At 58.4% G+C, this 56,684-nt stretch carries 60 protein-coding genes and 1 riboswitch (1 of these 61 only partly in view); of the genes, 27 read left to right on the forward strand and 33 right to left on the reverse strand.

Annotated features, from left to right (window positions below):
• The first annotated feature begins 117 nt into the window (after positions 1-117).
• Positions 118-498 carry a pentapeptide repeat-containing protein gene (locus IU397_RS13190; RefSeq protein ID WP_204414270.1) on the forward strand — a complete coding sequence of 127 codons (381 nt, stop codon included), beginning with the start codon at positions 118-120 and terminating at the stop codon, positions 496-498.
• 67 nt (positions 499-565) lie between these two features.
• On the opposite strand, the gene urtE is transcribed toward IU397_RS13190, so the two are convergent.
• The 5 genes from urtE to urtA all read right to left on the reverse strand — a co-directional run bounded on the left by urtE (position 566) and on the right by urtA (position 6,597).
• Positions 566-1,261, reverse strand: a complete 696-nt coding sequence (urtE, locus tag IU397_RS13195; RefSeq protein WP_204414271.1) for an urea ABC transporter ATP-binding subunit UrtE — start codon at positions 1,259-1,261, stop codon at positions 566-568.
• A 3-nt stretch (positions 1,262-1,264) separates the two neighbouring features.
• Entirely contained in the window at positions 1,265-2,005 is a 741-nt protein-coding gene (urtD, locus tag IU397_RS13200; RefSeq protein WP_204414272.1) for an urea ABC transporter ATP-binding protein UrtD, read from the reverse strand.
• Positions 2,002-3,228: an urea ABC transporter permease subunit UrtC gene (urtC, locus tag IU397_RS13205; protein ID WP_204414274.1), complete on the reverse strand. Its 1,227-nt coding sequence runs from the start codon at positions 3,226-3,228 to the stop codon at positions 2,002-2,004. Before urtC ends, urtD begins: the two co-directional genes overlap by 4 nt.
• Position 3,229: 1 nt before the next feature.
• Positions 3,230-5,191, reverse strand: coding sequence for an urea ABC transporter permease subunit UrtB (gene urtB / locus IU397_RS13210; protein WP_370541684.1), 1,962 nt, complete (start codon positions 5,189-5,191; stop codon positions 3,230-3,232).
• A gap of 143 nt (positions 5,192-5,334) precedes the next feature.
• The gene (gene urtA / locus IU397_RS13215; protein ID WP_204414590.1) at positions 5,335-6,597 is read right to left on the reverse strand and encodes an urea ABC transporter substrate-binding protein; all 1,263 of its coding nucleotides are present in this window, start codon (positions 6,595-6,597) and stop codon (positions 5,335-5,337) included.
• A 147-nt stretch (positions 6,598-6,744) separates the two neighbouring features.
• On the opposite strand from urtA, the gene IU397_RS13220 reads away from it, so the two are divergent.
• A complete protein-coding gene (locus IU397_RS13220) occupies positions 6,745-7,605 on the forward strand; it encodes a LysR family transcriptional regulator (RefSeq protein ID WP_204414276.1) in 861 nt (286 codons plus the stop codon).
• Here the strand turns inward: IU397_RS13220 and IU397_RS13225 are convergent.
• Positions 7,602-7,754 (reverse strand): hypothetical protein, encoded by a 153-nt coding sequence (locus IU397_RS13225; RefSeq protein ID WP_204414278.1) that lies wholly within the window; start codon positions 7,752-7,754, stop codon positions 7,602-7,604. The two genes, IU397_RS13220 and IU397_RS13225, sit on opposite strands and share 4 nt — an antisense overlap.
• Positions 7,755-7,793: 39 nt before the next feature.
• Positions 7,794-8,921 carry a CaiB/BaiF CoA-transferase family protein gene (locus IU397_RS13230; protein WP_204414280.1) on the reverse strand — a complete coding sequence of 376 codons (1,128 nt, stop codon included), beginning with the start codon at positions 8,919-8,921 and terminating at the stop codon, positions 7,794-7,796.
• Between the two features lie 70 nt (positions 8,922-8,991).
• A riboswitch (TPP riboswitch) is annotated at positions 8,992-9,088 on the forward strand.
• 37 nt (positions 9,089-9,125) lie between these two features.
• Here IU397_RS13230 and thiM point away from each other — a divergent pair.
• The 7 genes from thiM to IU397_RS13265 all read left to right on the forward strand — a co-directional run bounded on the left by thiM (position 9,126) and on the right by IU397_RS13265 (position 14,495).
• A complete protein-coding gene (gene thiM, locus IU397_RS13235) occupies positions 9,126-9,908 on the forward strand; it encodes a hydroxyethylthiazole kinase (protein ID WP_204414281.1) in 783 nt (260 codons plus the stop codon).
• Entirely contained in the window at positions 9,905-10,540 is a 636-nt protein-coding gene (thiE, locus tag IU397_RS13240; RefSeq protein ID WP_204414283.1) for a thiamine phosphate synthase, read from the forward strand. Before thiM ends, thiE begins: the two co-directional genes overlap by 4 nt.
• Positions 10,537-11,343, forward strand: coding sequence for a bifunctional hydroxymethylpyrimidine kinase/phosphomethylpyrimidine kinase (gene thiD, locus IU397_RS13245; protein WP_204414285.1), 807 nt, complete (start codon positions 10,537-10,539; stop codon positions 11,341-11,343). The genes thiE and thiD overlap by 4 nt, the downstream gene beginning before the upstream one ends.
• 3 nt (positions 11,344-11,346) lie before the next feature.
• Positions 11,347-12,282, forward strand: coding sequence for an ABC transporter substrate-binding protein (locus IU397_RS13250; protein ID WP_204414287.1), 936 nt, complete (start codon positions 11,347-11,349; stop codon positions 12,280-12,282).
• The gene (gene tenA, locus IU397_RS13255; protein WP_204414295.1) at positions 12,279-12,968 is read left to right on the forward strand and encodes a thiaminase II; all 690 of its coding nucleotides are present in this window, start codon (positions 12,279-12,281) and stop codon (positions 12,966-12,968) included. The genes IU397_RS13250 and tenA overlap by 4 nt, the downstream gene beginning before the upstream one ends.
• 79 nt (positions 12,969-13,047) lie before the next feature.
• Positions 13,048-13,770, forward strand: coding sequence for an ABC transporter ATP-binding protein (locus tag IU397_RS13260; protein WP_370541685.1), 723 nt, complete (start codon positions 13,048-13,050; stop codon positions 13,768-13,770).
• Positions 13,767-14,495, forward strand: a complete 729-nt coding sequence (locus IU397_RS13265; protein ID WP_204414305.1) for an ABC transporter permease — start codon at positions 13,767-13,769, stop codon at positions 14,493-14,495. The genes IU397_RS13260 and IU397_RS13265 overlap by 4 nt, the downstream gene beginning before the upstream one ends.
• 37 nt (positions 14,496-14,532) lie before the next feature.
• Here the strand turns inward: IU397_RS13265 and IU397_RS13270 are convergent, their stop codons facing one another.
• On the reverse strand, positions 14,533-16,053 hold the full coding sequence (locus IU397_RS13270; protein ID WP_204414307.1) for a polysaccharide lyase family 7 protein: 1,521 nt from the start codon (positions 16,051-16,053) through the stop codon (positions 14,533-14,535).
• A gap of 233 nt (positions 16,054-16,286) precedes the next feature.
• On the opposite strand from IU397_RS13270, the gene rpiA reads away from it, so the two are divergent.
• The 5 genes from rpiA (at position 16,287) to IU397_RS13295 (ending at position 20,798) form a co-directional block, all read left to right on the forward strand.
• Positions 16,287-17,078 (forward strand): ribose-5-phosphate isomerase RpiA, encoded by a 792-nt coding sequence (rpiA, locus tag IU397_RS13275; RefSeq protein WP_204414309.1) that lies wholly within the window; start codon positions 16,287-16,289, stop codon positions 17,076-17,078.
• A gap of 40 nt (positions 17,079-17,118) precedes the next feature.
• A complete protein-coding gene (gene gor, locus IU397_RS13280) occupies positions 17,119-18,477 on the forward strand; it encodes a glutathione-disulfide reductase (RefSeq protein ID WP_204414311.1) in 1,359 nt (452 codons plus the stop codon).
• Positions 18,478-18,542: 65 nt separating this feature from the next.
• Complete coding sequence (gene hflK / locus IU397_RS13285; protein ID WP_204414313.1) at positions 18,543-19,694, forward strand: FtsH protease activity modulator HflK; 1,152 nt, start codon at positions 18,543-18,545, stop codon at positions 19,692-19,694.
• A 1-nt stretch (position 19,695) separates the two neighbouring features.
• A complete protein-coding gene (hflC, locus tag IU397_RS13290; RefSeq protein WP_204414315.1) occupies positions 19,696-20,604 on the forward strand; it encodes a protease modulator HflC in 909 nt (302 codons plus the stop codon).
• Positions 20,604-20,798, forward strand: coding sequence for a DUF2065 domain-containing protein (locus IU397_RS13295; protein ID WP_204414317.1), 195 nt, complete (start codon positions 20,604-20,606; stop codon positions 20,796-20,798). The genes hflC and IU397_RS13295 overlap by 1 nt, the downstream gene beginning before the upstream one ends.
• 179 nt (positions 20,799-20,977) lie before the next feature.
• On the opposite strand, the gene IU397_RS13300 is transcribed toward IU397_RS13295, so the two are convergent.
• From IU397_RS13300 to IU397_RS13325, 6 genes are all read right to left on the reverse strand, one after another.
• On the reverse strand, positions 20,978-21,742 hold the full coding sequence (locus tag IU397_RS13300; RefSeq protein ID WP_204414319.1) for a pyridoxine 5'-phosphate synthase: 765 nt from the start codon (positions 21,740-21,742) through the stop codon (positions 20,978-20,980).
• A gap of 379 nt (positions 21,743-22,121) precedes the next feature.
• Positions 22,122-22,862: an SDR family NAD(P)-dependent oxidoreductase gene (locus tag IU397_RS13305; protein WP_204414329.1), complete on the reverse strand. Its 741-nt coding sequence runs from the start codon at positions 22,860-22,862 to the stop codon at positions 22,122-22,124.
• A complete protein-coding gene (locus IU397_RS13310; protein WP_204414336.1) occupies positions 22,859-23,422 on the reverse strand; it encodes a DUF3833 family protein in 564 nt (187 codons plus the stop codon). The genes IU397_RS13305 and IU397_RS13310 overlap by 4 nt, the downstream gene beginning before the upstream one ends.
• 3 nt (positions 23,423-23,425) lie before the next feature.
• On the reverse strand, positions 23,426-24,664 hold the full coding sequence (locus IU397_RS13315; protein ID WP_204414592.1) for an MFS transporter: 1,239 nt from the start codon (positions 24,662-24,664) through the stop codon (positions 23,426-23,428).
• A 5-nt stretch (positions 24,665-24,669) separates the two neighbouring features.
• Positions 24,670-25,416, reverse strand: coding sequence for a DUF1365 domain-containing protein (locus IU397_RS13320; protein ID WP_204414338.1), 747 nt, complete (start codon positions 25,414-25,416; stop codon positions 24,670-24,672).
• The gene (locus tag IU397_RS13325; RefSeq protein WP_204414340.1) at positions 25,413-26,708 is read right to left on the reverse strand and encodes an NAD(P)/FAD-dependent oxidoreductase; all 1,296 of its coding nucleotides are present in this window, start codon (positions 26,706-26,708) and stop codon (positions 25,413-25,415) included. Before IU397_RS13325 ends, IU397_RS13320 begins: the two co-directional genes overlap by 4 nt.
• Before the next feature lie 105 nt (positions 26,709-26,813).
• Between IU397_RS13325 and IU397_RS13330 the strand changes: the two genes are divergently transcribed.
• Both IU397_RS13330 and IU397_RS13335 read left to right on the forward strand, forming a co-directional pair.
• Positions 26,814-27,464, forward strand: coding sequence for a sigma-70 family RNA polymerase sigma factor (locus IU397_RS13330; RefSeq protein ID WP_204414594.1), 651 nt, complete (start codon positions 26,814-26,816; stop codon positions 27,462-27,464).
• A 10-nt stretch (positions 27,465-27,474) separates the two neighbouring features.
• Positions 27,475-28,125, forward strand: coding sequence for a ChrR family anti-sigma-E factor (locus IU397_RS13335; protein ID WP_204414342.1), 651 nt, complete (start codon positions 27,475-27,477; stop codon positions 28,123-28,125).
• A 54-nt stretch (positions 28,126-28,179) separates the two neighbouring features.
• Here the strand turns inward: IU397_RS13335 and IU397_RS13340 are convergent, their stop codons facing one another.
• Positions 28,180-28,947: a hypothetical protein gene (locus IU397_RS13340; RefSeq protein WP_204414344.1), complete on the reverse strand. Its 768-nt coding sequence runs from the start codon at positions 28,945-28,947 to the stop codon at positions 28,180-28,182.
• On the reverse strand, positions 28,944-29,480 hold the full coding sequence (locus IU397_RS13345; protein ID WP_370541686.1) for an RNA polymerase sigma factor: 537 nt from the start codon (positions 29,478-29,480) through the stop codon (positions 28,944-28,946). The genes IU397_RS13340 and IU397_RS13345 overlap by 4 nt, the downstream gene beginning before the upstream one ends.
• Before the next feature lie 81 nt (positions 29,481-29,561).
• On the opposite strand from IU397_RS13345, the gene IU397_RS13350 reads away from it, so the two are divergent.
• Complete coding sequence (locus IU397_RS13350) at positions 29,562-30,182, forward strand: YceI family protein (RefSeq protein ID WP_204414346.1); 621 nt, start codon at positions 29,562-29,564, stop codon at positions 30,180-30,182.
• 132 nt (positions 30,183-30,314) lie between these two features.
• On the opposite strand, the gene IU397_RS13355 is transcribed toward IU397_RS13350, so the two are convergent.
• From IU397_RS13355 to IU397_RS23915, 4 genes are all read right to left on the reverse strand, one after another.
• Entirely contained in the window at positions 30,315-31,460 is a 1,146-nt protein-coding gene (locus tag IU397_RS13355; RefSeq protein WP_204414348.1) for a lytic murein transglycosylase, read from the reverse strand.
• An 88-nt stretch (positions 31,461-31,548) separates the two neighbouring features.
• A complete protein-coding gene (locus tag IU397_RS13360) occupies positions 31,549-32,517 on the reverse strand; it encodes a polysaccharide deacetylase family protein (RefSeq protein ID WP_204414355.1) in 969 nt (322 codons plus the stop codon).
• 122 nt (positions 32,518-32,639) lie between these two features.
• Positions 32,640-33,095, reverse strand: a complete 456-nt coding sequence (locus IU397_RS23635) for a PAS domain-containing protein (protein WP_370541687.1) — start codon at positions 33,093-33,095, stop codon at positions 32,640-32,642.
• A gap of 6 nt (positions 33,096-33,101) precedes the next feature.
• On the reverse strand, positions 33,102-33,224 hold the full coding sequence (locus IU397_RS23915) for a hypothetical protein (protein WP_370541694.1): 123 nt from the start codon (positions 33,222-33,224) through the stop codon (positions 33,102-33,104).
• A gap of 4 nt (positions 33,225-33,228) precedes the next feature.
• Here IU397_RS23915 and IU397_RS23920 point away from each other — a divergent pair, with 4 nt between their 5' ends.
• Positions 33,229-33,384, forward strand: coding sequence for a hypothetical protein (locus IU397_RS23920; protein WP_370541692.1), 156 nt, complete (start codon positions 33,229-33,231; stop codon positions 33,382-33,384).
• Between the two features lie 4 nt (positions 33,385-33,388).
• Here the strand turns inward: IU397_RS23920 and IU397_RS13375 are convergent, their stop codons facing one another.
• The 4 genes from IU397_RS13375 to IU397_RS13390 all read right to left on the reverse strand — a co-directional run bounded on the left by IU397_RS13375 (position 33,389) and on the right by IU397_RS13390 (position 38,522).
• Positions 33,389-34,843 (reverse strand): FAD/NAD(P)-binding protein, encoded by a 1,455-nt coding sequence (locus IU397_RS13375; protein WP_204414357.1) that lies wholly within the window; start codon positions 34,841-34,843, stop codon positions 33,389-33,391.
• A gap of 241 nt (positions 34,844-35,084) precedes the next feature.
• Entirely contained in the window at positions 35,085-36,224 is a 1,140-nt protein-coding gene (locus IU397_RS13380; RefSeq protein WP_204414359.1) for a glycosyltransferase, read from the reverse strand.
• The gene (locus tag IU397_RS13385) at positions 36,221-37,384 is read right to left on the reverse strand and encodes a glycosyltransferase family 4 protein (RefSeq protein ID WP_370541688.1); all 1,164 of its coding nucleotides are present in this window, start codon (positions 37,382-37,384) and stop codon (positions 36,221-36,223) included. The genes IU397_RS13380 and IU397_RS13385 overlap by 4 nt, the downstream gene beginning before the upstream one ends.
• Positions 37,347-38,522, reverse strand: a complete 1,176-nt coding sequence (locus tag IU397_RS13390; RefSeq protein ID WP_204414363.1) for a hypothetical protein — start codon at positions 38,520-38,522, stop codon at positions 37,347-37,349. The genes IU397_RS13385 and IU397_RS13390 overlap by 38 nt, the downstream gene beginning before the upstream one ends.
• Before the next feature lie 97 nt (positions 38,523-38,619).
• Here IU397_RS13390 and pseB point away from each other — a divergent pair, with 97 nt between their 5' ends.
• Complete coding sequence (pseB, locus tag IU397_RS13395) at positions 38,620-39,618, forward strand: UDP-N-acetylglucosamine 4,6-dehydratase (inverting) (RefSeq protein ID WP_204414371.1); 999 nt, start codon at positions 38,620-38,622, stop codon at positions 39,616-39,618.
• A gap of 61 nt (positions 39,619-39,679) precedes the next feature.
• Entirely contained in the window at positions 39,680-40,852 is a 1,173-nt protein-coding gene (gene pseC, locus IU397_RS13400) for a UDP-4-amino-4,6-dideoxy-N-acetyl-beta-L-altrosamine transaminase (protein ID WP_370541689.1), read from the forward strand.
• 228 nt (positions 40,853-41,080) lie between these two features.
• On the opposite strand, the gene IU397_RS13405 is transcribed toward pseC, so the two are convergent.
• Entirely contained in the window at positions 41,081-42,028 is a 948-nt protein-coding gene (locus tag IU397_RS13405; RefSeq protein ID WP_239479782.1) for a homocysteine S-methyltransferase family protein, read from the reverse strand.
• A gap of 127 nt (positions 42,029-42,155) precedes the next feature.
• Here IU397_RS13405 and IU397_RS13410 point away from each other — a divergent pair, with 127 nt between their 5' ends.
• Positions 42,156-43,757 (forward strand): alpha/beta hydrolase, encoded by a 1,602-nt coding sequence (locus IU397_RS13410; protein ID WP_204414381.1) that lies wholly within the window; start codon positions 42,156-42,158, stop codon positions 43,755-43,757.
• Positions 43,758-43,788: 31 nt separating this feature from the next.
• Here the strand turns inward: IU397_RS13410 and IU397_RS13415 are convergent, their stop codons facing one another.
• Positions 43,789-44,697 (reverse strand): LysR substrate-binding domain-containing protein, encoded by a 909-nt coding sequence (locus tag IU397_RS13415; RefSeq protein WP_204414383.1) that lies wholly within the window; start codon positions 44,695-44,697, stop codon positions 43,789-43,791.
• A gap of 331 nt (positions 44,698-45,028) precedes the next feature.
• On the opposite strand from IU397_RS13415, the gene arsQ reads away from it, so the two are divergent.
• From arsQ to IU397_RS13445, 6 genes are all read left to right on the forward strand, one after another.
• On the forward strand, positions 45,029-46,210 hold the full coding sequence (gene arsQ / locus IU397_RS13420; protein WP_204414385.1) for an arsinothricin export permease ArsQ: 1,182 nt from the start codon (positions 45,029-45,031) through the stop codon (positions 46,208-46,210).
• Positions 46,211-46,246: 36 nt separating this feature from the next.
• On the forward strand, positions 46,247-47,308 hold the full coding sequence (arsM, locus tag IU397_RS13425; RefSeq protein ID WP_204414387.1) for an arsinothricin biosynthesis methyltransferase ArsM: 1,062 nt from the start codon (positions 46,247-46,249) through the stop codon (positions 47,306-47,308).
• 66 nt (positions 47,309-47,374) lie between these two features.
• Positions 47,375-48,649 carry an arsinothricin biosynthesis radical SAM protein ArsL gene (arsL, locus tag IU397_RS13430; protein ID WP_204414396.1) on the forward strand — a complete coding sequence of 425 codons (1,275 nt, stop codon included), beginning with the start codon at positions 47,375-47,377 and terminating at the stop codon, positions 48,647-48,649.
• A gap of 31 nt (positions 48,650-48,680) precedes the next feature.
• Positions 48,681-49,727 (forward strand): hypothetical protein, encoded by a 1,047-nt coding sequence (locus tag IU397_RS13435; protein ID WP_204414398.1) that lies wholly within the window; start codon positions 48,681-48,683, stop codon positions 49,725-49,727.
• The gene (argE, locus tag IU397_RS13440; protein ID WP_239479783.1) at positions 49,721-50,920 is read left to right on the forward strand and encodes an acetylornithine deacetylase; all 1,200 of its coding nucleotides are present in this window, start codon (positions 49,721-49,723) and stop codon (positions 50,918-50,920) included. Before IU397_RS13435 ends, argE begins: the two co-directional genes overlap by 7 nt.
• Positions 50,921-50,976: 56 nt before the next feature.
• The gene (locus IU397_RS13445) at positions 50,977-51,573 is read left to right on the forward strand and encodes an arsinothricin resistance N-acetyltransferase ArsN1 family B (RefSeq protein ID WP_204414400.1); all 597 of its coding nucleotides are present in this window, start codon (positions 50,977-50,979) and stop codon (positions 51,571-51,573) included.
• A 133-nt stretch (positions 51,574-51,706) separates the two neighbouring features.
• Here the strand turns inward: IU397_RS13445 and IU397_RS13450 are convergent, their stop codons facing one another.
• The 7 genes from IU397_RS13450 to puhB all read right to left on the reverse strand — a co-directional run.
• A complete protein-coding gene (locus tag IU397_RS13450; protein WP_204414402.1) occupies positions 51,707-52,168 on the reverse strand; it encodes a cytochrome c family protein in 462 nt (153 codons plus the stop codon).
• A 130-nt stretch (positions 52,169-52,298) separates the two neighbouring features.
• The gene (gene hemA / locus IU397_RS13455) at positions 52,299-53,510 is read right to left on the reverse strand and encodes a 5-aminolevulinate synthase (protein WP_204414404.1); all 1,212 of its coding nucleotides are present in this window, start codon (positions 53,508-53,510) and stop codon (positions 52,299-52,301) included.
• 18 nt (positions 53,511-53,528) lie between these two features.
• A complete protein-coding gene (puhE, locus tag IU397_RS13460; protein WP_204414406.1) occupies positions 53,529-54,317 on the reverse strand; it encodes a putative photosynthetic complex assembly protein PuhE in 789 nt (262 codons plus the stop codon).
• A gap of 172 nt (positions 54,318-54,489) precedes the next feature.
• Entirely contained in the window at positions 54,490-55,611 is a 1,122-nt protein-coding gene (gene acsF, locus IU397_RS13465) for a magnesium-protoporphyrin IX monomethyl ester (oxidative) cyclase (protein ID WP_204414414.1), read from the reverse strand.
• On the reverse strand, positions 55,608-55,904 hold the full coding sequence (locus tag IU397_RS13470; RefSeq protein WP_204414416.1) for a hypothetical protein: 297 nt from the start codon (positions 55,902-55,904) through the stop codon (positions 55,608-55,610). Before IU397_RS13470 ends, acsF begins: the two co-directional genes overlap by 4 nt.
• A 24-nt stretch (positions 55,905-55,928) precedes the next feature.
• Positions 55,929-56,399, reverse strand: a complete 471-nt coding sequence (puhC, locus tag IU397_RS13475) for a photosynthetic complex assembly protein PuhC (RefSeq protein WP_204414418.1) — start codon at positions 56,397-56,399, stop codon at positions 55,929-55,931.
• A 12-nt stretch (positions 56,400-56,411) separates the two neighbouring features.
• Positions 56,412-56,684 carry the end of a photosynthetic complex putative assembly protein PuhB gene (puhB, locus tag IU397_RS13480; protein ID WP_204414419.1) on the reverse strand. It continues 399 nt past the right edge of the window, so 273 of the gene's 672 nt are visible here — the last part of the coding sequence; its start codon lies off the right edge, out of view; its stop codon occupies positions 56,412-56,414.

The raw sequence follows: 56,684 nt of genomic DNA on the forward strand, positions 1-56,684 counted from the left end.
CACATGGCCGGATGTGCACGTATCCGACACATCTCGCACCTGGATCTGTTAGTCTGAGACCTATGAAATTGGCGCGTCACCCATTCGTCGCAGCCCAGATCAACAAAGGACGCTATGATGAGCGAACAGGAACACGCCAACCCGTTTGATGGACCGCAAATGCAAAGCGTTCACTACAAACGTGCCGATATGGCAGGCGCAAACTTTGACGGCGTAAACCTTGAAGATGCCCGATTTTACGCGGTCCTGACCAAGGCAAAGTTCACCGATACCAATCTGCAAGATGTGGATTTCGACGACGTGAACCTGGCAAATGGGCGCTTTAACAACGTCGACCTATCGGGCGCTGCCATCACCAATGCAAACCTGTCAAAACTGACGGTCCGTGGTGCCACCTTGGCCCATGCGGACATTCAGGATGCCGATTTGACGGGCATGCGGATCAATGGGGTTCTGGTGACAGACTTGTTCCACGCCTACGAAAAATCGCAAAACTGAACGCTATCGATCCCTGTCCGGTCCAACAGCGGTCGCATGTTGGGTAGCCACGGCGCCTATGCTCTGCCTAAACAGACACAGCCGACAGGACCTCACCCTTGTCCAGATCGCCCTTCGCCCCGGACAGAACCACACGACCGCGTTTCAGCACCGTGATCTCATCGGCAAGGCCGTGGGCGAACTCAAAGAACTGTTCAACCAGGATGATCGCCATGCCGCCTTCACAGCGCAGGTATTCAATCACGCGGCCGATCTGCTGAATGATGTTGGGCTGGATCCCCTCGGTCGGTTCATCCAGCAACAGCAGCTTGGGCTTGGTGATCAACGCGCGCGCAATGGCCAACTGCTGTTGTTGCCCGCCGGAAAGGTCTCCGCCACGCCGGGCGGTCATGTCTTTCAGAACCGGGAACAGCTCGTAGATCTCCTCTGGCACGCGCCGTTCCCCTTTGGGTAAACAGGCATAGCCTGTTTCCAGGTTTTCGCGCACCGTCATCAGCGGAAAAATCTCCCGCCCCTGGGGCACGTAAGCCACGCCTTTTTGGGCGAGCACCTGCGATGACGCCCGGCCCAGCGTCTCCCCGTCCAGCGTCACAGAGCCACCCGACCGGGGATGCGCCCCCGCAATCGCCTTCAGCAGGGACGTTTTGCCAACCCCGTTCGTGCCCATCAGGCAGGTCACCTGGCCCACTTGCGCCTCCAGATCCACGTCGTACAGGATCTGGCTTTGGCCGTAATGTAGGGTCAGGTCCTTAATGTTCAGCATCGCCTAACGCCCCAGATAGACGTCAATGACATCTTTGTTGGCTGTGACATGGGCCAGGCTGCCTTCTGCCAAAACCGAACCCTCATGCAGCACGGTCACCTTGCAGTTCAGCTTTTCGACAAAATCCATGTCATGCTCCACCACCACCACAGCGCGGGTCTTGGCGGCCTCTTTCAGAATGTCGGTCGTATGATCGCGCTCTGCCGGGGTCATGCCCGCCGCCGGTTCATCGACCAACAGCAGCTTCGGGTCCTGAGCCAGCAGCATTCCAATCTCCAGCCACTGCTTTTGTCCGTGGCTCAACTCGCCGGCCTTGCGGGTCAGCTGCGCCGTCAGGTTGATCTCATCGGCCAACGCCTCGATCCGTGCGGCGCCATCGGTCGTTTTCTTGTAAAACAGCACGGCCCAAGGCGAACGGTCATTGCGAAGCGCCATGGCCAGGTTCTCCCGCACGGTCTGATCCTCGAACACGGTTGGCCGCTGAAACTTGCGCCCCACCCCGGCGCGCGCGATCTGACTTTCAGACATCTTCAGCAGCGACACCGACTTGTCCCCCCAGATCACCCGCCCTTCATTGGGCCGCGTCTTGCCAGTCACAATGTCCATGAACGTGGTCTTGCCAGCGCCATTCGGGCCGATGATGGCGCGCAGCTCGGCATCCGCGATCTGAAACGACAGGTTGTTGATCGCCTTGAACCCGTCGAACGAGACGGAAACACCGGATACTTCCAACAGCGTGCTCATTGCTCCACCTCCCGGCGCGATCCCTGATCAGGGCCTAGATCCGCACCAGGGCGGTCGGGCATGGGCTTGCGCACCAGGTAGTCGAACAACCCGCCCATCCCCTTGGGCGCGAACAGTGTCACCGCGACAAAAGACAAACCTAACAGCACCAGCCACCAATCTGTCCACTGGATCCGGTAGAAGCCAAGGTTCACATCCGGCGCACCGCCGCCCGTGAACCAACTGGACAAGAGGGAGACAAAAGCCGCCCCGATAACCGCCCCGTACAAGCGACCGCGTCCCCCAATGGCGACCCAAACCGCAAGGTAGATCGACGCAATCGGCGCAATCTCCGCCGGATTGATGATCCCAGCCTGTGGGTAATACAAGGCACCCGCGACAGCAGCGATGATCGCCGTTACCGTGAACACGAACAGCTTGTAGCCCTCAACATTGTAGCCCAGGAACCGCACACGTGCTTCGTCATCGCGGATCCCACGGATCACGCTGCCGAACTTGCCCGACACGACCCAGGCCGCCATCAAATAGCCCAACCCCAAGGCCAGTGCAGAGGCCCACAAGAACCACAACGACACCCAAGCCTGGGACATACCCGACAAGCCGGGGATGTTCTGCAGACCCGACAGCCCGTTATTTCCGCGCAACCCGCTATCGTTCTGAAACAGGTAGAGCGACAGGGCCAAGGTCATCGCCTGCGTCAAGATCGACAGGTAAACACCCGTCACCCGGCTGCGAAACGCGAGCCATCCAAAAATCAACGCCAACGCCCCCGGCACCAGTACGACCAACGCCAGTTGCGCCGCCAGACTATCGGCAAAGAACCAGATCATCGGGATCTCGGCCCCGCCGACAACGCCAAAGATCTGCGTGCCGATCGCATCACGCACCTCTTCCGGTGTCGGCGGCAAGGGTGCGTTCTCCAGGCTGCCCAGCACGATGCCCTTAGTCCGCTCATACATCAGCCACATGCCAATCATGTAGCCGCCCAACCCAAAGAAAGCGAAATGCCCCAGGCTCAGGATACCGCAATAGCCCCAGACCAGATCCATGGCGATTGCAATCAGACACAGGCACAGCGTCTTGCCCAATGTCTTGATGAACGAGGTCGACAGAACCCCCATCCCCATCGCCTCTGACATCACGGTCACGGTCAGGGTGAACACCGCAAGCAAAGCAATAAAGATCAGAACAGAGGGATTCCTGGCGAAAAAACTACGTTGCATGTTAATCCCCCGCCGCACGGCCCTTCAGGGCGATGATCCCTTTGGGCCGAAACTGGATGAAGATGATAATGAACACGATCATAAAGGTTTGCGCGGCCAGGGTATTCGATGGGTTGAACCATTCGATCCACTTTTGCAGGAACCCGATCAACGTGGCACCCAGAAGCGTGCCCCAGATATTGCCCACACCGCCCACAACAACCGTCATAAAGGACTGCACGATATAGTCTGATCCCAGTTCAGAGGTTACCTTGGCGTAAAGACCAATCGCCACGCCCGCGATCCCGGCAATGCCCGACCCCAGACCAAAGGTCAGCATGTTGATCTTGTCGGGATTGATCCCCATCGACGCCGCCATGCGCGGATTCTGCGTCACCGCCCGCACCTCCAATCCCAGCCGCGTTCGCTTCAGGATGAACAGCAAGAGGAACAAAAAGATCAGCCCCAGCCCGAAAATCGCAATCCGGATATAGCTGACGCTCACCACGTCGTTCATTACCCAGGCACCATCCAACCACGCTGGGGAAGTCAGAGGCCGCGCCTGCGTACCAAAGATGTTCTTGGCCAACTGCTGTAACGCAATCGAAATACCAAACGTCGCCAGCAATGTCTCCAGCGGGCGATTGTACAACCACCGGATCACCAACCGCTCCATCGCAACGCCCGCACCAAAGGTCACCGCAAAGGCCAGTGGCAGTGCCAAGAGGATCGACAGGGTGTAATCGGGCACAAACAACTGCACCACATAACCGGTATAGGCGCCCATCATGATGAACTCACCATGGGCCATGTTGATGACCCCCATCACACCAAAGGTGATCGCCAAGCCGATGGCCGCCAGGAAATAGATCGACGCCAGGCTCAATCCGTCCAAACTCAGGTCCAGCACCTGGTAGAACGCGACGCGCTGGTTGATGATACCCAATGTTCCCTGCACGGCATCCGTCACCTCGGCAGAGGGTTCGGTATAAACCTCGTAAAATTCATGGGCGCGTAACGCCGCCTCGCGCTCTTCTGCAGTGACCGACGGGGGGGCCAAACCTTCGGCGGTCAAGACCGCAAAGGCCCGTTCTCGCGCCACATCGCTATCCAATTCGGCAACCGGCACGCCGCCCACCGCGCCCTCGGCGATACTTGCAATCAACGCCGCCTTGCGCGCCTCGGCCCCAATATCGGGCAAGGCCAGCTCAGCAGAGACGAGCATCTGATAGGCAGCATCTTCCGACAGATCCTCACTGCCCACGCGCAGCTTGCGCGCCACATTGGCATCGTCCGGTGGCCCGTCGATAGATACCACCCGCCTTGTGGCCAAAAGCGGGTTCAACGCCGCCCGCGTCTCCAGGCTCAACTTATCGCGCATCCCCTCAGCGGCGGCCACCCGCTCGGCGATATCCGCGCCAAAGCGCACAGTCAGCAGCGCCAACAACACCTCCTTGCGCCTCTTGATCTCCGCATCCGGCTCATCCACCATTGAGTTGCGCAATGGTTCCAGCTGGCTCCTATCCGGGCGCCTCTCAATCGCGCGCAAGGCCGCCATACGCCGCCGTGGCTCTGGATCGCTCAACTGAAATTCCACCAAGGCAGAGCCGATCACCCCGCGCACCCCGGAATTGGGCTTTAAATTCTTCAGGTCTCGCTTACCCGCCTCGCCCACAACCGCGCCGGAAGAGACGTCAATTAGCTGATAGGTTTGCTTGTCATCGGTTTCGACATAGAAAAACAGCCCATCTGCCTTGCGCTGCCACACAGCTTTGTCCTGCCACTGCTCCAGAAACGCTGCCCCCTCAGACCCGCCTCGCTCAGCAATATCGGCCAGAACAGCGTCCACAGTCTTGCGGCTCGCCTTCTCGATCGCGGCCCGATTGTCCTGCAGCACATCCTGCAGATCGGCCCACCCCACCCCCAGACAGGCCAACCAAACTACAAATGCCGCCAGCAAACCCTTCATCGCACTCCGCCCCATGCAAGGATCCTCGCCCTTACTTTCTTATTGGTAAAAATACTCCCGCCGGAGGCTCCCATCCCCTCGAACAAGCCCCGGCGGCAGAACAGGAGGCACACCGAAATGGGCCTCCAACAGGAAGGGTTTTCAACCCACCGCTCGCATCAATAGTTCGACTGGATCTGCACGCAGCTTGAGGTCTCGGTATTGTACATGCCGCAACCCAGATCTTTCCAATCAGACTTCAGCACAGCAGATTCCGGCAAGAAATCGGTCCAGGCATCGCCCGGCACTTCATCGGTCTGGCTGATGATATCAAACTGTCCATCCTCGGTGATCTCGCCGATTAGCACAGGCTTGGCCAGATGGTGGTTCGGTAACATCACGGCCGTGCCACCGGTCAGGTTCGGAAACTCCTGACCATACATCGCGGTGCGCACCGCATCAACATCCGTGGTGCTCGCCGCTTCAACTGCCTGCACCCACATGTTGAAGCCAATGTAATGTGCCTCCATCGGGTCATTGGTCACGCGCTCGTCACCCATCTTGCCCTTCCAGGCTTTGATAAACGCGTCATTGGCCTCAGACTCGGCCGACTGAAAATAGTTCCAAGCGGCCAAATGACCAACCAGGTTCGAGGTATCCAGACCAGACAACTCTTCCTCGCCGACCGAGAAGGCCACAACCGGAATGTCGTCGGCCGAAATGCCAGCCGCCGCCAATTCCTTGTAGAACCCGATATTCGCATCACCGTTGATGGTCGAGATTACGCCAACCTTCTTGCCATCCGCGCCCAAGGCCACGACATCGGCCACGATCTTGGACCAGTCCGAATGCCCGAATGGCGTGTAGTTCACGAAGATATCGTCTTCCGGGATACCCTTATCCTTCAGGTATTGCTCCAGGATCTTGTTGGTTGTCCGCGGATAGACATAATCGGTGCCCAGCAGTGCGAATTTCTCAACACCCAGCTCTTCCAGATAGTAATCCGTGGCGGGTATGGCCTGTTGGTTTGGCGCGGCACCGGTGTAGAACACGTTCTTGGAGGACTCTTCCCCTTCATACTGCACCGGATAGAACAGCAGCCCGTTCAACTCCTCGATCACCGGCAGCACCGATTTGCGGCTGACAGACGTCCAGTTGCCAAAGATCACATCGACCTCATGAACGGTCAGCAACTCGCGCGCCTTCTCGGCAAAGAGCGGCCAATCAGAGGCCGGATCGACGACTACGGGCACCAACTGCTCACCCAGAACACCGCCCTTGGCATTCTGCTCTTCGATCAGCAGCAGCATCGTGTCTTTCAGCGTGGTCTCGGAAATCGCCATCGTGCCCGACAGCGAATGCAGGATACCGACCTTGATCTCGGCTTGGGCAAACGATGTCAGCGCCAGGGTGGCGGCCGCCGAAGATAGAAGTGTTTTCATCATGAATAGGGTTCCCCGTTGATCGTTATATTTGGAGCACCGGCATACGAGGTGCGCGGTCAACTGCTTAAAAACGAGGCGCGTTGCTGTCTGCATATAAATCTGGGATAGAGTTATGCAGCTTTTGCACAACCTATAACGGGTCCCATGAAGCACCTTCAGATTTACCATGCCTTCCGTGCTGTCGTGAAAGAGGGTTCAATCCGCAAAGCTGCTGAAACCATGGGGATTTCCGCCTCGGCCCTCAACCGGCAGATGGCGGGGCTTGAGGCAGAATTGCAGGTTACCCTGTTTGACCGCCGCGCCACTGGCGTCCGTCTTTCTGCTGCCGGAGAAATATACTATCGCCAATTTATTGAGCACATTGCCCGCCTTGACAGCGCAAAAATAACAGTTGCGGATTTACAAGGTGCACGGATCGGTCATGTCAGCGTCGCCGTGAGCCCAGAACTGGCCCAAGGATTCTTTCCGTTTGAAATCAAAAACTACCGGGAGATGTATCCTCGTGTGACCTTCAGCGTGGTGCCAGCCGCACCTACCGGGTTCGAAGATCAACTCAACCGGTTCGAAGCGGATCTCGCCCTGATCGTCCAACCCGAATTCACCGACGGGGTCGAGGTTTTGGCCATGGCCGACCTCCCCCTCTGCGCCATCACCGACCGCGACACCCTTCCGCTCGATGCCTTCCAGGACGCCGACCTCATCCTACCCGCACGCAGCCTCGGCTTGCGCGTCGTCATCGATCTGATCGCCAAGCGCAAGCGCCTCAACCTGCGCCCGGCCCTCGAAACACTGACCAGCATCCCCCCGGCCCTCATGCCACCCGGGGCCGTCCAACTTTGGCTCGCCCATGATCTGGTCGATCCAAACCTCGCCAAACCGCTCCCGCAGCTTGGCCATCCCACGGCACGAATCGTCCTTGGTCAACGCAAGGGTCACAGCCTATCTGTCGCCGCCAGCAAGTTCGCCAATCAATTGGTCAAACGATTGGCACACCTGTCGAGTTAAACCGCCAGTGACAAGACATCTGCATCGCGCGCCACCAAACCAAAGGCCACAGATCGCAAATCCTCATCCGAAAGAACCAGTGGATAAAGTGTCAAAACACCAAAGAGGTCAGCCGATTTGGCCCCTCGGGTTGTGACGGATGCTGTCACGTCACTTCCACTCATCCAAAGCCCAGCAGCCCAAGTGCATCACGGCTTTGGTAGAGTTGGCGCCGTGCGATCCAGACGTAACGCAGCATCGGAAAACCGCCACGGGCCGCGCACGCCCGGCACACCGTCGGGGTTAATCTGCAGTCCACGTGCCTTGATCTGCGGGTCGTCAAAAACCTGGTCGATGCGGTTGATCGGGCCCGCGGGGACCGTCGCAACTTCCAACGCCGCCAAAAGGTCGGCTGAGGGCCACATCAAAAGCGCATCCTGCAAGATCGCGCACAGGGCCACCCGGTTTACCACCCGTCCCGGATTGGTGGCGTAATCGGGGTTGGTGGCCAGATCCGCCAAACCCAGCACATCACATAAGCGTGCGAACTGCCCATCATTGCCCACCGAGATAATAACATGACCGTCTGCCGTGGCAAAAACCTGATAGGGCACCAGGTTCTGATGCGCATTCCCGGCCTGACCCGGCGCCACACCCGATGTGAAATAGTTCATCGCCTGATTGGCCAGCAAAGCCGTCGCACAATCCAGCAGGGACATATCCAAGTGCTGACCACGCCCGGTCCGATGGCGCTGCTCCACCGCGGCCAACACGCCAACCGCACCGTATAGACCGGTTACGATATCCGTGACGGCCACACCCAATTTCTGCGGCTCACCGCCCGGCGCGCCAGTGATCGACATCAGCCCGCTCATTCCTTGGATCAGAAAGTCATAGCCTGCGCGGCTGGCATAGGGTCCGTCCTGGCCAAACCCCGTGACCGAACAATAGATCAACCGCGGGTTCAGCGCCGCGAGGCTTGCGTAATCCAGCCTATATTTCGCCAATCCGCCAACCTTGAAATTCTCTACCAAAATGTCGGCATCCCGCACCAGATCCAGCACAGTCTGCCGCCCGGCCTCCGTACGAAAATCGGCCACGACCGAGGTTTTGCCTCGATTGGCCGCGTAGAAATATGCGGCAGTCTTGTCGCCATCCCGCTCAATGAACGGGGGGCCCCAGTGGCGGGTATCGTCGCCGTGGGGCGCTTCGACCTTCACCACTTGAGCGCCCAAATCGGCCAAGGCCTGCCCAATCCATGGCCCCGCCAGCACGCGCGCCAGTTCGACCACTTTCAACCCCTCAAGCGGAGCCTCTTTCCCGGTATCATCTGTCATGGCGTGACACTGGCATGGAGAAACGGAATGCGACAGGGGGTGACACCCTTCGGCAAACCTGTTTTAACCATTGATCAGACAGGGGCGTTCGGCATTGGCCGGTCTGAGAAGCACCCTTTGAACCTGAACCAGTTAAGACTGGCGGAGGGAGTCGATCTGGCAGGGCGCATCCCTGCCATTATCGGCCCTTCGCCCGGAGCGCCGATGCACCAAACCGCAGATATCCTGACCCGAATGCGCGCGCAGCCACCGCTGGTCCAGTGCGTCACCAATTTCGTCGCCATGAACTTCGCGGCCAACACTCTTCTAGCCGCAGGTGGTGCGCCCGCCATGGTCCACGCTGCCGAGGAGTCCGGCAATTTCGTCGCCCATGCAGGGGCCCTGACCATCAATATTGGCACGCTCAGCCCCGATTGGCGGCGCGGCATGGTCACCGCTGCGCGGGCCGCCAACGACACCGGCACACCCTGGGTGCTGGACCCGGTTGCCCATTTCGCCACCCCCTATCGCAGTGCAGCCGCCCAGGAACTCCTGACCCTCGGCCCAACCATCCTGCGCGGGAATGCCTCTGAAATTCTGGCACTCGCCGGCCAAACCAGCGCCGGGCGCGGCGTCGATGCTGGCGACACGGTCAGCGCCGCCGAAGGCGCCGCCCGCAGCCTCGCGCAGACCCACAAGATGATCGTCGCTGTGACCGGCGCCACGGATTACGTGACCGACGGCGCCCGATCCGCCCGCATCACTGGTGGCGATCCGATGATGGCCCAGATCACCGCAACCGGTTGCGCTTTGACCTGCCTGATCGGTGCCACCGCCGCCATCGCCCTCCCGTTCGAGGCCACGGTCACGGCCTTGGCCATCTTCGCCGAGGCCGGAGCCATCGCCGCCCCCAAGGCCCAAGGCCCCGGCTCCTTCGCGATGCACTTCCTCGACGCGCTCGCCACCGTCGATCCCGCCACTTTGCCCGCGCGGGTGATCCCGGCATGAGAGCACTTCCCGACCTCTCCACCTATCTCGTCCTCGACCCCGACCTCTGCGCGCCCATTGGCATGGTCGAAACCACCCGTCTTTCCGTGGCAGGCGGCGCCACCATCGTGCAACTCCGCCATAAGACGGCGACCACAGCCCAGCGCATCGCCCTTGGTCAGCATCTGAAAAACATGATCGCCGGGCGCGCCGCGTTATGTGTGAACGACGATATCGAGGCCGCCATGACACTTCAGGCCGATATCCTCCATATCGGCCAAGATGACATCGCTCCGGCGGAGGCACGCGCCCAGATCGGCGCCGATATGGTCCTGGGCCTGTCGGTCCACAGCGGTGAGACCGCGCAAGCCGTCGACCCGGCCATCGTCGACTATGTCGGTGTGGGCCCCGTCTTCGCGACCCAAACCAAATCCGACGCCAAGGCCCCCATCGGCCTGAACGGCCTGGCCGACATCATCGGGACCGCCCCGGTTCCCGCCGTGGCCATCGGCGGCGTCAAGACGGAGCATGCTGCCGCCTGCATCCAGGCCGGTGCCGCAGGCATCGCCGTCGTCTCGGCCATCTGCGGTCGGCCCGACCCGCGCGCCGCAACCGCTAATTTGGTCGATACCATTCGAAAGGCCCGCCCATGATCGCAACCGCCCTTTCTATCGCGGGATCCGATCCGTCGGGCGGCGCCGGGATCCAGGCCGACCTGAAGACCTTTTCAGCCAATGGTGTCTACGGCATGGCCGCCCTCACGGCACTCACTGCCCAGAACACCACCGGCGTCAGCGGCGTCCACCTGATCCCGCCCAACTTTGTTGCCGACCAGATCCGCGATGTTCTATCCGACATCCCGCCCGGCGCGATCAAGATCGGCATGATCGCCACCGCCGACATCGCGCAAGCCACAGCCGACGCCCTGACAACCGATGCCCCCATCGTGATCGACCCGGTGATGGTGGCAAAAGGCGGCCACGCGCTCTTAGCCGATGACGCGGTGGCCGTGATCCGCGATACGCTCCTACCCCGTGCGACGCTGATTACCCCCAACCTTCCCGAAGCCGGCGCTTTGCTAGGCACCGCGACCGCCACAACCCAAGCAAAGATGGAAGACCAGGCCCAAGCCCTCCTGACCCTCGGCCCCCTGGCGGTACTCCTGAAAGGCGGTCACCTTGATGCGCCCGACAGCCCGGATCTGCTGGCAACGCCCCAAGGCACCAACTGGATGACAGCCCCGCGCACACAGACCAAAAACACCCACGGCACGGGCTGTACCCTCTCCGCCGCCATCGCCGCCAACCTCGCCAAAGGCCGACCGCTTCCCGACGCGGTCGCTGCCGCAAAAACCTACGTCTCAGGCGCCATCGCCGCCGCGGACCACCTGCAATTGGGCGCCGGTCACGGGCCGACGCATCACTTCCATGCCCTCTGGGCCAAAGACCAAGGATAATCCATGCGCCACACACTTACCGCCCTCGCACTCATCCTCGCGACGCCAGCCATGGCCGCCGACAAGATCACTCTGATCCTGGACTGGTTCATCAACCCTGATCACGGGCCGATCATCATCGCCCAGGAAAAGGGATACTTTGCCGAACAGGACCTTGAGGTCGAGGTGACGGCCCCCGCCGATCCTTCGGTCCCGCCCAAGATGGTCGCCGCAGGCCAGGCTGACCTCGCTGTCAGCTACCAGCCACAGCTTCACCTTCAGGTGGCTGAGGGCCTGCCGTTGGTGCGCATCGGCACCCTGGTCTCAACCCCGCTCAACTGCCTTTTGGTTCTGGAAGACGGCCCGATCAAATCCGTGGCGGACCTCAAGGGCAAAAAGGTCGGCTTTTCGGTTGCCGGTGTCGAAGAGGCGGTCCTGGGCAGCATGCTCGCCCAACACGACCTGACCATGGACGATGTCGAAATGGTCAACGTCAACTGGTCCCTCTCGCCCTCCCTCATGTCCGGCCAGGTCGATGCCGTCATCGGCGCCTACCGTAATTTTGAACTCAACCAGATGGAAATCGACAAGGTCCCCGGTCGCTGTTTCTATGTCGAGGAAGAGGGCCTGCCCCCCTATGACGAACTGATCTACGTGGCCAACCGCGACACGATGGATCGGGACAAGCTGCAACGCTTCATCGCCGCCACCGAAAAGGCCACGCAATACATCATCAACAACCCCGATGAGAGTTGGGAGATCTTTTCCGGCACCTCCACCGACCTTCAGGATGAGTTAAACGCCAAGGCCTGGATCGACACCCTGCCCCGCTTTGCCCTCACTCCCGCCGGTCTGGATGCTGGCCGCTATGCCCGGTTCGAGGCGTTCTTGGCCGAGGCCGGTCTGGTCCAAGGTACCCGCACTGTGCCCGAACTTGCCATCGACCTGGGCGCCCAATGACCTACGGGCGCGCCTTTGATCTGTGGCGCCAGGCGGCCCAACCCCATTGGGACGCCTATACCCGCCATGCCTTTGTCGACGGGCTGCGCGACGGCTCCCTCCCCCAGGCAAACTTCCTGCATTACCTCGTGCAGGACTACGTCTTCCTGACCCATTTCTCTCGCGCCTGGGCCCTCGCCGTCGTCAAGTCCGAGACCCTGGCCGAGATGCGCATCGCAGGGGCGGTTGTCGACGGTCTGGTGAACCACGAGATGCAGCTCCATATCGGCATCTGCGCCAAGGCGGGCATCGCCGAAGAGGATCTGTTCACCGCGACCGAAGAGACCGGCAACCTGGCCTATACCCGCTATGTCATGGATGCGGGCCTATCGGGCGATTTCGCAGATCTGATCACGGCGCTGGCTCCTTGTGTCCTGGGCTACGGCGAAATAGGCGCGCGCTTGGCGTCGCAAGCCGCGCCTGACACCCCTTACGCCGATTGGATCGGGACTTATGCGGGCGACGATTACCAGAAACTCTGCCGTGATGTGGGCGGCCTGATCGACAACGCGCTGGCCCGCCGGATCGGGCCGGATTTCACCACCTGCCCCCGCTGGGCCACCCTGACGGACCGCTTCGTCACAGCCACGCGGCTAGAGGTCGGTTTCTGGGATATGGGCCTCGCCGGACCCTCGACCACGGGATGAGACACGGGCAAATGCTGCACTGCGGTATGTATGGCGTATGTATGATTTGTGTATCGGTTCTGCATGGGCCGCGTCGCCCGTGACAGCGCCCACCATCAGCTTTCGCGGCTCTGCGGCAATCGACGGCGTGGCGCTGTTTGCCGACCTTTCGTTTGATGTCGTGGCAGGTGGTTGGACCTGCCTTCTTGGCCCCTCAGGTGTAGGCAAGACAACGCTGCTCCGGCTGATCGCCGGGCTGGAAACCGGTAGCGATTTCAATGGCTTGATCAAGGCGTCAGATAGGGCACCGATCTCGCCGCGCGTGGCGTTGATGGCACAAACCGACCAGTTGATGCCCTGGCTCGATGTGATGGGTAACGTGACCCTTGGCGCATGCCTTCGGGGAGAGGTGCCCGATCTGGATCACGTCCATATGTTGACAGATCGTCTTGGCCTTACCCCACATCTGGGCAAGCGACCGGCGCAACTCTCTGGCGGACAACGCCAACGGGTCGCCCTCGCCCGCACTTTGATGGAGGATCGACCTATCGTTCTGCTAGACGAGCCCTTCTCGGCCCTTGACGCCAAACTCAGGGCCGAGATGCAGGAACTCTTCGCAGAAGCCCTTGAATACAAAACAGTTTTTTTGGTGACCCACGATCCGGCAGAGGCCGCGCGGCTTGGCCATGCGATCCAGGTCCTACATCCCAACGGCCTGACCCAGCCCGACATGCCGACGACACCGCCCATCCGGGCCATTGACGCAACGGAAACCCTGCGCTGCCAAGCCAATCTATTGCATCTTCTCCGGACACTGGCATGATCCGCGGCGTCATCTCTGCCATCACTATCTTGTTGATTTGGCAGGCAATTGTCGTGCTGAGCGGCTGGCCACCCTTCATCCTGCCAGGCCCGTTACGGGTGCTGGAGGCGCTCTGGGCCAACCTGCCCAGCATTAGCTACCACGCCAGTATCACACTGTCCGAAGTGCTGATCGGCTTGGTTCTCGGCGCCCTCCTCGGTGCGCTAACAGCCATCCAACTCGCGGCGTCTCCGGTGGCCCGTTACATCGTCCAACCGATCCTTGTGGTAACCCAAGGGTTACCGGTTTTCGCGCTCGCCCCAATCCTGACCCTGTGGTTGGGTTTTGGTATCTGGTCCAAGGTGCTGATGGCCGTCTTGATCATCTATTTCCCTGTGACCATTGCATTTTTTGACGGGCTGATGCGAACCCCACCCGGCTGGCTGGACCTGGCGCGCACCATGGGGGGCAGCCCCACGCGCACCCTGATCCGCATCCGCATCCCCGCCGCAATCCCGCAACTGGCCGCGGGACTGAAACTCTCGGCTGTCTACGCACCTATCGGGGCGATCATCGGCGAATGGGTCGGTGCCTCCAAGGGCTTGGGCTACCTGATGCTGCTGGCCAATGGCCGGGTCAAGACCGATCTGATGTTCGCCGCTCTCATCGTGCTGGCGCTGATGACCTTGGCCTTGCATTATGGCGTCGGCGCGCTTTGTAACCGGCTTCAGAAACGCTTTTCGTAAATAGGGTCAGCCGCCCGACAGCCCGTCCCTAACCTGTTCAGAACAAAATGAAATCTCCGGCATCCAACCCGGATGCAGCCTCATTCGACAGGGTCAGCGCGTGTTTGGCGGCGCCGCTGCCCTCTCCATCCAGATCGATGTAAACCCGTGTATCCGAACCACGCTGACGCAGATCCACGTAACGCTCTTCAAAGGCATTGCTTCCGGTCAAACCATCGGCATTCGCCAGGATCGCACTGATATCGATCTGGTCATCGTTTGAGGTGCTGAAATCGGCAATCGTGTCCACACCGTCAAGGAATTCAAAGACATAGGTATCGGCGCCGTTACCGCCCTTCAACCAATCGCCGCCCTGACCCGCATAGATGATGTCATCGCCGCTGTTGCCCCATAACTCATCACTGCCCGAGCCACCGCGCAGGATGTCGTCGCCATCGTCGCCCTTCAGCAGGTCATTGCCGCCATTGCCACGAATGTCGTCATCGCCACGACCACCGCGCAATTGATCCCAGCCGCCGCCGCCCATGATCCGGTCATCGCCGCCACCGCCGCGAATGTCGTCATTGCCGCCCTCGCCCAATATCGTGTCGGCGCCGGGTGTGCCGACGATCTCATCTGCGTCGGCTGTTCCGATGATTGGGTCACCGGAGCCACCATCATTGCCGCCGTCCATGTCAGACGCATCACCCAGCCAGGCGTCCCGACCTTCGCCAGCGCCATGGCCCACATCGATGCCAAAGAAGGCGGCACTGGCAACACCGGTTCCTTCATGGGGATGGCCATCAGTGTTGTTTACACCCTGATAGAGACCTGATTTGAAATAGAAACTGTCATTGTCCCAAAAATCCGAAATCTCCGTTGCAGTGACCGTTTTCCCGGTCTTTTCGTCAATTGTATCGGCGGCCGAATAGGTCATGCCATCGGCATAGATCTTGACCGTCAGTTTGTTGTCACTGACATTGATGATGTAGGAAAAGGTCTCACCCAACGCGACATTGGGGCGGTTGCCGTTCTCATCCTCGAAATAAAAATACCGTTCGTCATCTTGGACCCCACCGGACCCACCGGTATGTTCGTTCGCGTAGTAGAGGTCCCCCTGGGAGTCGTAGTAGAGCCGGACCAGTTCATCATCCTCACCATGGATCTGACCGACGATGGCCCGGGCGAAATCGCGGGGACCGTTGCCCTCTTCCAACTCGGTGGAAAGCGCGTCGACCTTGAGCGTACCGGACAAGGTGCCACCTTCATTCACCGACCAGGCGGCATTGATGGTGCCATTTTCACCCTCCATCTCACGCAATTCGGACCGGACATATCGGGTATTGGCGCTGGTTTTTGCACCATTCACATCAGCGCGAAAGACCATCGCGTCCTGGCTGGCATCGTAGAAAAAGAACTCCTCAGCCTCGAACCCTTCGAACTTATCGTAGCCTTTGACTTCAAAGGCCTTGTCATCGAATGGGTTACCGTCGCCACCACCAGCGGCGAAATAATCCGCGTCGACCGGTAGTGTTATCTTCCAGTTTCTGAGGTCAAACGTATTGAAGTCCCATGCCATGAGGTGTCTCCTCCACAGAGCGTGTTTTTGTAAAGAACGTGGTCGGGCACTGGTCTGATATACATCTGTGTTAGTGTGCTAGTATACCAGAAGCGAGCAGTCAACGACACGGTATTTAGGCGGCGCCTCTTTGCTTTGATGGTTTGGCTCATGGATTCGCGTGGAAGGCGGGTTCCTCTCGCAACTCTGGCACTGCTGCCCTATAAGCGCTGGCACATTGCAGAGAGTCGCCCATGTATGAAGATCTTTCGCCCATCGACACAGCCAAACGGGTCGCGGCCACCCGGGCGGTTGCTTTTGTCGAAAATGGTATGAAGGTGGGGCTTGGTACGGGGTCCACAGCGGCATGGATGGTAAAGGCCTTGGCCGACAAGGTGCACGACAAAGGCCTGCGGATCGTTGGCGTCGCGACATCTGCCCAAACCGCGAAATTGGCCACGGAAATGGGGCTCACCATTGTCAGTCTGAATGATGCGAAATGGCTGGACCTGACCATTGACGGGGCCGATGAGTTTGACGGCAACCTGAGCCTGATTAAAGGTGGCGGCGGTGCCTTGTTGATCGAAAAGATCGTGGCGACCGCAAGCGACCGGATGATCGTGATCGCCGATGCCGCCAAAGAGGTGAACAAGCTGGGCGCCTTTCCCCTACCGGTCGAGGTGATCCCGTTCGGTTGGCAGACGACCAAAACCTTGATCGAGCAGGTCCTGGTGACGCTCGACGTCCTGGGTAGCGAGGTCACGCTACGTATGTCAGGCGACACACCATATGTGACCGATGAAGGTAACCACATCCTGGACCTGCATCTGCGGCAGATCACCAACCCGCGGCAAACCACGACCGTCTTGAACCAGATCCCAGGCGTTGTTGAAAACGGGCTGTTTGTCGACATCTGTGACGCCGTTGTGATCGGCCAGGGCGATGGCACAGTCGAGATGCGCGACATAAGTACGGGCAAGGTGCAATCCGACAAGATGATCCTGTCCGACCCCAAGAATGCATTCTCCGATTTGGGGAATACCTAAGGCCCCGCAGCGGCGGGATGGCAGGCAAAGGCAACATGATATGAGCTTTGACTACGATTTGTTTGTGATCGGTGGCGGATCCGGCGGAGTCCGGGCTGCGCGGGTGGCCGCAGGCGATACCAGTGCGACGGTTGCGCTGGCCGAAGAAAGCCGCCTGGGTGGAACATGCGTGATCCGGGGCTGTGTGCCGAAAAAGCTGATGGTCTTTGCCTCAACCTATTCCGAGGCGATGCGCGAGGCGCAGGATTACGGTTGGAATGTCATCCCCGGCGGGTTCAGTTGGCCAAAGTTCCAGACCCGATTGGAAACCGAGCTTGACCGCCTGGAAGAAATTTATGGCAATCTATTGGACAGTTCGGGGGTCAAGGTGTTTGACCAACGCGCAACCTTGGCCGACCCGCACACAGTGCAATTGGCCGACGGCACCAAGATCACCGCCAAGCATATTCTGGTGGCTACCGGGGGCTGGCCCGTTTTGCCGGATCTGCCCAATGCCGATCTTGGTATCACCTCGAACGAGATCTTCCACCTGCCGGAACTGCCGAAATCGATCTTGATCGTGGGTGGCGGCTACATCGCGTGTGAATTTGCCTGTATCCTGAACGGGTTGGGTGTGAAGGTCTGCCAGTATTATCGCGGTGCCCAGATCCTGCGTGGCTTTGATGACGAGGCGCGCGGTCATATCGCCGAACATATGAAACGCCATGGGATCGACCTGCATACCGGGACCAACATCCTTGAAATGGAAAAACGCGACGGTGGCATCTGGGTAAAGTCCACCACCGGCACCGAGATGACCTTTGATCAGGTGATGTTCGCCACCGGCCGCAACCCCAACACAAAGGGCATGGGGCTGGAACAGCTGGGGATTGAGATCGGTCGCCGTGGCGAGATCGTGGTGGATGACTACAGCCAGACCGCGGTGCCCTCAATCTACGCCATCGGGGACGTTACCAACCGCGTGCAATTGACGCCCGTTGCGATCCGCGAAGGCATGGCCTTCGTCGAGACCGTCTTTAAGGGCAACCCGACCAAACCGGACCATGTTCTGATCCCCTCGGCCGTGTTCACCCAGCCTGAAATGGGAACAATCGGCCTGAGCGAGGAAGAGGCGCGGGACCTGGAACCGATCGAGATTTACTGTACCTCCTTCCGCCCCATGCAGCAGGCCTTTATCGGGCGGGACGACCGGGTGCTGATGAAACTGGTCGTATCACAGCAGACACGTAAGGTTTTGGGATGTCATATCGTCGCCGACCATGCGGGTGAGATGATCCAACTGGCTGGCGTCGCGATCAAGATGGGCGCAACAAAAGAGGATTTCGACCGCACTGTGGCAGTCCATCCCACAATTTCGGAAGAATTGGTGACACTGAAGACTCCGGTCAGAACAGCTTGATTTTCAAGGTGACACGACCACTTACAAACAGACGTTTAGAATGGCTCTAGAAAGGTATCTGACACATGGCAGGTAACAGTGGCGGCCCCTGGGGCGGCGGCTCTGGCGGTAATGGCGGCGGCGGTGGGCGCAACAATGGCGGCGGTGGCCGTCGGCCCGACAATGACGGCCCACAGATCCCCGAGATCGACGAGATCATGAAAAAGGGGCAAGAGCAGCTGCGCGTTCTGATGGGCGGTCGCGGTGGGACGGGCCGTGGTCCGGGCGGCGGAGGCGGCGGGTTCAAGATGACCCGGGGTGCCTGGCTGTTGGCCGGTGGCGGTGTGTTCGTGCTTTGGTTTCTGGCCTCGTTCTACACGGTGGCACCGCAGGAAAAGGGTGTTGAGCTATTTCTGGGTGCTGAGTACCGCACAACCGATCCCGGTCCGCATCTTGCGCCCTGGCCCTTTATCACAGCCGAGGTTGTGCAGGTCACGACCGAACGGTCTGAAGGAATTGGGATTGGCCGCGCTGAAGATGGCTTGATGCTGACAACGGACGAAAACATCGTCGATATCGACTTTGAAGTTGTCTGGAATATCAGCGACCCGGCCAAATTCTTGTTTAACCTCAGGGACGGTCAGCAAACCGTGCGGGCTGTGTCGGAATCCGCAATGCGCGAGATCATCGCCCAGTCGCAACTGGCTCCGATTCTGAACCGGGATCGTGGTGCGATCCAGACCGCGGCATTCGAGCTGATCCAAAACACGCTCGACGGATATGAAAGCGGCATCGCCATTGTCCGTGTCAACCTTGACCGCGCCGACCCGCCACAGGAAGTCATCGATGCCTTCCGTGACGTTCAGGCCGCCGAACAGGAACGCGACCGGCTGGAGCGCCAGGCCGACGCCTATGCCAACCGGGTCCTTGCTGGTGCCCGTGGTGAGGCTGCCCAGGTTTTGGAACAAGCCGAAGCCTACCGGGCTCAGGTCGTCAATGAAGCGCAGGGTGAGGCGAGCCGCTTTTCTGCAGTTCTGACAGAGTATGCCAAGGCGCCGGATGTGACGCGCAAACGTCTGTATCTGGAAACGATGGAGAAAGTGCTGGGACGCGTGGACAAGATCATTCTGGACGACACAGCCGGTGGCGGTCAGGGCGTCGTACCCTATCTGCCACTTAATGAACTGCGCCGCCCCCCTGCATCTGCAGCGGCCACCGCAACGACGGGAGGAAACTGATATGAACCGTATGATGTATGCGCTTATCGCGGTCTTCCTGATCGCGGCAGTTCTTCTTTCGTCGATTTTCATCGTGGATGAACGGGAAAAGGCGTTGGTTCTGCAATTTGGGCAGATCCGCGCAGTGAAGGAAGATCCGGGCTTGGCCTTCAAGATCCCACTTATCCAGAATGTCGAACGGTATGACGACCGTATCTTGTCCCTCGATACCGACGCTATCGAAGTCACGCCGTCAGATGACCGGCGTCTGGTCGTTGACGCTTTCGCTCGCTACAGGATCGCCGATGTGCGTCGCTTCCGCGAAGCGGTTGGTGCCGCGGGTATCCAGGCCGCCGAACAGCGGTTGCAAGGTATTCTCAACCCCCAGATCCGGGCTGTTTTGGGTGCTGAAGGCGTTACATCCAATACGATCCTGTCGGCCGACAGGTCGTCGCTGATGGTGCGCATTCGCGAACTGGCGGATCAGCGAGCACGGGCACTCGGTCTTGTGGTCGTTGACGTGCGCTTGAAACAGACCAACCTGCCGACCCAGAACCTGGATGCGACCTTTGACAGGATGCGTGCCGAAAGGCAACGGGAAGCTGCCGATGAACGCGCCCGCGGTGAGGAAGCCGCCTTGCGGGTTCGCGCCCAGGCCGACCGGACCGTAGTTGAACTTGTGTCCGAGGCGCGGCGCGAAAGCGAGATCACACGGGGTGAAGCCGATGCAGAGCGGAATGCAATCTTTGCATCCGCATTTGGTGCCGACGAAGACTTCTTTGAATTCTATCGATCGTTAACGGCCTATGATCGTGCGCTGCAAGGACAGAATTCGACCATGGTTATCTCACCCGATAGTGAGTTCTTCGAGTTTTTGAACGGCTCGCAGGTGACCTCTGGCTCCGGTATCGCCGCCCCAGCATCTGAGTGATGACGACGGTTCTGCTGGCGTTAGGCCTGGTTCTGGTGATCGAGGGCTTGGTTCTGGCCCTCCTGCCGGATCGATTGGATCAGATCCTGGAACAGTTGGCTGAAATACCTGTGGAGGCCCGGCGCATGCTGGGCCTTCTTGCCATGACGCTAGGTGGCACCTTTGCCTGGCTGGTGCATTGGATTTCGGGCTAGGCTGCCTCCAGCAGGAATATTTTCGCGCACCTGAGATCAAAGTGGATGAAGATTTCGGTCTCCCCCCTCATCTGAGCCACTGGACATGATCAAAACATGTATCTCCGCGATACTGCCGGAACCACATCTGTGGCAGCAACGGTGACAATACAGAGTGGCCGCGATGCGAGCCGAGCCCATTAGCCAGTCTCAGCAATCGGGATGTTTCGAACTTCGTCCATCAAACGGCGCATCTCCTTGATGGCCCGATCCAGTCCAACAAAAATGGACTCACCCATCAGAAAATGCCCGATATTTAGCTCCACGACTGAAGGGAGCGCAGCAATCGGGTTGACTGTCTCATAGCTAAGGCCGTGTCCGGCATGGACCTCCAACCCAATGTCGTGGGCCAGGGCGGCCATCTCCGTCAGACGCGCCAATTCCAGGTCGCGCTCTTCGAACCGGCCGTCCGCGTGAAAATCGCAGTAGGCCCCGGTGTGCAACTCAACGACTGCGGCGCCAATCCTATGGGAGGCGCGGATCTGCGCCTCATCCGCGGCGACAAACAGGGAGACCCGGCACCCCACCTCCGCCAAAGGCGCTATGAAATGCGCCAAACGATTATCGTCGCCCGCAACTTCAAGGCCACCCTCCGTCGTTCGTTCTTCCCGCCGTTCCGGTACGATGCAGACAGCGTGGGGCCGGTGGCGCAAAGCTATGGCCTGCATCTCTTTCGTCGCCGCCATCTCGAAATTGAGCGGCGTGGTCAAATGCTCCATCAGGTGATCAATATCCGCATCACGTATATGGCGACGATCTTCGCGCAGATGTGCCGTGATCCCGTCCGCACCGGCTGCCTCAGCCATTTTGGCGGCCCTTACCGGGTCGGGCACAGCACCTCCGCGAGCATTCCGCAATGTGGCCACATGATCGATATTTACCCCAAGGCGCAACCGGTCTGACATCTCAATAATCCCCTCACGACAGTACATAACAAAATGACTGCGCGTTCGGACCGGTCAAGGGGGTCATGTCGTCTGGTTAACTGGTGCGATTGACGGGATCACTCACCAATCGGAAGCGATCGGTCGCATTCCCGTAATTTCTTGGAACGATCAACTGCGATCCAAAGCGCACGACCTGCGATCAGTAAAGCTGTCATAACAATGGCGTCCATTCTGGCTCTCCTGTCCCATGACAACCTGATGAAACCATATACACACTTAAAACAGCGTGAACATTTGCGAACATCGGCAACAAGAAACGGTTGCAACCGGCACGACAAATGCGACACGGCGCGAGAAGGACCTGCCAAACGGCGCAACGGCAGACGCGCCGCAACCGTCACGCTGCCTTGGAAAACAACCGGTAATATAGCCAATCCGGCAAAAACTGAGATCCACGAAAGAACAAAGAAAAGAACCAAGGGAAACTCTTTTTGAACCGATCGGTCGACATATGCTCGAACATCTCGCGGGCCGCCTCTTCGGGTTCCATGATGAAGGGCATCTCAAAATCATTCTGATCGGTCAGGCGGGTTTTCACAAAACCGGGATTCAGCAACTGCACCTCAATGCCGGATCCGCGCAAATCGGCCTCAATGGACTCCGCCAAGCTCATGACAGCAGCCTTTGACGCACCATAACCGATGGCGCCGGGCAGCCCACGAAAACCCGACAAGCTGCCGGTCAGCACGATATGCCCGGCGTCGCGCTCAACCATACCAGGCACAACACAGCCCAAGGCGCGTACAGTCCCGGTGAAATTCACATCGGCCATCGCCGCCGCTTTGTCCGCATCCCACGCGGTGGCCGCCATGGGCCAGTAAACGCCAGCCAGCATAACGATACCATCCAGTGGCCCCGATGCCTCGGCTGCCGCCTTGACCTGATCCATGTCCGAAATGTCGCAGGGTACCACATGCGTCTTTCCCGGCAGATCTTCCGCAAGAGCCTGCAAACTCTCTTCGTTGCGCGCGCTCAGAACCAGTTCGACCCCGGCCCGGCTCATATGCTCAGCCAGCGCACGCCCCAGACCTTCACTCGCCCCCACAAGCCAATAGCGCTTGCCCGACCATTCCCTCACACCGCATCCTTCCGCCGCATTGTCGCTACCAGTTCGGCCACTTTGATCCCGTATTTACGGAATTGGCTTTTGTTAATAATCGACCCGTTCTCGACCACATACATCCAGTCAACCGTATCCAGGACGTGGCCACCAGAGCTTTCCGGCAGTTTGATCCGGTATTTCAGCTGCACGGCGGATCCGCGCTGCATGCCGGTACCGGGTTCGACAAGATCGTCGGCATCGGCCTTGATCGCTCCGTCATTCCCAATCGTCAGACGCCACTCCCGGTTTTGGGTGGTCCCGCTATCATAGCGAAAATGCTCCTTCATGACGCCCACATTACCTTCCCAATGGGCCTCGAAATCCGCCACAAACCTGGATGCGACGCGGCCTGTGGGCCCATAGATGATGCCTTCACAGGTGATCGGCCCATTCAGATGCTCGCGTAGATCGATTTGGGTCGACCCATCGGCATAGTCCTCGGGCATCTGCGCGTCGAAGTCGAAATAGCGGAGTTTTGCGTATATGAGCGCGGCGGTGAGGGCGGCGCCTAGGAGAAGAAACAGGATCATGTCCATGGGTCAGCTCTCGTTCAAAGGGGTGGCGAGCAAAAGCGCGATAGCCACCAGTTTCAAGGCACAGGGAATACCTGCGTAGAGGATCGTCAAAAGCGTCAGTGCCGTGGCCGGGTTATCCGCGCCAGCTTCGAACCCGGCAAATTCCAGCGCTGGCAACAACAGCACCGCGGCAAAGGCCAACGTGAATTTCGAGACAAAGGCCCACAGACCAAACCCTTGCCCGCCCGTGGGAGAGATGGCTGCCATACGGCGTGCAAACAAGGCCGGCAGCAAAACCAGATCCGCACCGATGGTCGCCCCGGAGGCCACGCAGACGATGGCAAACAGCCACACGTCACCGGAACCCAGCGTGAGTGCAAAACCAAATGCAAGGATCGCGGTAACCATAGCTAGCAACAGGATCGGTTTTGATCCGAATTGCGCGGCGGCCCAGCTCCAAAACGGCGCTGAGATCGCTGCGGCCAGGAAAAACAGTAGCAAGAGCGGCCCCTCCCATCCCGGGGCATTCAGGCGGCTTTCCACAAAGAACAGAAACAGGGTCGAAGAGACAGCCAGTGGAATGGCGTTAACCAAAGCCAGCACCAACAACCGGCGCGCCATCTGATCGGACAGAATGACCCCAATCGGAGTGGGGTCGTCGGATTGGGTCGCCTGCCATTCCGGCATCATGCCGATCAAAGCCACTGCCGTTACGACCGCAAAAGCGACAGCAAAGACAGCGAAGGGTGCGTCGACAACGTCGGTCAAAACGGTCGGAGCCACCGCCGCAACGCAGATGCCCAGCAACGCACCCGCCTCCCGCCATCCGGCCAATTGAACATGGCCACCCGGCAATGTGCCTGCCTTTGCCACGCCCTGGGCATAAAACAGGATTGTCAGAAAACTGAAGGCAGAGAAAAGACCGGTGATCGTGATCCCAAACCACACGACGGGTCTGACCGGCGGGGCCACGGCAAAGAGACCCACCATGGACAGCGCCAGCAACACCGCACCTGCAGTGATCGCGGCCTTGCGGGTCGTTCCCAGGCGTTCGGCCAGCCAACCAAGAACTGGATCCTGAACCACGTCGAAAAGGCGCAGGCCAAACAGCACTGCGCCCAATGCTGTCAGGCTGACGCCATAAGTGTCGGCAAAGAATTTGGGGGCATAGATGTAGATGGGCAGTCCAGCCCCCGACAGCACAGCAGCGTAAAGGCTATAAGCCCAAAGCCGGTGCGGCGTCGGTGTTATTGTCGCGGTCATGGCCATCAACTGACCTCCCGCGCGGGCGGTTCCGGACGAGACCGGAATGGAGCCCCCTTCCACCAGAGCTTGATCGCCTGCCAGTGGATCAGCCCCAGGACCCGGCGCGATCCAAACGGCCTGCGCAGGCAAGCCGCAAGAATCGCGCCCGTGGTCAAACGGCGGCGGCGTCCCGTGAGTGTGGCGATTAGACCGCCGTTGCCCGCCGTGTAGTCGATCCAGATGCCGATTTTGTCATCGCGAATGTCAAACCGGAATGTGTACCCGCCTTCGACCGGTTGAAACGGGGAAACATGGAAGATTTTCACCGCCGTCAACGTATCCTCACGGAGGATAGGGCGGCCATCGGCGTGCCGACACAGGTAGGAATGTCGATCCCCAAACGTGTTGGACACCTCGGCGATCACTGCAATCAGATCATCAGCAACATAGCATAGCCAGAAACTGACCGGGTTGAACACGTGCCCCAGCACCCTTGGTTGCGCCATCAGCAGCAAACGGTCGGCTGCAATGTCATGGGCCTGCAACACATCGCGCGCCCAAGCGGCACCGCGCCCTTTGCCGGGGGGGCCACCATGGTCCCGATCCTGAACCGATGTCAGATTGGCCCGGTTGCGCGAAAATAGCCTTGGCCCTGTAATCCTGGCCTCCGGATCCAGCACAAGATAATCAACGGAATAGCGAAAGGCGTTTTCTACCGCCCCGCGCCGCCCGTGAAATGTCTGGCCCGCGATATGATCCAGCCTGCTCACTGCGCCGCCACGGCCATGTCGCTGGCAAATATGCCATCGATGACGTCAATTGCACTGGACAGACCGTCTTCGTGAAAGCCGTTTTTCATCCAGGCACCACAGAACCACGTGCGGTTCAGACCGTTTTGGCCGCCCAGCACTTTCTGCGCGTCCAACGCAGCGGCGTCGTAGACCGGATGGCGCAGCGTGCATTGATCATAGATGAGATCCTCACTGATACGACGCGTGCTGTTGAGCGTCACAAACATGGGATCATCATGTGGGATGTCCTGTAGCGAATTCAGCCAATAGGTCAGATCGATCCGGTCTGACCGCTTTCCCGCCTCTTCGGTATAATTCCAGGAGGACCAACACACCTTTCGATTTGGCATGACGCTGGTATCGGCATGCAGGACCACGTCATTGGGTTGATAGGCCACAGCGCCCAGATGCTTGGCCTCCGTCACGGACGGATCGGCCAGCATGCGCAATGTATCGTCGGAATGGGTGGCAAAAACGACCTCGTCAAAGAATTCAGGTGCGCCGCCCCAGGCCCTGACTTCAACCCCCACCGCCGATCGCCGCACTGATTGAACCGGTGCACCAAGGCGCAGGTCGACGCCCTGGGCCTCCATCGCAGCGCCCAGGCGAGAGACGTATTCGACGCTACCGCCTTGTACGGTCCACCATTGATGTTGGCCTGTGTAGTTGAGCAAAGCGTGGTTACGGAAGAAATCCACCATTGCCTTGGCTGGAAAATCAAGAATTTTTTCAACCGGGGTGGACCAGATCGCGCCGGAAAACGGGGTAAGGTAATAGTCGCGAAACCATGGCCCTAGTTTCAAAGCATCCATCAACTGCTGCACGGTCATGGTCGGATCCGTCGCCGTTGCCTCCGCATGTTTGTTGAATTTGAGGATGTCGTTGATCATGCGCCAAAAGGCGGGGCGCGCCAGGTTGCGACGCTGGGCGAAAATGGAATTGAGCGAGTTGAGCGCATATTCCACCCGGCCACCATCGATGGAGGCGGCAAAGCTCATGTTCGATTTTACAGTGGGAACGCCCAATTTGTGAAACAGCGCCGTCAGATATGGATAATTGGCGTGGTTGAAAACAAGGAACCCGGTATCGGCAGGTTGGTCACCCCGTTTGCCTGCCGTGATTGTGCGCGCATGCCCGCCTAGTCGCGGCTCAGCCTCGTACAGAACAACGGCATGACGCTCTGCCAACAGATGCGCGGCCCCCATACCGGATATGCCCCCGCCGATCACTGCGATACGCTTTTGGGGGAGACCAATATGTTCGTAGGGCATGACGCTGCACTTTCTTACTTCGCTTACCCAACAGTACGCGTGCGAGCGGGAAACGGATTAAGAACTATTCGTGATCCAATCCGGAAATCGCCTCGTAGAAGCGGTATGTTGACGGGAACGCCACAGTCAGAAGAATTCGGTGCAAAGGTGTCGCCGCCCCCTTATGTTACGAAGGGCGAGGACAACCAAACCGGGAGACACAGCGACGTGGCAGTCATTGCACTAAACGACGCACCTTGGGTGGATCATGTCCGCAGGATCCATGCAGACCGTGATCAACGGGCCTTTCGGGAGCTTTTCGATCACTTTGCCCCCCGCGTGAAGGCGTTTTTGATGAAGTCCGGCGCCTCAGAAGCGCTGGCCGAAGAATGTACGCAGGAGGTGATGGCCACGTTGTGGAACAAATCACACCTCTTTAATCCGGAGCGGGCGTCGGTGGCGACTTGGATCTTTACCATCGCCCGGAACCGGAAAATTGATGCGTTGCGTAAACAGCGACGCCCAGAACCTGAAGACCTGACATGGGGCCCAGAAGCGGAACCCGACCAGGCCGACGTGATGGTTCTGCAACAGGAATGCAGCAGGCTGTCGGCAGCGGTCAAATCCCTGCCCGACAAGCAACGGGAACTGATCGAGAGGGCGTTTTTCGGCGACCTCAGCCATAGTGAGATAGCAGCCGAGACGGGCCTGCCACTTGGAACAATTAAATCGAGGATACGGTTGGCGCTGGAACGGCTGCGCCGCGACATGAAGTGAGAGCAGATCAATGAGTGTGAGGCATCAAGTAACCGACGACGTTTTGACCGCCTATGCGACTGGCGACCTGCCCGAGGCGTTCAACCTCGTGGTAGCCAGCCACGTATCGCTGTGTGATGAAGCGCGGGTACGGCTTGAAACGATGGAAGCTTTGGGCGGCGCCGTTTTGGACGATTTGTCCGGCGAGAGTATGTCATATGGCAGTTTCGAAGCCACCATGCGCCTGATATCGGAACGGCCAAAAGAGGCAATCAAGGCCGAGGTCGTCCGAAAGTCGTGCGATGTTCTTCCCGGGCCATTGATGGATTACGTTGGCGGCAACCTTGACGACATAAACTGGCGTCCGCTTGGGATGGGAGCGAAGCAGGTGATCTTGAAATCGTCGCTCGAAGCCAATGTTCGCCTTCTCTATATACCGTCGGGCGCTGCGATGCCGGATCATGGCCATACCGGAATTGAGATGACGTTGGTCTTGCAAGGCGCGTTCATCGATGGAGATGAACGGTTTGCCCGCGGCGACATCGAGATCGCGAATGAAGAACTGGAGCATACACCAATCGCCGATATCGGCGAAGACTGTATCTGCCTGGCCGCAACGAACGCGCCCCTCAAATTCTCAGGCTTGCTGCCGCGCATTGCTCAACCTTTCCTGCGGATCTGAAAGATTGCACGCACGCACGCAAAAGCCGCCTTCGGGCGGCTTTTTCATGTCCAGTCAGGTTTTGAAAAGTCCAAACAAATGCGTGCCTACATCTTGGATCGGCCCAGGGTCCGTGCCGCCGATCAAAAGAAAGCCATGGGTCTGCGTGGACCAACCCGCCGTGCGTAACCCCGACAGTTCAGACATCTGTAAATCTGCCTGGGCCAGACCGTCGTTGGGGCGGTAAATGCAAAACGCAATCGGTGTACCATCGGGCGCGCTGAACGCGATCTGTACCAATGGCGCATCCCGGAACCCAAGGACCTGTGCCCGTTTCAAGGTCAATTCAGGCAATGCAGACAAGGCGCCCTGTTCCAGATCCAAATCAATCAGGGCGGCCGCCACTTTGAACTGTTCCGTCAACGCATCGGGGCTGGGCGTGATGGCCGCAACCGTCGCTGGCACGTACAGCATCTGATAGGCCGCTACCTGTTCCTGCCAATCCGCAGCCTTGGAAGGTGTTGTTGCGAACCAGCCGTAAAGACAAAGCCCAACCAGCAAGCCAACAAATGACGCAGCCACCAGCGACAGTTTTCCAAAAACCGGAAACGCGCCCGGCGCAGATTGCCCGACAACATGCGCCCGATCCATAATACCCGCCAACCGCGATGGATCAGGCAACGCCGCAAAGGCCTGACGCACCCGATCCGCCATCGGATCAAGCGCAAGCAGACGGGCCTCAAGCGCACTGTCCCCGATCACCGCCGCCTCGATATCCGCCGACTGCTGGGCTGTGACCTCGCCCGCCAGGTATGATCGCAGCACATCGTCCGTATATGTCATCGCGTTCTCGCTTCCACGGGTCGCTCGGATGTCTCTTTCGCCAGATCAGCCAGCTTGCGCCGGGCCGTCGCCAGTCGGCTCATCACCGTGCCGATGGGAATATCCAGGATCCCGGCCGCCTCGCGATATCCGAACCCTTCGACATAGACCAGCAAGACCGTCTCCCGTTGCGCCTCCGGCAATTGCATCACCTGGGAAAACACCTGGGCGGCAAAAATATGCGTTTCGATCTCGGGTTGCATGTCACACAGCAGATTTTCGGGTGTCACATCCAAGGATTGCGTGATCCGGATCTTCTGCGCGCGCAACTGGTTTAGCCAGATCGACCGGCAGATCGTCAGCAACCAAGCCGTCAGGTTGGTGCCCACCCGGAACTGACCAGCTTTCTCAATGGCACGCAAGCACGTACTTTGCGTCAAATCGTCGGCAACGGTGGCATCGCCGCTCAGCGCAAGGGCAAACCGCCAGATGCTGCCAAGGTTGTCCGGCAACCCCGAACGCACGTCCTGCGAGATTTTTTTGGGTGTCTTCACCGAATAATGCTCTACCGCCCCGTGTTCACGAATTAGCTTAGGTCATTCAAGGCCAGGCACCAACAGCATGGGAGGACAGCAATGTTCAAGACATTCACCGCCACAATGATTGCAATCACATTGGGGGCTGCAGCACAGGCGGAAACATGGACCCTGGATGGCGGCAACTCGCACCTGGCCTTCGGGTCGATCAAGAAAGACGAGCTTGGCGAGGTTCATACTTTTAACGGTCTGTCCGGGACCGTTTCGGAAGAGGGCAATGTCGCGGTCGAGATTGATCTGACATCCGTCGAAACCAATATCGACATTCGCAATGAACGCATGATCGAACATGTCTTCAAGGATGCGGCCACTGCCACGCTCTCTGCCGAGATCGAGATGGACGCGCTGAACGCTCTCCCCGTCGGCGGCATGACCACTATCGAGGTGTTCGGATCGCTTTCGCTGGTAGGCACCGAGCTTGACGTCGATACCGAGATGTTCGTGGTGCGGCTGTCTGAAAGTCAGGTGATGGTCACAACCAATGACATCGTCTTTCTGAATGCCATTGATGCTGGCATCAATGAAGGTGTGACCAAGCTGATGGAACTGGCCGAATTGCCCAGCATCACCCGCACCTCACCGGTAACAATGCGCCTGATCTTTACGACAGATGACCAAAAGGCGGAGGCTGCGCCGATCACTCAAAAAGATCGGACTTGATCCCATAGCTTATGATTGCGCCCCGCCTCGTCCTTTGTGCGGCGGCGGGGCGATCGTTCGCCTTATGATGCTTGGCTGAAGCGGCCTTGAGCCCCTCGCAGGGTTGGCCCCGTTTAACCTTAAATCACCGGGTTAGTTCAGGCGCCGCAACAGCTCTGGCGATGGGTCGCCCGTGACCGGTAATCCCTGGCTTGCCTGATAGGCACTGATGGCCTTGCGGCTATTGGGGCCGATCACCCCATCGGCGCCATCCGTATCAAATCCCTTTGCCGTCAGCCCCTTTTGCAATGCGATCCGGTCATCCTTGGTCATGCCGTATTCATCTGGCGGAAAGCTGGCCCGCAATGGCCCCGCCCCGCCGATCCGATCCGACAGATGCCCGACCCCGATCGCATAGGAATCCGAGTTGTTATACCGTTTGATCGCCCTGAAATTGGCCGTCACGGCGAAACGCGGTCCACCCGCTTGGGGCTGCAGGATGCTGCCACCGCTGACCGTCCCGGCTTCGCCGCCCCAGGCGAGGCCGCGCCGCCATCCATTGCGCGACAGATAGGCCGCGGTCGAGGCGAGCGCATCGCTGGGATCATTTGACCAGATATCGCGCCGTCCATCGCCGGTGAAATCCACGGCGAATGATTGATAAGATGTGGGGATAAACTGGGTGTGCCCCATGGCCCCCGCCCAGCTGCCGGTCATGCGCGACGCGGTGATATCGCCCCGTTGGATGATCTTGAGCGCGGCCACCAACTGCTTTTCAAAGAACGCACCGCGGCGGCCATCATAGGCCAGGGTCGACGTGGCGGAGATCACGGGAACATCTCCCTTGCGCTCGCCGTAAAAGCTCTCCAATCCCCAGATCGCGGTGATGATCTTGGCATCGACGCCATATTGCGCCTCCAGCGCCGCAAGAGTGGACCGGTGGCGGGCAAAGGCGGCCCGCCCCTTGCGCACCCGCTCATCCGAGGCGGCGATCGACAGATAGTCTTCCAGACTGCGTTTGAACTCGGTCTGATTGCGGTCACGCTTGACGACACCGGGCAGGTATCCCGCATTGCGAAACCCATCCGCCAGGGTTGCCTCGCTGATCCCCTGGCCCCGGGCGCGGCCTCGAAACGCTGTGACCCAGGCGTCATAGCCCGCATTCGGTACAGGGCGCAGGTCTGCGGCCAGTCTCGTTGGGGTATCGGGCCCCGCAAGGCCAAGGCCCTGTGGCCCGCTACAGGCGGACAGGCCCAGGGTCGCCAGGCCCAAACCAAAATGACGTCGTGTGATGCTCATGACACTGCCGATTATGCTGTTGTTATTGGCGCCATCCTATCGAATTGCCACCATCACGCAACGCGTGACACGTCATAGACGCAAGGGATCAGACCGGTGGCAATAACCCGCGATCCGTGAACAGGCCGCGCAGATACTCTTCCTCGGATCGCAGTGAGACAAGCTCGGATGGTGCCATTCCACCGGCATGGGCCAAGGCCGCCACCCGACCCTGCCCGTTGAATTGGGTATCGGGCACAGTTTGCGCAATCTCATCTTCATAGGCCGCGGCCCCAGGAATGATCGCCCAGCCGTCCTGCCGCAACGCAGCCACCAGATCCGAAATGAACAAGGCGGCCAGATCATTCTCGTGCAACAGTAAAACATGACGTGGCGACCGGCCAATTGCATGGCAGGCGATCTGATCATGAAAGGCGATCTCGGCCATCAGCACATTGATATAAGTCTGTCGCAGGACATCCATGTCAATCACATGACCCGCGCCCACAGCTTCGGCAAACAGTGCCTCCATATACCAGTCATAGTTATCGACCGTGACATAGGCGTTGGTCAAACCACGCGCCGTCAGGCCGGTCCGTACCGCCAATCGTTTGTCCCGCGTGTCGCCTTCATCAAGGTAGGGATAGCGATAGAACGGTAGGACACGGTCAAATCCGGCCAATTCTTCAGTGGCCCGGTCGATATCGGCCAGATAGGCACCAGGGTCGCTATCGCGCAGCCACATATGGGTGTGCGAATGGTTGGCAAGATCATGCCCGGCCGTTGTGTATGCGCGCAGCCGGGCGGCGCCGTCCGTTTGCCCGGCGATATTGCCGGTCATCACAAAGAAGATCGCACCGGTTGCACCGGACCGGTTCAACCCATCGATCAAGGCCTGCGTCCGCGCAATCCCGGTGAAACGGGGGCCGTCACCGCGTGGCGCATCGTCAAAGGTCAGCGCAATCTGCCGGTTTTCGGTGTCAGCCCGGGCGATCCACGGTGCGCTCGAAACCGCCGCGGCGCTCAACCCGGATGCCAGCATGGCGCGACGTGAAAGAGGGCGCTTAGGAAATGACATTGCAACTCCGATATTGCAGTGACATTGACGATCCGGCTTGGCCGTTACGGTCTCTTAACGCAGCAATCGATCTTTCTCAGCCAGGCTTGTTCTGTCAAATGAAGGGATCGGCGCAATCGCGCCTAGGGCCGGTCCACTTCCGTCAGTCCCAGCTTTTCGATCCGCGAGTAAAGCGTTGTCGGCTGGATCCCGAACAAGGCTGCCGCTCCATCATACCCCACACCCGCCTCCGGGTCTGACGCGGGCAAGCAATCCGTTGGCCGCGCGTTCAGCAACTGATCCTGCATCTCCAGCGGGACCTTCGTCACCTCGTCCAGAAACGGGGTACCACCATGGGCCAGCGCCAACTTGCCCGGCTCGTCGCGGCCCAGCAGATTCTCAGTTGTCCAACTCATCATCTCTTGGGCTGCGCGGTTCGCGAAGATGATCTGGCCATCGGCATTCACACCATAAATCCCACAGCCAGCTAGATCATCGCCTCCTCGGTGATGCGCGCTCTCGCCTCCAACAGGTGCGGAGGTCAGACCAACATTCCGCGTCCAGGCCCTGCGGCGATGCACAGCCTCATCCAAGGCCACAATCGTTTACGGCAGGACGACCCCCAGAAACCGCACAAACGGCGTTCCGGTCAGGTCATCCGTGCCTAGCCAACCTTGCGGGTCGAAATTCGCGGCTCGCTCGCAAAGGCCACCGCCAAAAAAGGCCACCGCGATCCTTACAGAGAGCCGGACCCAGGTCTGGGATTGGACAGTCCCAACCGATCCTTGCGTCCACCGCCTGTATGAGATCGTGGGTGTCTACGGCCCGACCATAAAGCCGTTCCTCACCCGACAGACCCATCCCGGCCTGACTGAACTGAGCCCCTAAAAGTTTAGGGTTGGACCCGTTTAGTGACGGACGGCAGGCTGGCCCGGCTGGCATAGGTGCGCAGCACATGCGCATCGTAAAGCGGCATCGCCATAACCTCACTGCCGATCACGATGGTCGCCGGTGACAGATAACGGATCGCGGGCGTGCCCGCCCGGCAGTTATCGCCCACTTTCAAACCCCGGCTGATGTCACAAATCTGGATCAGCCCCTGGGACAGCATATTTTCGGTCAGCGGATCGTAACGCGATCCGGGGCCCGCCCCTGCACAATTCACAACAAATCCTGTCTCGTGGACGGTTTCACCCCCGACCGCATCGGCGATACGCACGCGGGCCCCGTCGCTCAAATGCTCAATCGCCGTCACCAAACCAGGCATGACCCGCACCTGATCCGCGGCCACCAGCCTGCGCATATCCAGGATCGTGTCCCGTGTGCCACCGCGCAACCAGAACCGCAGCTTGGCCGGAATGCGGCGCGCCTGCTGTTCATCGGCCACATACTGGGTCAGCGGATGGGCTAGGAAATGCGCGCGAAACCCGGCCCGGATCTCGCGCATCTCATCGCCCGCCCGCTTGGCCAATTCGATCTCGCGCCAGACCTCGGCCAGAAAGCTCTCTGCCGTCTCATGGCCCGCAGAAAAGCGGGGCGCTGTCAGTTTGCGCGGCAAGCGCGGGATCAGTGGCTCGGGGATTTCCCCATCGGGCGCACAGGCCACGAACCGAAGCTGCGCATCCGGGATCAGGCTTTGGCACAAACGCAGCACATCCAGCATGGCCGCATTACCGCCGATACAGAAAATCTCGGCACCCGCTTTGATCTGTTCGGCAATGCGCTCCTCCTGGCCAAAGACGGTCGGGGCGCTGAACCTTCCGTCATCGCCATCGATCCGCAGGGTCGAGGGGCCACCCGGTGCCACATCGACCGAGCGTGCGTGGATCTTTTGGCCGATTTGAGTCGATACCCTCACCCCGTCTGCGGTGACGTCCAAACCCGTGGCGCGGTCATCCACGAACGCAACCTGCACGCCGCGGCGCCGCAGCCCATCCACCGTCGCCTCTGCCTGTTCCCGCATGAAGTCACCGTAAAATTCGCGTGGCGCATTCACGCCAAAGATGTCCCCTGCCGCCACCAGCGGCTTGGCGGCATTCATCCAATTGGGCGCCCGGCCCGTCATCGTCTCCTCGACCGTGCTCCACCTGTCAGACAACCAGCGGGCAAAGGCCGGGTCGATGTCATCCGCCGGGGAATTCAGCAAATAGGCATAGCGCCAAGCCGTGCCCGGATCACCCTTGCCATAAGCCACCCCTCGCCCCAATTCCGAGGCTTGGCCGCCCAATACCACAAGTGCATCGCCGGGTTTCAAAGCGCAATTCTCGACAAAGGCGAGCGCGGTTATACCATCCCCCACGACCAAATGCTCAACCACGCGGACCTCTTCGGAGGAGGGCTCGTTCATAAATACACCACCATTTGCATAGCCCGACCTGTCGATGCCAAGATGGATCAAAGATCATCGGGATCAGGTTGCAGATTTGCCTCGTCCCGGATCAGAGGCAAGCCTGATGAACAGGTCAAGCAGATGCACCATGTCGCAGTTTGGTTGTTGCGGTTTCGTCCAAGCGCCGCGCGGTGCGTATGTATCGGATATGCATGGAATGTGCATGGGTTGTGCATCCCTGCTGCACATCGTTTTGCCTCTATCTCCGGACAGCGTCGCGAAGCACCTGTTCAACCCGCGCAAGGCCCTTGTCGTTGTCGAACTTGGCCTCGGCGGTGGCCCGTGCGACGGCTGAAAGATCGCCCCGATTGCGCTGTTGCAAAGCGTCCCTGATTGCATCGGAAAATCCGATTTCATCATGTTCATCAACAAGATAGCCGTTCACCCCGTCTTCAACAGCTTCCGGGATGCCCGCATGCCGGGTCGTGATCGTGATGCACCCACAGGCCAACGCCTCCTGGATGGCCGTCGGCAACCCTTCGGTATTTCCGTCCCTGGCAGTGACGGAATGCTGCAAAAAGAACTCGGCCTGCTGCAACTTTGCTCTCACCACATCATGTGGTTTCGCACCATGAAAAACGACCTGACCCGCAACATCTAGATCCTCAGCCAGCGCGCGACAATGCGCCAAAAGCGGCCCGTCACCAATAAATTCCAGCCGCGCCGCCGGGAAACCCCGCACCGCCTGCGCAAAGGCTTTCAGCGTCACATCGGGCGCTTTTTTCTCGATGAAACGACCAACTGCCAGAAATGTCTCACTTTTCTTGGGCTCCGGTGTAAATCGCCTGATATCCACCCCCGATGGCACGACATGGGCGTTGGGATGGGGCGGCACGCCATGGCGCACAAGATTATCCAGCAAAAACTGACTGACCGAAAAGACCCCCGTCAGCCGCGGCATCATCTGCGCATAGGCCGCCGCGATCCGTGCGCGCCGCACATGTTTCGAGGCATCGGTGCCGCGGAAATACGTAAAGATCGGTATGTCGATGTCATTGGCAAGCGGCGCAAGAGCCAAGGCTTGCGTACCAAATTCTGCAAGTACGACTTTAACTTGCTGGTCGCGGAGAAACGAGATCAGCTCTGACCTGCGGCGCCCAAACGGTGCCCGCGCCGTGCCATGACGCATGCGATTCAGCAACATCGCCCCCGGCGCCCGCACCTTATCCGCCAAAGACAGCGGATCGCGCCGCACAAAGATTTCCCGCCCAATCGGATCATGCCCCCCATACCGACCGGTCACCACACAAGTCTCACCACCAAACAGATCCGCGATATGACGGTTTATAAATGTCTCCCCTGGAACGTGATAATCCCCTGTGACAATTGCGGTTTTCACGATTGCGCTTGCCCAAGACACTGGTCGTATACGGCGCAGACGAGATCAAGGTGACGTTGTAGCCCGTATCTGTCCGCCACCGCATCCACGACCTGTTGACGGATTTCCGACCGTGGTGGCCACTCGCCCAGCAGGTCAAGCGTGGCCGCGGCGAATGCTGCGGGATCAGCCGGTGGCACCAGACGACCTGTTGGGTGATCCGCGACGATTTCGGGGTAACCTCCTTCGTCACTGGCCACCAAACCCAAGCCAAACAACAGCGCTTCGATCGCGGTGCGGCTCAAGGCTTCATGTCGACTTGGAGCGAGCAAGACATCGCATCCGGTCAACCACTCCTCCATCGGGTAGCGCAGACCAAGATGCACGCATCGTTCCGCCAATCCAGCTTTGGCAATAGCCGCAAAAACGGCATCGGCCTGGGGCGGCCGCGCCTCACCAAACATAACAAAGCCGACATCGGGCCGGGCCTTTGCCATCAATGCCGCCGCTGCGACGAATGTCATTGGATCCTTGCGATCGTCAAGATTGGCAACATAGGCCACCAGTGGCCCGTCGACCTGAAAACCGACTGCATCCAGCACACGCTGACGAGCGGCAGAGCGATCGATGTCAGCCGGCGCAAGGAAAGGGTTCAGAACGACCTTGGTTCGGTTCCGGCTGCGCTCCGGCAGACTGTCACGGGTAAAGTCGGAGACTGTGAGGATGGCCGCCGAACGGTCCGAATACTCGTTCATTTTGGCGGATTGTTTTGGCGTGCGTTGATGCCAGATATGAGGAATTTCAGCCTTTGGACAGGCAATGGCATAGCTCAGATGCATCCTACGGTCATGGCTGTGGACCAGATCGATTTCATGATCAGATAGCCAACTGGCCAGACGGCGACCTGTTGACCAGATCCGCAACGGCTGCGTCCACGCCGGGATCATACGCGGATAATCAACGGTGGGCAATTCGACAGGCGCCACACCGATCTGACCCAGATAGTCATCTAGCAGCCCGTGCATGTGCACACCCACGACCGGAACAAACCTATCCGCGGGTAGATGACGGGCAAGAAATAGCGAAGAAATATGGCTCCCGCCGACACTATCGCCAATATAGGGAAACAAAATGCGGCGCGGCTCACCCAAGGACCGTCTCCAAATCGGGGATGCCTGCACTGTCGGGAATGCTTGTATTGCGTTGCATGGCTTCCATGACAGATGGGCGTCGATAGTGGGCTTTCATGGCATCCAACGACACTCCATCAGGTGTGGGGGATCCGTAGACGACACCTTGATCTACAAAACCGTAATTGTCGTAAGTTGGAGTATCCAGAGCGCCAACATGAATGACCGGCGTACCTGTCAAAAGAACTTTCAATTGGACCGCAGAGTTGCCGCAAACCACCAAATCGCAGCTATCGCAGAAATCCTCAAGCGTTTCGCCCGGAGGAGCGATGTCCAGCCACGGGTATTGACTTGGATCACCATCGATTGTGGCGCGACGGGGATGGAGACGAAATCTGATCCGGTCAATGCTAAGGTACTCTCGCAGCGTCTCTACCCTGCCCAACAGATCAGGTTCGGGGATGGCGTTGACCGCCATGCCCCACACTCCGCCATCCCGGCTCAGGTCAATCGCACGCGGAGGACATGTCAGAAGGCGGCCCAAAATTAACTGATGATCCTTGACGGCACTTAGGCCCGCCTCGGATCGAAGGGCGGCATGGGTCCAGCCAAGGGCAGGTGGTGCCTGAAGGTTGTTGTCATACTGGTAAAGCATCAGTTGGTTTCCCGCCAAACTGGCGCCAGTTGCCATGGCAATGCGCCGTGGGGACATATCTGCAAGGATGACGACCATGGTATCTGGACCAGATCGCAACCCCCATTTCGCCACTAGACTGGCAATGACAAAAGCCCAATCGCGCTGATCCAGCTTGCGACCACGGCTACGCAAAGAGACAAGAAGACAGAGGGCCCGAAAACCTAGGCGCATCCGACGAATACCCCATATGACATCAGCCTGAATGCCACAGGGGGACCAAGTCTCTACACCGATATGCTTAAGCTCGCCCACCAGTTGAGCCGCCTTTGATCCTGGTGTCACCTTTTCGCTCAACAAGAACCGCCTGGCGCCAACACGAACTGGCATATCCTTAAGTAACGGCATGATCGCATCCAGATCGGCCCAGATCCCCCGCCGCGGTCCGTCCCGAAACGGGTGACGAACCTTGTGGGGTTGGGCACGTCGTCTCCGACTGGCTTTTATACCGGCAAGCAAAAAGGAGGCGCGTTTCTGAATAGATATCTCAGCCATAATGCCGTCCTAAAAACGATACCTTGGCCATAAAGTCCACCGCGCTTGCACTCCTGAACATGGCAGGCCAAAACCAACCATGGTTAAGGAGTGAGCCATGTTCGAAAATAAGACCATCCTGGTAACGGGCGGGACCGGCTCATTCGGGCACTCTTTTGTGCCGCTGACACTGAAACGCCACAACCCGGCGAAGGTGATCATCTATTCCCGCGACGAGATGAAGCAATGGGAAATGGCCAAGCTGTTCCAGGATGATCCGCGTGTGCGCTTTTTCATTGGCGATGTGCGAGACCGTGATCGGTTATACAGAGCATTTGACGGGGTTGACTATGTGGTGCATGCCGCCGCCACAAAGATCGTTCCCACGGCCGAGTACAATCCTTTTGAGTGCATCAAGACCAACGTCAATGGCGCGATGAATGTGATCGATGCCGCCATCGACAAAGGGGTAACAGGCGTTGTCGCCTTGTCCACTGACAAGGCCAGCAGCCCCGTGAACCTTTATGGGGCGTCCAAGCTGGCATCGGACAAGTTGTTTGTCGCGGGCAATGCTTATGCGGGCAAACAGGACACCAAGTTTTCGGTGGTGCGCTACGGCAATGTCATGGGCTCGCGTGGTTCGGTCATTCCGTTTTTCCTATCCATCAAAGACACAGGCGTTTTGCCGATCACGGATCCCAGGATGACCCGGTTCATGATCTCCCTCGAACAGGGGGTAGAGTTGGTATGGCACGCATTTGGCGACATGCAGGGCGGTGAGGTCTACGTGAAGAAGATCCCGTCGATGAAACTGACTGACATTGCGCGTGTGATTGCACCGGATGCCGAGCAAAAGATTGTGGGCGTTCGTCCAGGCGAAAAGATCCATGAACAGATGGTCGGATTGGAAGATGCGCCCTATACGTTCGAGTATGACGAACATTTCAAGATCCTGCCCAACATCAACGGCTGGGAACGTGACAGTGCACGGATCAAGGATGGACGGAGAGTAAGGCCTGACTTTGTCTATTCCAGCGACAACAATTCGGACTGGATGGATGATTGCGCATTGGCGGAGTGGATCGCCGCAAACACCGATCGCATCGGGGCGGTTTGAGGAGCCAGGCAACCGCGGCTTTGGCTAACAATTTGTTTTTCCAAGGAAGAGGCACCTGAACGTGACATCCCCTCGCCAGATCCCCTACGGTCGACAAGATATCTCGGACAGCGATCTGGCGGCGGTTGAGGCCGTTCTGAAATCAGATTTTCTGACCCAAGGACCTGTTCTTCCGCGGTTCGAAGCAGCGGTGGCGGATTACGTTGGTGCGGCCCATGGGGTGGCTGTAAACTCAGCAACATCCGCTTTGCATGTCGCGGTGGCAGCGCTGGGGTTGGGGCCCGGTGATCTTTTGTGGACATCGCCCATCACCTTTGTCGCGTCCGCCAACTGCGCCAGGTATTGTGGGGCAGATGTGGATTTCGTGGATATAGATCCAAACACGTTCAACATGTGCCCGGATGCATTGGAACGCAGACTTGCACAGGCCCAAACGGCGGGGCGTCTGCCAAAGGTGATCGTACCGGTTCACATGGGGGGGCAATCTCCGGCGGCGGACAGGATCGCAGCATTAGCGCGGGCCCATGGGGTGGCAATTGTCGAAGATGCCAGCCATTCGATCGGTGCCAGCTACCGCGGCCAACCGGTCGGAAATTGTGCGCGTTCTGATATTACAGTTTTCAGTTTTCATCCGGTCAAGATAATCACATCCGCCGAAGGGGGTATGGCGACTTGCAATGACCCGGATCTGGCTGCGCGCATGGCCTTATTGCGCAGCCACGGCGTGACGCGGGACCCCGCACTGATGTCCGGCGAGAGCGACGGTCCCTGGTATTATCAACAGGTCGATCTGGGCTGGAATTACCGGATGACCGAAATGCAGGCCGCACTCGGGCTGAGCCAGATGAGCCGGCTTGACGATTTCGTCGCACGTCGACGCGAACTGGCGGATAGATATGACAGGCTGTTATCGGATCTGCCTCTGAAACGTCCCGGCCGCCAGGAGGGCGCGCAATCCTCTTGGCATCTCTACGTGATCAGATTGGATGACGTGGCTCGGCATCGTACGGTGTTCGAGATGTTGCGGCAGGACAGTATCGGCGTGAACCTCCATTATATTCCGGTCCATACCCAACCCTATTACCGTGATCTCGGCTTCAACGACGGGGATTTTCCCGCATCGGAAGATTACTATGCCAGGGCGATCTCGATCCCCCTTTATCCGGGGATGACAGATGCGGATCAGGAGACGGTTGTCGAAAGCCTGACGCGGGCGTTGGTTCCATCGGTATAGGACCAGACAGGCCATAACGTCCACGGATCAGCCATGAAGGGATGTAAATGAAGTATTGGCCTGCCCTGCATATGCTCTGGATCACGATAGAGCAGAGATGCCGAGCAGGCCGAAATGTGATGGGTCTTAATGTTGTTCTTGCTAAAAATCCTGAACGCGAACGTTGTCAGGCATCACTGCCAATCCCCACCCACTTGAACAAACGTTGGTTTTGCCTGCATAGGAAAATCACGCGGCCACTTTCAAAGCCTGACAAATCTGGTCGATATGACGATGATCGGTTCCACAGCATCCCCCGACCACTGACAGATGCGGGATCAGTTCGGACAGACTGCTATAGAGTTCGCCTAACTCGGTCGGATTGCCATCATCCAGGTGGTCCGCCTCTTGCAATTGAGCGTGGGACAGACGCGATGCATTGGCCCGGATGCCGCGGATGCGCTCCATCCAGGGTGCCGTTGGGTTCAACGCATCGGCGAAATGGTCGGGATGGGCGCAATTTATCATGTAATAGGCGGGCGCGTTCCGTGTCTGGGCGTCCACCTCCTCAATGGCCTCTCCAATAGCCTGCCCACTGGGCAATCGCGCGTCCGTTTCAACCGTAAAACTGATCACGCAAGGAACATCCGCCAGATGCGCGGCTTGGGCGACACCAATCGCCTCGGGCACGTTTGTCATCGTGATGGCGGAAACCAGATCGACCCTTGCATGGGCGAAGATATCCACCTGAAATTGGTGGTAGTCCTGCGCCTCGACGACCGTTGCCACCTCACCTGCAAGATAGCCGTCCCCGCGGGGACCGATCACGCCATTGATCAACACGTGCTGCGTATCAGCCTGAGCGGTACGAAAGGCATACAAAAATTCGACCGCGTTCCGGTTGATCTTGGCCAGGGCAGCCTCTGAATAACCCAGCGCATCGCCCCAATCCAGATTGGCGCGCCATGTTGGGGTATCCGAGATGAAACCCATGCCATGACCAGAAGCTGTGTTAAGATATGGCAGAAAATAGTCACCCAGGATCGCGCGTCCCTCGGCGGTGGCGATCAGTTCAAATGACGCAAACGAGCGCAAGACAATCTCACGCTGATAAATCAACCACGTCTCCAGCCCCCCATCGGTCAGGAAGGTGCGATCACCTTGGTGTGGCAGTAGCTTTGGTAACATCTGCGTCATGTAACGCTCCGACTCGTGTAATACGGGCGTGTTGCCCCCGGAGCGTGTGAACGACCATTGCAATCGCCGTTGTAATCCCACGATCCGGCGTTGTAGCCGTTAACTTTTAAGCCGGGGTTAGCTAATTATGCATATTTCCCTGTTTGGAGAGATTGCTGTACACAGTGGTGACACAGCTTTGACATTGCCATCTTCGCGAAAGGCGCGTGCTTTGCTGGGCTATTTGGCTGCCACGGCGCGACCCACCCGACGGGAGCGACTATGCGAACTATTTTGGGAATTGCCCGACGATCCGCGAGGATCGCTTCGCTGGGCGCTGAGCAAAATCCGGGAAGTGGTCAACGCAGACGGGACGAGCCGGGTTGAGGCTGACCGTGAGCGCGTACTCCTGGCCAATCGCCAGGTCAGTGTGGACATCGTCGATATTCGCAGACGGTTGCGGGACGATCCATGCACACTCACCCCAGGCCCCCTGCGCGAGATGGCCGACACACTCGCACGACCGTTCCTAGAGGGTTTGGATGCCGCTGGGGGTGATGATTTTCAGCTCTGGCTTGGCGGCGAACGCGAAGATGCCAATCTGCTTTATCTCAACGTGCTGCGTCAGCTCGCTGTGCACCCGCAGATCGACCAGATCGAAGCGCTCAAATGGGCGCGTCTTTGGCAGCAGGCCGCCCCTTTTCAAGAGGAGGCTGCACGTCAATTCATCAAATTGTTGACCATGGCGGGCCGCTTTGAAGAAGCAGAACGCACCGCGCAGGCGTTCGAACAGGCAGCACAGGACGCCGGGCTGATGATTTCTGCGCCGATCCGGCCCGACCGGCAAGCAGAGACACCCGCCCCCGTCGCAGCTGCGCCCGAAAGCGCCAATAAACGCAACCTGCGCAACCAGTCGATCGGCTTTTGCCGTGCCGGAGATGGCACCCGCATAGCCTATGCCACCGTTGGACAGGGACCACCGCTGATCAAGGCCGCGAATTGGCTAAACCATTTGGAATTGGATTGGGGCAGCCCGATCTGGGGGCCGACATTTTCGGCCTGTGCCAATGGTCGCACCTTTATCCGCTATGATGAGCGTGGCAATGGCCTGTCAGATTGGGAGGTGCCCGAGATCACTTTTGAGGCTTTTGTGCGCGATCTTGAAACCGTGGTGGATGCCCTTGGGCTTGACCGGTTTCCACTACTGGGGATCAGTCAGGGTTGCGCCGTCTCGGTCGAATATGCGGCACGGCATCCTGATCGGGTCAGCGGGCTGATCCTGGTCGGCGGTTATGCCACCGGATGGCGCATCGGTGCATCCCAGGAAGAACGCGCGCGCAGGGATGCCGTGCTGACATTGACGGAACATGGCTGGGGCACCAGCAATCCCGCCTATCGACACATTTTTTCCCGAACCTTCATGCCTGATGCCGATCCCGCAGACTTGGCTTGGTTTGACGAATTTCAGCGGCAAACGACCTCCCCTCAAAACGCCGTGCAGTTTCAAAAAGCATTCGGGGACATTGATGTGCGCGACAGCCTTGGAAAGGTGCGCGCACCGACAATCGTGTTCCATGGTCGCGGCGACCAGCGGATCGCGATGGAGCAAGGCAGAGATCTGGCAAATGCAATCCCCGGGGCACAGTTCGTCCCGCTGGAAAGCCGGAATCATATCCTTTTGGGGCACGAACCGGCCTGGACTGTCTGCCACAAGCGGGCCATCGCATTCCTGCGCAAGCACGGCATCTGAAGCCTGGCCCTCATGGGATGCCGTGCGGCGTTCAGTCGTGGCTTAAGAGCACTTCGGCATCGCGGGTCAGATTCGCGCGGGTCCATTCCAGAAACTCCGACGTAGAGACCGTATCAGGCGTGGCGGCATCCTGAACGAACCAATAGCCGAACTGCGATGTCAAATTATGTGCAAACGGCGCGACCAGCCGGCCCGAGCGAATGTCATGGGCCACAAGAGCGGACCGACCTAATGCGACGCCGTTTCCGGCCACGGCAGCCTCGATCATTGTGGCATCTTCGTCGAAAAACAGCGTTGTGGGTTCCGGACCGGGCTGTAGGTCGGATAGCTGAAACCAGTCACCCCAGCCTTCCGGATTATCGCATTGCAACAGCGTCAGCCTGGCCAGGGCGTCGGGTGCGGTTATGTCAAGACGCGCGGCAAGATCGGGCGACATGACCGGCGTCACCATTTCGTTGGTCAGATGCAGACAACGCAAATTTGGCCATTTCCCCAACCCATAGCGCAAGGCCGCATCAACGCCATCGCGCTCGAAATCGACGAAATCGCGAGAAGCCGTGACCCGAAGGTCGGTGTCGCGCACCTCTTTGAGCATGTCGGCCAGATGTGGAGCGAGCCATTTGCTGGCGAGCGCAGGCAACATGCTGATCGTGAGGGAGCGGGGGGCGGGCTTGCGCTGGATCTCTTCGATCGCGCTTTCGAGGATGCGGCGGCTGCCGCGGGCGGCTTCGGCCAGCGCTTCGGCTTCGGGGGTTGCCCGCAACTTGCGCCCGTTCCGGACAAAAAGCTTGCGATCCAGACCTTCTTCCAGATCGCTTAGTCGGTGACTGATGGCGGCTTGCGTGATCCCCAACTCTTGCGCTGCCAGTGTTGCCTTACCCAGTCGTACCGTCGCTTCAAGCGCAGCCAGGGCCTTTGTCGATGGCAGCCTTATATTCAAGTTTCTCATATGAATATTAGTAAATCGAATTTTGCACCTGCGTAAAGGCACAGTAACGTAATTGAGAGCGTCGCAGCACACACGCCACAACTATCCGGGGATTTCCTTCTGGAAATCGACCGTTAAGGAGTAGGAACACAGGTTGATCGGGGCCACGCCCCAACCCTTATGCGATAAGGCGTCGATTGACCGATACTGATGCCGCCCAGCGATGGCGCTAGTATACATTAGGGTTCTTAAACTTTTCGGCATTTTCCCGGATATTGCCTCCAGCCGCTTCATCTCCCGGGCGGCTGGGGCAACGTGGCAGACATCAAAGGATATTGCCCGGATGGCTAATTCTGCAGTTGATCTTGAAAAATCGCGTGTAAGCTGGCTTCCGGATTGGCCACTTTTGGTTTGGATGATCCTGATCACTCTACTCATGGGGATCCTATCAGGACTAACGTCCTCCGAAATCATCTCTCTGTTCAACAGTGGGTGGGGCTACGCTGTCGGAGAATTTGCGCTAATCCTGATACCCAGCTTCGTGATCGCCGCCGCGATTGACCGGCAACGGATTTCTGCGCCTCCCCATATTTCCGTCGGATTGGCCCCTGTGATCGGGGCCGGCATGGTGTGCCCCGACACAGCCTATGCCGCTTTGTCGCCGATGATCAGACGCCGCAAACTGTCGCTCGCGTTCGGGGCCTATGCCGGGTTCAAGCTGCTTTTCCCAGCTGGTCCCTTGATTGTCGCAACCAGCCTTGGTGTCGCTGATGGGCGGCTGCTGGCATATTGCCTTCTGATTTTCGTCCCGGTTTGGGTTGCGGGTTTGGTGTATAGCTGGGTTATCGAAGGTCAATTGGGGTTAGAGGATGAAGCAACCTCAACCAAGGATATCGCAGGCTCCCTCCTGTTGCTGTGGCCCTTCGCTTTACTGGCGGCACTTCTCGCACTGGGTGTGCTGTTCGACTTGAGCTTTAATGGATGGATCGACTTTGCCACAAATCCCAAAGGCGCATTGATACTGACAGCCGCCGCAGCGCTCAGCATGGTCGCGCGGACCGACCGGCGCGATTGCATTGATAGCGGCGTTCGTCGCACCGGGTCCCTGCTACTGATCATCGGTGCAGCCAGTGCGTTCAGCGCATTTTTGACCAATATTGTACCGATGGAGCAGATCTTTGTCGCGCAACAAGGTGTTCTGGCTCTCACGACGATGTTCCTGCTGGCAGCCATGTTCAAACTGCTCCAAGGGTCAAGCATGGCGACCTTTGCCGCGGTTGGTCCGGTCGCGTTACCAATTGTTACCGCTTCGGAAGTGTCGCCGTTTTTGGCCGTGATCGCTATCTGTCTGGGATCCTTCGTCGCGATCCTGCCGAATGACAGCTTCTACTGGTTGGTGCGTAAGAATGCATTGCCCAACGAATCCGAGTTGAGTGCCACCGCGATCCTGTCCGGCGGAGCAACGCTCCAGGCAGCCGTGGGCCTGGCCGTTTTGCTGGGTGTCTACATGCTCAACATCGCCTGATCTAATCTCATCAACCCACTGCGTGCGAGGTACGCCATGGATGTCAAAGATGCTGTTCTAAAAGGATATAGTGACCGCATAGCCCAGGAAGGCGGATCCATGGGATCCGAAGCGGCCCAGGTCTGCCGGATGGATGCCTATGATCCGGATCTGCTGAAATGTGTGCCGACAGAAATCATCGAACGTGACTATGGCTGCGGCAATCCATCAAAATTCGCCAAGCCAGGAGAGACCGTTCTCGATCTGGGAAGCGGCAGCGGGAAGATCTGCTACATCCTGGCGCAGATCGTCGGGGCAAAAGGGGAAGTGATCGGTGTCGACATGAACACCGACATGCTGGCCCTGGCAAGGTCCCATCAGGAGGTATTCGCCAAAACGGTTGGATTCAGCAATTTGCGTTTCGCCCGTGGATCAATCGACGATCTGAAGACCAATCTGGATTTCGTCGAGCAAACGGTTAGCGGTCGCAATCTTGGATCGCTGGACGATTATGATGATCTGCAGCGCATCCTTAAAGAACAGCGCAACGCATTGCCGCTGATCGAGGACAACTCCGTGGACCTGATCGTGTCCAACTGTGTGATCAACCTGGTGGATACCGACAGCAAGCGGAATGTTCTGGAAGAGATCTTTCGTGTCCTGAAACCAAACGGGCGCATCGCCTTATCGGACAATGTCTCAAACATCGACGTGCCGGATGAGTTAAAGAACGATCCGGACCTGTGGGTGGGATGTTATTCCGGGGTCTACCAGGAGCAGGCATTCTACACCGCATTGGAGGAGGTCGGATTTACCGGGCTTGTAGTGGCCGACCGAGCGGATGTGCCCGAAAAAACCATCGGGGATGTGACATTCCAGTCGGTCACTGTGACGGCGTTTAAACCGGAGAATGTGAACGCCAATCCCGGCGTGACGACCGTCCTTTACAAAGGACCATGGGCCCAGGTTTCAACAGAGACGGGCCTGGTGCTGCACCGCGGTGATCTGACCGACATCGACATGGCCACGGCAAACCAACTGCACCAGTCGGCCTTTGCCGATCACCTTTATTTCCTGAACGATCCAAACGTTGGCAGCACGTCCGGTTGCTGCGGCTGATCCGGAACCGTCAGCCGTTTCATCATATGTCATGCCAACTCGGCTGACCCAAGGGAGCTTCAAGCCATGTCATCGTCAATCCTCGTCTCCATCTTCGAAGGTGGCTACCAGCCCATCAATGCGCTGACCGGTCTGGCTGCTTTGCGCAATGCTGGCCACGATACTGATTTTCTGGATGCCTATGTCGAGGGCTATGATATCGACCGCTTGAAAGACTACGACACGATCATTCTGCCAGTCCCGCTATTTGATAGCCTCAATTCGGCAATTCGGCTGTGCAAGGAACTGGATGATGCAGGTTGTACCGCCGATAAGGTGATGTTCGGGCAATATGCCACGATCAACGCGAAGTACCTCACGGGCCGCTATGCCGATCACGTCGTCAGCGGCGAATGGGAAGTCCCGCTGGTATCTCTCATGGATCGCAAGGCAGGCAGTGATAAGCCAGTGATCAATGTCTACAGCAATGGCCGCAAGACGCCTGAACAGACCATGCAGATGTTGAAGTTGCGCGGGACGATGGCCAAACCAATGCGCCAAAGTGCTCCCAACCTGTCAAAATATCCGCAACCCCATCTGACTACCCTGATGGGCGAGGAAAAGATCGTCGGCGGGCTGGAATTGACACGGGGCTGCCACCACAAATGCACCTATTGCTCGGTCTTTTCAGCCTATGACGGGAAGGTTCTGTTGGGCGACATTGCCCAGATCCAGGACGATGTCGACGCCTTGGTCGACCAAGGCATGGAGCATATGACATTCATTGATGCTGAGTTTTTCAACGCCACCCGGCGCAGTTTCGATGCCCTGGCGCAGATCCACAAACGTCATCCGGCACTGACCTTTGATTTCACCACCCGCGTTGATCACATCCTGGAAAACAACGACCGTTTGGGAGAACTATATGACCATGGTGTGCGCGTGATCACCTCGGCACTTGAATTTCCAAAGAACGAGGTTCTGCAACAGGTGCGCAAGGAAGTCGATGTCGACGACCTGAAAGAGGCCGTACGCTTGGTTCAGAATTCCGGCATCACGCTGAACCCGACCTTCATCATGTTCAATCCCTGGGTCACTTTGGAGGACTTTCCCCGCTTTCACGACTTCCTGGTCGAGACGGGCATGGAAGATGCCGTTGACCCGGTTCAGTTCGAAACGCGCCTCCACCTTTATAAGGGTTCGCCACTGCTCAAGAACGAAACCATCAAGGCCCTTCGATTGGAAGAACAGGAGTTTCACTATGATTGGTTCCACTCCGATGAGCGTGTCGATGAGTTGTTCCGGGCCTCAGTGACGCCAGCCGTAGAGGGAGAGTTCAAACGCTGTTGCCTGAAATGCTGAGGCAGAACCTTTAGGATCAAGGGGGATCATCATGAACAAACTGAACGATATGCTTTTCAATGCAGCTAAATTGGCAGCACAGAAACCGAACCGGGATGAAGCGCTTGATTGGAGCGGTCCCGCGATGGCACGCGCTTTCGAAGATTGGCTTGACGAAACCACGGATGTGACCGCGCCTGCGATCTTGATCGACATGCCGCTGCGGGGGCTGGATCTGCGGCGCGACAGCGCGTCGGAGACGACCGTGATCTGGTCGGCCAGGTCTGCTCCGACAGATCATGCGCCCGTGCAGGATTGGCAATATTCGGCCCGGATCCCGACCGATCTGAGCCAGTCAGATCAGGATCTATGGACAAAGGTCAGTCAGGCCTCCTCCTTAATCGAGGTGCAGCAGGCCCTGGCCAACCGACAGGAGATCGCCCCCTGGATCGCCACCGGACATGTGGACCAGGTTCTGGCGCCGTTCCTGATGAACACCCTCCCTGAGACACACCTCACTTCGTCTTTGAAGGAAATTGCCCGTGTTCTGTCGGTGGATGGTCGGTTTCAAACCGTCATTCTGGCGGCGGATGAACCGCTTGCCGGTGCGAGTGTACCCTTTGACGGGATGGAACTGACATCCTTCCCGCAAGAAACCGAGATCGGGCAAATCCTGACCGCAGCCGGCCTGCACGGTGTCAGATACAAGCCCTTGCTGGACCGCCCCTATATGACAATCAGTGGTGTGGAATTGCGCGCATTCGGCATTTCAGCCCATGTAGGGACCAAGGGCGTTTGCCTCGAACAAGGGGATGCAGCGATCTACCTAGGCCCATGGTCGAGCGTTTCTGACGATGACGGGCATGACTATCCGCGGGGGGTGCGGATCGCTGTCTGCGCCAAGACGGCAGCAGTCCTTCAACGCGCACCTTATGCTGGCAGTTTCGCGATCGTTGAAGCCTATGGCAAACCACCACTTGAAGAGGCTGCACCCTTTGATTGCAGCCGCGATGTGATCCGCCCGGCCGCAGAGACCAAGGGGGTGATGCCCATCGGAACCAGTGCTCCGATTTGCATTGACGGAGATTGCGATTGCTGACCGATGTCCATCACGACACGTCGCCAGATCTGTCGTCGGCCAATGCTTACAAGGTGCTGGAGAAGTTGATCGGCTTTCCCACGATCTCGTCGGCCTGCAACCTGGATCTGATCGCCTTCGTCGAACAATACCTGAACGATTACGGCGTGACATCCACCATCCTGCACAGCGCCTGTGGGAAGAAAGCGGGGTTGATCGCAACCGTTGGCCCCATGGTGCCCGGTGGGGTGATCTTGTCGGGGCACACGGATGTAGTTCCAGTCGATGGCCAGGCCTGGACGTCTGATCCGTGGACCATGCGGTCCGAAGGTGGCAGGCTTTATGGGCGCGGCGCCTGTGACATGAAAGGGTTCTGCGCCGCAGCTCTTGCCATGGTGCCAGCCTTCCAAGCGGCGGGGCTCAAGCGGCCTATTCACCTGGCGTTCAGCTACGATGAAGAGATCGGGTGTTTTGGTGTGCAACCCATGATCTCCCATATGCGTGATGCCCTCCCCCCTGTTGAAGCTGTCATTGTGGGTGAGCCGACCGAACTGGACGTTGTGAATGCCCATAAAGGCACATGGGCCTTGATGACCCGTGTGACCGGACATGAGGTTCATTCCTCCATCTGTCACCAGGGCGTCTCGGCGGTCATGGTCGCCGCCCGGCTTGTCACCTGGCTTGAGGACCGCATGGCAGAGAATGCAGCACTGGCCCCATCAGCCCGTCAGGGATCGCCTTTTGATCCACCTTACACCACGCTGCATGTGGGCCGGATCAAGGGTGGAACCTCCGGCAATGTCACGGCCGGGTATTGCAGCTTTCCCACGGATATCCGTGTCTTGCCCGAAGAAGACATGGACTATTGGTTGCAGCGATACACCGACCACACCCAAGCGGTGCAGGAGAAAATGCGCGGGATCCACCCGGATGTCGGGATTGCCGTTGAAGTCAAAGCCAGGGTTGCCGGCCTATCTCCAGAGGTACAAGGTACCGCCGAAGCATTGGTCCGGCAATTGATGAGCGTTGGACCCAGCCAGAGCGGCGGTTTTGGAAGCGAAGCCGGCCTGTTTCAGGAAGCTGGATACTCCACAGTTGTCTGCGGGCCGGGCTCCATGATGCAGGCCCATCAGCCAGATGAATATATCTGCGAGGATCAGATGGAAGCGTGTACAACCTTCTTTCAACGGCTGGCAGACAAGCTAGCGGTCTAGGCCCATGCCTCTCTGGACTGACCGTTGTGAGCTTTTGACAGAATGAAATTGGGCTGATGCCAGATCCGGCAAAACACATGAATGCGAGTTCAAGACGAGATATGTTGGTCCCCTTGCATAGCCCCGGTGTTCCAGCGGCCGGGCCGGTCATCGTCCGTTCGATTAAAGACGCAGATATCGACCAAATCGTCGAGATCTATGCGCCTTATGTTTTGGAGACGGCAATTTCCTTTGAAGATGATGTTCCCGACTCGGCAGAGATGCGGGACCGGGTGCAAAACATCACAGCGGCATCCTATCCCTATTTGGTGGCGGAGCGGGCGGGACAGATCCTGGGTTACGCCTATGCGGGTCCCCATCGAAGCCGGGCCGCCTACCGTTATTCCGTCGATGTCACCGTCTACATAAAGTCAGAATGTCATCGGCAGGGAATCGGTCGCGTTCTCTATGACCAACTCTTCGAAGAACTTGGACGGGGAAGGTTCCAGCGCGCATTTGCGGCCATTGCATTACCCAACGTCTCCAGCGTTGGCCTTCACACGGCACTCGGTTTTGAGCTGGTCGGCGTGTATCACAAGGTCGGCTACAAGTTTGATCGGTGGCACGACGTCTCTTGGTGGCAGCGCGATGTGGTGCCGGGAACCGATGAGTGACCTTTTTACGCCGACCCGGTTGTTACCATCTGAGGCACATAACAAGAGGGTTTGCTTGGATCTTCCGCTCTTCAAAGCGAAAGGGCCGCTGCAACAGCGACCCTCTTTAGTCTCTTTAGTGAACCAACCGTTACTAGTTGGTCGCCGCTTCGCCACCTTCGGCGAGCGAGAAGAGATAAGCGTACAGGTTCACTGCATCCTCTTCGCTGCGAACTTTGTAAGACATCTTGCCCCGGGCGCGCTTGTTCTCGGTGAATTCGCGCAGATAGCCTGTTGGATCCTGGACGTAGGCCACAAACGTTTCCTCGTTCCAAACCAGGCCTTTTTCAGCGGCTTCTTCGATCCCATTGCCATAACGGAAGTCTTCGATGGCGCCCGCCGCACGACCTGCAATGGCATACAGGTTTGGCCCCGTTTTTGCGTTGCGACCGGCCAGCGTATCGCCAGCTTCATTCACCACGACGTGGCAGGACACGCATTGCTTGTTGAATGCCTCTTCGCCAGCGGCAATGTCACCCGTGGCGGCATGGCCGTCAGCAAGCACCGGCGCAGCTGCCAAAGTGGTGGCGGCCAGGGCGATCCAGAATTTGGTCATCAGTCTCTCCTCATACTGTTGTATACAAACTAACGCGCTGACCGCGCTGGTAAAGTATCTTATTGGTGAACGCCACCAAAGCGGTTCCGTTCCGCCGGTCGCGCTGTTTATTCGGCGCCGTTCCGACCACCTATGCGACGGCACGCGCCAAGGCACATTGGCTCCAAAGCGCATGCAAAGCACCCACCAGATGGTCGATATCGGCGTCGCTGTGTAGCGGTGACGGGGTGATCCGTAAACGTTCGGTCCCTTTGGGCACGGTCGGATAGTTGATCGGTTGCACGTAGATCCCGTAATCCGCCATCAGGATATCGCTGATTTGGCGGCATTTCACCGGGTCACCTATCATGACCGGGATGATATGGCTGTCATTCGGCATATGTGGGATGCCCGCACGGTCCAAGGCGGCACGCAGTTTTGCCACTTGTGCCTTTTGACCTTCACGCTCCACCCGCGACGTTTTCAAATGCGCGATCGAGGTTCGGGCCGCTGCCGCAACCGCAGGCGGCAACGCGGTGGTGAAGATAAAGCCAGATGCAAAAGAGCGCAGGAAATCACACATCGCAGCTGACCCGGTGACATATCCACCAACGCAGCCATAGGCTTTGCCCAGCGTACCTTCGATCAGGTCGACCCGGTGCGCCACACCTTCGCGTTCGCTGATGCCTCCTCCACGGGGCCCATACATCCCGACCGCGTGGACCTCATCCAAATAGGTCATGGCGCCATGTTTTTCGGAAACCTCGACGATCTCCGCAATCGGGGCAATGTCGCCGTCCATGGAATAGACCGATTCAAACGCCACGATTTTGGGACGGTCCCCAAGGGCTGCCAGTTTCTTGTCCAGATCCTCGACGTTGTTATGGGCCCAAATCACCTTGTCAGCCTTGGAGTGGCGAATGCCTTCGATCATGGAGGCGTGGTTTTCGCTGTCGCTCAGGATCACCGCATTGGGGATCCGAGCCCCGAGTGTGGAGAGCGACGCCCAGTTCGACACATAGCCCGACGTGAACAGCAGTGCGGCTTCCTTCCCGTGCAGGTCGGCCAATTCCCGTTCCAGCAAAAGGTGATGATGGTTCGTGCCGGAGATGTTGCGCGTCCCGCCCGCGCCAGTGCCGCACGATTTCACCGTGTCGACCATGGAATTGATCACATCCGGATGCTGCCCCATGCCCAGATAGTCGTTCGAGCACCAGACGGTGACATCGCTCACTTCGCCAGCATGATGCTTGGCGGCCCGGGGAAACTTGCCGCATTGGCGTTCCAGTTCGGCAAAGATGCGATAGTTGCCATCCGATTTCAGATCATTCAGCTGGGCTTGGAAGTGGGCGTCAAAATCCATCGGGCTTCTCGTTCTTGCTTACGTTTTGTCTTCAGTTATCCGAGGCGCTGGCAAAAGCCACCGCCAGAGTTTCGCGTCAGGCAACGGGATCACCATGAACAGATGTTCCAAAAGCGCCAGTGCCGTCAATGCGGTCAAAAGTGCATAACCGACGGTTGAGGCAGAGTTAGGGGCCGTGGCCAACCGTTCCAGCCAACAGACTGTGGCAAAAGCGAGCGCCGCGATGGAAAACGGGAACAGGACATTCATGCGCGCCTGTCGAAAATGCGAAGGCAAATGCGCCAGCGTTTGGGGCAAAAACTCCGTATTGATGCGCGGCACACCAAAATACAGGTTCAACTTGGCCGAAACGCGCGCCAGAAACAGCGTCGCAAAGGTGTAAAAGCCAAACGGGTTCGCGGCGTCCAAGGCGAGCGCCACCATGGCCAGAAAAACGCCGGTCAACAGCATCTCATGATAGGCAATGGTGCCCCAGGCCCGGATGAACCGTTCCCATTCAGGGACTTGCGGTGGGCAGTCATGACCGACAGGGCCCGTGATCAAACCTGCCAGGAACGCCATTTCGATCCATCCCCAGATCGCCAGAACCGATACGAACGTGATGTAGACGGAGGCCGGGTCGGCCTGATCCAGTGTCAGATAAAAACAGACGATACCCGCCGCGAAGATTGGCAAGCTCAAGAGCACGGCCCGGCGCAATGCGGCAGGACCCAATCGATCAGCCCACTTGATGACCATCAGGATCAAACCGGTGGAGAACCACCACAGGAACAGGGCAGCCAGCCCGGCGATCCAAGGGGAGGTCATTGGTTGCCCCCCTTTGGATCAGGCGCTTGGTTGCAGCCAGTTTTATGAGCTGAAACAGCGCATTTGAGTCCAATGGCCTGAAACTCTTTCAGATGCGCGCAGCCAGTCGCCACCCCACTAGGGGGAGGCTGAAGACGCGGTAATGCACCGGTCAGAGATGCGGCCCATGGCATCAAAAGCAGGGCTGCAGCCGGGTTTGCGGCGACACGCGGTGCGTTTTCGCGGGTATCGTATAAAGCGAAACAAAGGCATATGCCGCCTTGGCACCGCCGGCTACCTTGCCAAAGAACCCGCTAATGCCACCGCTGCGCTTGGCCTGATCCATCTGAACGCTGGCTTTTTGCAGGATCTTAAGGCCCCGCATCCAACGGGGATGGTCGATATCCAGTGTGATCGGGAAGATCTGCTTGGTCAGCTCCGACGTCTTGCGGAACACTTCCTGACCGTACCAGTCGGTATCCACGCCCAACGCCTCGTGGAAGGCAGGGCGCTGGTGATCGCGGACATACATCGTCGAATACACCGCGGTGAGGAAGAACTTGATCCACCAGACATTGCCACCGCGCGTCAACTTGGGGTCGGTCTTCATGAGAAGTGCAAAGGCCTCCCCATGGCGGAACTCATCATTGCACCACTCTTCGAACCACTTGAAAATCGGGTGAAACCGGTTTTCGGGATGAGCCTGCAAATGCCGGAAGATGGTGATGTAGCGCGCATACCCGATCTTTTCCGACAAATATGTTGCGTAGTAGATAAATTTTGGCCGGAAGTAGGTGTACTTCTTTTTCTGCGTCAAAAAGCCGAGGTTGACGGAGATTCCGGCCTCGCGCAGCGCATCATTGATGAATCCTGCGTGACGGGCTTCATCTCGCGCCATCAATTGAAACAGCTTGGTGATCTCTTCGTTCGATCCGCGACGCTTCATTTCCTTGTAGAGAACACAGCCCGAAAATTCGGCCGTGCAGGAGCTAATCAGAAAGTCGATGAACTCCTTCTTCAGCTGCGGCTCCATCCCATCCCAATCGACATGATCCCAGTCTTCGTTCTTCTTGAAATGCCCCTTATTCGGATCGGCAGCCATTTCAGCGATCAGCGGGTCCCATTCATCGCGGATCTTCTCCACGCTGATGGCGTCCATCTCATCAAAGTCGGTCGTGTAAAACCGGGGCGTCAGCAGCGTATCCTGCATGGCAACATCGGTCGCTTTTTCGGACGTAAATGCCTCTTCCGTGCCGTGGCGCGAAGCGGAGGCCGAATGGCCATTCAGGTGCGGCTCAGGTGTCTGGACATTCATAGCGTGACCTCCTCAGAGAATGAAAATTCACACAACTCCATAACCTCGAAATCACCGGTCAGCCGGGTCCACAGACGTTCCAGTGCGCTGGCGCGAAAGATTACGGCGGTGCGGTCTTCGCTGACGATTTCTCCGAAAGGCGCCATGATCTCGGGGCCTTTCACCTGCACCTCGTCGCCGGGATAGACAACAGCACCGTTGTTGAAACGGACATGGGCATGCAGGCTTTCGAATTTATGCGATATCTCAACCGTGCAGGGCGCGGTTTCCTTCTCTCGTGTCAGTAGTCCCATCTTTCGGTTCCCTTTGGTCCGAGTTCAGTTGACGAGCAGCTTGGCGAAGGCGGCTCGGTTCGAGGCTCCGAAATTGGCAAGTTCCACCTGCCAGTTCGTTTCGGGGTCGTTGATGGCCAGACGGCCGTTTTCGTATTCGATCAGCTTGACCGGCGCATCAGAGACTTTGCGCTCCACCAGACGCTTGCGGTTCAGTCCGCGTGCAATGACAGAGATGAACCCGGCCTCTGCCTCCGACAGTTCGGCAAGAACCGTACCATCGAGTTCCCGGATTGTGACGGAGCCGTCGGTGGCTCCATCCAGCACAAACATGCGTTCGGCGGTCACAGGTGCGGGCAAGGGTTGACCCATGAGCGGGCGATCCGTCAGCCGGGCATAGCCCACAAGAGCAACGGACAGGACAGCAAGGCCTATCATGGCGCGAACCAGTGCGCGGGGGATCATTTCCCGATCGCGGTTCACCAATTGGGGGTGACGTTCTGCAGGTGTGGTCATGGCATCTCCTCCCTATTCGGCCGGTATGGCGCCGGCGGGCATGTCGGTTTCGATCGCAGGCTGCGGCGCCCGAGCGACACGTGGCATGGTCATATGCGCCTCAGCCGCATCTGCGAGTATGCTGGCAACATTTTCGGCGTCTTTGATGCAGCGCAAAGCAGGCTCTGGCTTGGCCATGCGCCAGGGTCGCACATGGGGCCACATCACCAGGTAGGACACCATCTGACCGCCATCCTTCTTGGGCTCCAGCGCGATTGTGCCCGTCCCATTTCCGCGCAGGTCAAG

The organism is Actibacterium sp. 188UL27-1 (genome assembly GCF_016901225.1).
GTDB lineage: Bacteria > Pseudomonadota > Alphaproteobacteria > Rhodobacterales > Rhodobacteraceae > 188UL27-1.

Excerpts from the sequence above, each read along its gene's own strand:
- IU397_RS13190 (WP_204414270.1), top strand. The coding sequence starts at position 118 with ATGAGCGAACAGGAACACGCCAACCCGTTTGATGGACCGCAAATGCAA.
- urtE (WP_204414271.1), bottom strand. The coding sequence starts at position 1,261 with ATGCTGAACATTAAGGACCTGACCCTACATTACGGCCAAAGCCAGATC.
- urtD (WP_204414272.1), bottom strand. The coding sequence starts at position 2,005 with ATGAGCACGCTGTTGGAAGTATCCGGTGTTTCCGTCTCGTTCGACGGG.
- urtC (WP_204414274.1), bottom strand. The coding sequence starts at position 3,228 with ATGCAACGTAGTTTTTTCGCCAGGAATCCCTCTGTTCTGATCTTTATT.
- urtB (WP_370541684.1), bottom strand. The coding sequence starts at position 5,191 with ATGGGGCGGAGTGCGATGAAGGGTTTGCTGGCGGCATTTGTAGTTTGG.
- urtA (WP_204414590.1), bottom strand. The coding sequence starts at position 6,597 with ATGAAAACACTTCTATCTTCGGCGGCCGCCACCCTGGCGCTGACATCG.
- IU397_RS13220 (WP_204414276.1), top strand. The coding sequence starts at position 6,745 with ATGAAGCACCTTCAGATTTACCATGCCTTCCGTGCTGTCGTGAAAGAG.
- IU397_RS13230 (WP_204414280.1), bottom strand. The coding sequence starts at position 8,921 with ATGACAGATGATACCGGGAAAGAGGCTCCGCTTGAGGGGTTGAAAGTG.
- thiM (WP_204414281.1), top strand. The coding sequence starts at position 9,126 with ATGCACCAAACCGCAGATATCCTGACCCGAATGCGCGCGCAGCCACCG.
- thiE (WP_204414283.1), top strand. The coding sequence starts at position 9,905 with ATGAGAGCACTTCCCGACCTCTCCACCTATCTCGTCCTCGACCCCGAC.
- thiD (WP_204414285.1), top strand. The coding sequence starts at position 10,537 with ATGATCGCAACCGCCCTTTCTATCGCGGGATCCGATCCGTCGGGCGGC.
- IU397_RS13250 (WP_204414287.1), top strand. The coding sequence starts at position 11,347 with ATGCGCCACACACTTACCGCCCTCGCACTCATCCTCGCGACGCCAGCC.
- tenA (WP_204414295.1), top strand. The coding sequence starts at position 12,279 with ATGACCTACGGGCGCGCCTTTGATCTGTGGCGCCAGGCGGCCCAACCC.
- IU397_RS13265 (WP_204414305.1), top strand. The coding sequence starts at position 13,767 with ATGATCCGCGGCGTCATCTCTGCCATCACTATCTTGTTGATTTGGCAG.
- IU397_RS13270 (WP_204414307.1), bottom strand. The coding sequence starts at position 16,053 with ATGGCATGGGACTTCAATACGTTTGACCTCAGAAACTGGAAGATAACA.
- rpiA (WP_204414309.1), top strand. The coding sequence starts at position 16,287 with ATGTATGAAGATCTTTCGCCCATCGACACAGCCAAACGGGTCGCGGCC.
- gor (WP_204414311.1), top strand. The coding sequence starts at position 17,119 with ATGAGCTTTGACTACGATTTGTTTGTGATCGGTGGCGGATCCGGCGGA.
- hflK (WP_204414313.1), top strand. The coding sequence starts at position 18,543 with ATGGCAGGTAACAGTGGCGGCCCCTGGGGCGGCGGCTCTGGCGGTAAT.
- hflC (WP_204414315.1), top strand. The coding sequence starts at position 19,696 with ATGAACCGTATGATGTATGCGCTTATCGCGGTCTTCCTGATCGCGGCA.
- IU397_RS13295 (WP_204414317.1), top strand. The coding sequence starts at position 20,604 with ATGACGACGGTTCTGCTGGCGTTAGGCCTGGTTCTGGTGATCGAGGGC.
- IU397_RS13300 (WP_204414319.1), bottom strand. The coding sequence starts at position 21,742 with ATGTCAGACCGGTTGCGCCTTGGGGTAAATATCGATCATGTGGCCACA.
- IU397_RS13310 (WP_204414336.1), bottom strand. The coding sequence starts at position 23,422 with ATGGACATGATCCTGTTTCTTCTCCTAGGCGCCGCCCTCACCGCCGCG.
- IU397_RS13315 (WP_204414592.1), bottom strand. The coding sequence starts at position 24,664 with ATGACCGCGACAATAACACCGACGCCGCACCGGCTTTGGGCTTATAGC.
- IU397_RS13325 (WP_204414340.1), bottom strand. The coding sequence starts at position 26,708 with ATGCCCTACGAACATATTGGTCTCCCCCAAAAGCGTATCGCAGTGATC.
- IU397_RS13330 (WP_204414594.1), top strand. The coding sequence starts at position 26,814 with ATGTTGACGGGAACGCCACAGTCAGAAGAATTCGGTGCAAAGGTGTCG.
- IU397_RS13335 (WP_204414342.1), top strand. The coding sequence starts at position 27,475 with ATGAGTGTGAGGCATCAAGTAACCGACGACGTTTTGACCGCCTATGCG.
- IU397_RS13340 (WP_204414344.1), bottom strand. The coding sequence starts at position 28,947 with ATGACATATACGGACGATGTGCTGCGATCATACCTGGCGGGCGAGGTC.
- IU397_RS13350 (WP_204414346.1), top strand. The coding sequence starts at position 29,562 with ATGTTCAAGACATTCACCGCCACAATGATTGCAATCACATTGGGGGCT.
- IU397_RS13355 (WP_204414348.1), bottom strand. The coding sequence starts at position 31,460 with ATGAGCATCACACGACGTCATTTTGGTTTGGGCCTGGCGACCCTGGGC.
- IU397_RS13360 (WP_204414355.1), bottom strand. The coding sequence starts at position 32,517 with ATGTCATTTCCTAAGCGCCCTCTTTCACGTCGCGCCATGCTGGCATCC.
- IU397_RS13375 (WP_204414357.1), bottom strand. The coding sequence starts at position 34,843 with ATGAACGAGCCCTCCTCCGAAGAGGTCCGCGTGGTTGAGCATTTGGTC.
- IU397_RS13390 (WP_204414363.1), bottom strand. The coding sequence starts at position 38,522 with ATGGCTGAGATATCTATTCAGAAACGCGCCTCCTTTTTGCTTGCCGGT.
- pseB (WP_204414371.1), top strand. The coding sequence starts at position 38,620 with ATGTTCGAAAATAAGACCATCCTGGTAACGGGCGGGACCGGCTCATTC.
- IU397_RS13405 (WP_239479782.1), bottom strand. The coding sequence starts at position 42,028 with ATGACGCAGATGTTACCAAAGCTACTGCCACACCAAGGTGATCGCACC.
- IU397_RS13410 (WP_204414381.1), top strand. The coding sequence starts at position 42,156 with ATGCATATTTCCCTGTTTGGAGAGATTGCTGTACACAGTGGTGACACA.
- arsQ (WP_204414385.1), top strand. The coding sequence starts at position 45,029 with ATGGCTAATTCTGCAGTTGATCTTGAAAAATCGCGTGTAAGCTGGCTT.
- arsM (WP_204414387.1), top strand. The coding sequence starts at position 46,247 with ATGGATGTCAAAGATGCTGTTCTAAAAGGATATAGTGACCGCATAGCC.
- arsL (WP_204414396.1), top strand. The coding sequence starts at position 47,375 with ATGTCATCGTCAATCCTCGTCTCCATCTTCGAAGGTGGCTACCAGCCC.
- IU397_RS13435 (WP_204414398.1), top strand. The coding sequence starts at position 48,681 with ATGAACAAACTGAACGATATGCTTTTCAATGCAGCTAAATTGGCAGCA.
- IU397_RS13445 (WP_204414400.1), top strand. The coding sequence starts at position 50,977 with ATGCCAGATCCGGCAAAACACATGAATGCGAGTTCAAGACGAGATATG.
- IU397_RS13450 (WP_204414402.1), bottom strand. The coding sequence starts at position 52,168 with ATGACCAAATTCTGGATCGCCCTGGCCGCCACCACTTTGGCAGCTGCG.
- hemA (WP_204414404.1), bottom strand. The coding sequence starts at position 53,510 with ATGGATTTTGACGCCCACTTCCAAGCCCAGCTGAATGATCTGAAATCG.
- puhE (WP_204414406.1), bottom strand. The coding sequence starts at position 54,317 with ATGACCTCCCCTTGGATCGCCGGGCTGGCTGCCCTGTTCCTGTGGTGG.
- acsF (WP_204414414.1), bottom strand. The coding sequence starts at position 55,611 with ATGAATGTCCAGACACCTGAGCCGCACCTGAATGGCCATTCGGCCTCC.
- IU397_RS13470 (WP_204414416.1), bottom strand. The coding sequence starts at position 55,904 with ATGGGACTACTGACACGAGAGAAGGAAACCGCGCCCTGCACGGTTGAG.
- puhC (WP_204414418.1), bottom strand. The coding sequence starts at position 56,399 with ATGACCACACCTGCAGAACGTCACCCCCAATTGGTGAACCGCGATCGG.